We start from the raw sequence: 56,607 nt of genomic DNA on the forward strand, positions 1-56,607 counted from the left end.
GATTCGACTACCAGCCGGCCGACTCCGCGACGACGTCGTAGACGCCCTTGAGATTCACCATGCGCGGCAGCTCGCTCTGGTTGATGACGGTGCCGAACTGCTTTTCCAGGGCGGCGAGGATCTCGATCGCGCGCAGCGAGTCGGCGCCGTGATTCTCCTTGAAAAGGCTGACCTCGGTGACCTCGTCCTCCTCGATCTCAAGAATGTCGCAGACGATTTCCTTGATGGTTTCCATACGCTCGTCACGGATGGCAGTCGTCACGCCAATACCTCTTCCCAGCCGGGCGCCGCCAATGAGTTTCGCGGCAGGTTTCCAATCGCGGTTGAATCGTGCGGCCAGCACGGTATTCCCCACAACGCCGACGACAGCAACCTGCCATCACCGCGCAGGAATTCTCACCAGCCGGGCTCCGTCGGCGGGCGGAAATCCCCACGAAGCCGAGACATGGCGTCACCGACGGCGGCCACCGAGTCGAACAGTGGGACGCTGATCCTGCGTTCGGGTGCCTCGGGCATGCGGTCGGCGGGACCGGTCAGGGCCAGCGCGGCCACCACCCGGGCGTCGGGACCGCGCACCGGAGCGGCGTAGGTGACGCTCCCGGGCAGCATCCGGTCCGGCCCGTAGGCCCAGCCCCGGCGGCGCACGAGGGCGAGTTGGGCCGCGGTGAAGCGAGCGTGGTTCAGGCCGTGGAATACCGCGTCGGGTTCCGCCCAGGCCAGGAGCACCTGGGCGACGGGCCCCGTGGAGGCCGGCCGCGGTGTGCCGAGCGGCACGTTCCCCGCGTCGCCCGATCCGGTGCACGCCGCGACACACACCTGCAGGCCGTCCCAGCGACGGTGCAGTCGGGCATCGAGGCCGGTCTCCTGGTGGAGTTCGGACAAGAAGGGCCCGGCGGTCCCGGCCAGCCGGTCGTGGCGCACCCGGACCCCCGCCGGGTCGAGTCGAGAGCCGAGCACGAAGCGGCCCTGCGAGTCACGGCCGAGCAACCCCAGCCGTTCCAGGGCGAGAGCGAGGCGGTGGATCGTCGGCCTGGTCAGACCGCTGCACTTCACGAAGTCGCCCAGAGAGGCCGGGCCCTCCTCGACGATCTGGAGCAGCAGGGCGGCCTTGTCGAGCACGCCGATCCCGCTCGGCGTACGGAGTTGGACCACCACGCTCATCGCACCCGTTCCAACCGCGCGCGGATGTCCTCCAGCAGGGCGTCCCGCTGGTCCGTCAGGTAGAAGTGGCCGCCCGGCAGCGCTTTGAGGTCGAAGCCCTTCGGCGCGACACTCGACCACTCGGCGACCTCCTCGCCGGTGAGGCCCGGGTCGCCGGCCCCGAGGTAGCCGACGACGGGGCAGCCGAGCGGCGCGCCCGGCCGGGCGGCGTACCGGTCGACGGCCTCGAAGTCGGCGCGGATCGCGGGCAACAGCAGCTCGCGCATGTCCTCGTCGTCGAGCAGGGCGGCGTCGGTGCCACCCAGGCGCCTTATCTCGTCGACGAGTTCCGCGTCTGTGCCGGGCCGGGAACCGGCCGGCACCCGCCCGTCGGCGGCAGCCCGCAGCCACCGGCCGCGCGGGGCGACCAGGTGAGGGGGCTTGCGGCAGGAGACCATCAGAAGTGCGGCGGCGGTGCCGTGGTGCGCCTCGAGCCGATGGGCGATCTCGTAGGCCACGGACGCGCCCATGCTGTGCCCGAAGAGTGCCAACGGGGCGTCGAGGTACGGCGGCAGCTCGGCGGCGAGCCCGTCGGCGAGTTCCTCGATCGAGGTCAGCGGGGTCTCCGCGATGCGTTCCTGCCGTCCCGGGTAGCGCGCGGTGAGCACCTCGACGTCGTCGCCGAGGGCCCTGCCCCAGCTGTGGAAGAAGGTGGCTGAGCCGCCCGCGTGCGGCAGGCAGAGCAGCCGCGCACGGGGCGGGGCCGGACTGGCGTACCGGCGCAACCAGATGGTTGCGGTGGCGGGTGCCATGGCGATGGGTCTCCTCACTGCGCCGGTTCGGGCGCCTCAGTCCAGCGCGCCCGGGGTGTCCACGGAAGCGACCTCGGTGTCCGGGGTGATCCGGCGGATCAGCCCGGCCAGCGTGCGCGCGGGCCCGATCTCGACGAGCCGCCGGCAGCCGAGCGGGCCGACCAGGGTGCGCACGCTCTGCTCCCACAGCACCGGCGAGGTGAGCTGGCGGGCACTGAGTTCCGGCCAGGCCGCTCCGTCCGAGTGCGGTTCGGCGTCGGCGTTGGCCACCACCGGCAGGTGGGTCGGGGCGAAGGCGGACTTCTTCAGCGCAGTGGCCAGGGCTTCCGCTGCGGGGGCCATATAGGGGCTGTGGAAAGCGCCGCCGACCTGGACGCGGATCATCTTGGCGCCGATGGAAGGCGCCTCCTGCTCGATCCGGTCGATGCCCTCGAGGGAGCCGGACACCACGGTCTGACCCGGTGCGTTGACGTTCGCGACCCACACCTCGAGGCCGCTCTCGCGCAGCCGCTCGGCCAGCGCGGCGACCTCCTCAAGGGGCGCGGCGACAAGGACGCCCATGGTGCCCTCGCGAGCTTCGGCGGCTCGCCGCATGGCACGGCCGCGCGAGGCCACCAGCTCGGCGGCGGCGGTGACGGTGAGCGCCCCCGCGGCGGCGAGGGCGGCGTACTCGCCGAGGCTGTGTCCGGCGCAGGCGACCGGGACGCCTCCCAGCGCGTCACGGCGCACGGCCTCCGCGTGCGCGATGACCGAGACGGTGAACACGGCGAGTTGCGCCAGGTCGGTACGGCGCAATTGCTCGCCCGGCGTGCGCAGCAGGAGTTCCGGGAGGTCCTCTCCCACAGCCTCGGAAACGTCCCGGGTGATTTCCCAGGACGGGGTTTCCCGCCAGGGCTCACCCATTCCCTCTTTCTGCGTCCCCTGTCCGGGAAAAACCAGACCTGTCGGCAGACCAGTCACGACCCCACCTTCCACACGAATTCACCATGGAGGACGGGGATCCGTACCCGACGAGAGCGAGTACGGATCCCCGTACACCGGGGCGGCCCATGGAGCGAGGGGTGCCGGAGCCGCCGGGACGAAATTCCGCACCTTCGAGCGGTCGCGAATCCCGTTCCTCGGGCTCCATCCAATGAGGGGACGCGCCCTGCGGCAACCGAGGCTTCAGGAAGCTGCCAGGAATTTCAGGCCTCGCGTCGGCCGAGGTGGCTGCCGCGTGGTGCGGGACGCGGCAGCAGGCCCAGTTCCACGGCCCTGGCCCCGGCCTGGAAGCGGCAGTTGGCGCCGAGCAGGGCCATGATCTCGGCGACGTGGCGCCGGTAGGTGCGGATGGAGATCCCGAGATCGCGCGCGGCGACCTCGTCGGTCACACCTGCACACAGGGAACTGAGCACCCGCCGGGTCAGGCCGCCCCGGTCACGGTCGTCGAACAACAGGCGCTCGCCCGCGGGTACCGCGTTGCGCCACACGCTTTCGAAGAGGGTGTGCAGCGTATACACCAGTTCCGGCACCCTGACCACGGAGGCCCGGCAGCCGACCGCCGACTCCGCGACGACGAAGCCGACCTCGCCGTCGACGATGACGGCCCGCAGCGGCGGCACCCTGGCGAACCGCACCTCCACCGGCCGGTCCACGGCCCGCTGTGCGCGGACGAACTCCTCGTCCACCAGGTCCTGGCTGGTCAGCAGCCGCACCGACACGGTGTCCTGGACGCCCTGGACGAGTTCCCGTCCCGCCCGTGCGCTGCGCGCCGGCTCCCGCTCAGCACCGGGCATGCGGGCGTGCACGATGTCTATCGTGCTGGAGGCGTCGGCGACGAGATCCGCCATCAGGTCGCGCACCTCCTGGTAGCCGCCGTCGACCACCCTGATCCTTGTCTCCTGGAGACTGCGGTCACGGTGGATGGCCACCGTGGAATCGATCAGGCTCTGCACCTGGAGAAGCGCCTGCTCCAGTCTGTCCTTGGGCCCGTCCGGCACCTCATGCTCCGTTCCCCCGTTGAACTTCCCTGTCATGGCCGGGGCGTGGGGCCCGCGGCCGCGATGCACGTGGCGGCGGAGCGGAACCCCGGTGTGCCGAGGCCGCGCATCACGCCACGTTGTGCGACCTACTTCTGCAGCAGTCCCAGTTCCACAGCGCGCATACCGGCCTGGAAGCGGGACGAGGCGCCGAGTTCGCGCATGATCTCGGCGACGTGACGCCGGTAGGTCCGCAGGGAGACGCTGAGTTCACGGGCCGCCACGTCGTCGGTGCGGCCGACCAGCAACCGCTCCAGGATCCGGCAGGTCTGCTCACTGCGCAGCCGGGGGCTGAGCGCGAGGTGGTCGTCGAGCCTGCGGCAACGCGACCAGGCGCCGGCGAAGAGCAGTTCCACGGCGCGCGCCGCCGCGGCGTCGGTCACGACGGTCGCCTGACCGCCGCCGTCCGGCGCGCCGCAGACCATGGCCCGGGAGCCGTCCACCACGACCGCGTTGCGCAACACGACCTCCGAGTAGCGCACTTCGAAGCGGGAGTCGGCCGAGTCGCCCAGTCCGGCGAGGAAGGCGCGGTCGGCGGCCGGTGCTGCGAGGAGCACCCGGACCATCGGGCCGGGCTTCCGCGCGGCCAGCAGTTCCTTCACGGTGTCACTGAACGCGTCGTCACTGGACAGCGAGACACACACCGAGTGGCGGGCCTGGCCGAGGAGTTGCGCGAGGGCGTCGCGGAGCGCGGAGACGCTGGTGTGGATGCCGTCGGCCCCGACCGCGGGGTGGCGCCGGTAGAGCGAGACGGTCGACTGGATGACTGCCCGGGCCTCCAGCAGGGCCTCTTCGAGCTCCGCGGCCCCCGCCGCGGCGGACGGAGCACGCATGTCTGACGACGCAACGACAGCATTGATCACTGGTTCCCCCGAACCTACTAGCACATCGTGTAAATCCGGTAAACGCAGTTAAACCCGGCGTCGACGGTGCAACCCCCCAAAGCCTTGCGCGGGGAATGCAGTCACCATGCTTGATCGACGCGCGAGTTAGTCAGCGTAAAAAGCCGGACGCCGGGCGACGTTAACCCACCGGCTCACCGTGGTCAAACGCGGATTGACACCGGAAGCGGCAACGATCCCCACCCTTCCCGAGGCGCCATTACCAGGCCGAGGGGGAGCTGCTTCAAATCTCTGACAGCAAGATGCAGACGCCCGCCCGCCAGCCCACGGAATGACTCACTCCGCTTTACTCTGAGATGCAAATACATCGCTCCACGTTGCGACCACGTCCGGTTCCTGCCAGCCGCACCCGCCCGCGACCAGCGGCGAACCGCGAACGGGGCCACGATGACCAGCGCAAACGCCACCCATTCCACACACGGCGCCCGAATTACCCACTCGCCAGGTCACCGAAGGGTGATCGATGCTGCATTCACGCAACCGAAATCCGGGAAACGTAACGGTCTCACCACGGCTTTCCGGCGCATACACCAAGAAGGTTAGGGAGACGAATTGACGTTGAAAGTCGAATCAAATCTCCGGGGCGTCGGCGGCGGGGCCGATCAAGACGCATATGCGCTCACTGTCCCTGACCGGGTCGAACGCGTCGCTCAAGACGCCGGGGCGCAGTCCACGGACCCGTTCAGCATGGTGGGCGTCACTTGGAACGGCGCGCACGCCAAGCTGCGCGGCACGGTGGAGGTGCGCACCCGTTCCGCCGCCTCCTCCCGGTGACGGGCGCGATCGCGGTCGGCGCGGGTGTGTCCCAGCGCTTCCTGCCGACGTTCGGCCCCAACCCGTTCATGGTGGCCGACTCGGAGTTCGTGGGGATCGGGCCGGTGTGGCAGACCTTCATCCAGCCCGACCGCTCCTATCCCGGCGGAGTCCTGGGGCCGATGCCGGTGTTCGGCGTCGGCATGGGCCTGAACTTCGTGACGGCCACCGTCACCGCCGTCACCGGTGTCGCCCAGCATGAGGCGGGCGCGGCCTCCGGCACCTCTCCGCCGTTCCCGAGGCCGGCAGACCGTGCAGCGGATACACGAAGAACGGGCGGCGGTCACAGAGAGTTCCTGCCGAGCACGCAGGGTTCACCACCGGTCAGCGAGGCCCGGCACCAGCACGGTCCGGGGAGTCACGGAGATGGGCTCGGCGTACCGACCCGTCCTCGGCGCACCGAACCGTCAGAGCCCCGTGGGCACCCAGTCCGGCAGTGCTTCGGTCCGCTCGGCCCATTCCGCGGGCGGCGTCCCCGCCTTGCCGGCGGCCAGCACGCCGCCCACGATGGCGCACGTCGTGTCGACGTCCCCACCCACCTGGGCGGTTGTCCAGAACGCCGTCTCGAAGTCACCGAGGCTCCGCGCCGCGGACCACACGGCGAAGGGGACGGTGTCGTGGGCCGTGGTACGCCGCCCGCACCCCAGGACAGCCGCGACGGTGGCCGCATCGCCGTAGTCGAGCATGTCCCGGGCACGGCGGAGACCCTGGCCGACGGCGCTCTTCGGCACCAGGGCGATGACTCCGTCCAGCAGCGCCTCGGGACTGGGCGGCCCGTCCGGCGAGCCGGCCAGTGCGGCGGCCGCGGCGACGGCCATGGCCCCGACCACGGCTTCCCGGTGCTGGTGCGTGGGATAGGCCGAGATCTCCGCCTGATGGGTGGCCTGCTCCGGATCGTCCGCGTACCAGGCACCCAGAGGTGCGATCCGCATCGCCGCGCCGTTGCCCCAGGACCCCCGTCCGTTGAAGAGCCCGGCGGCCAGCTCACGCCAGTCCCCGCCCTCCCGGACGAGGCGCAGCAGTCGGTTGACCGCGGGTCCGTAGCCCCGGTCGAAGTCGTGGTGCTCGGCGAAGGAGCGGGCCAGCGCATCCTGGTCGACGCGCTGGTGGGCGGCGAGCACGGCGACCACGGAGCAGGCCATCTCGGTGTCGTCCGTCCACTGCCAGGGTCCTGCGGGCAGCTCGCGGCTCTTCAGCAGGGGGTAGTTCGCCGGCACGAAGTACTGGGAGCCCAGGGCGTCGCCCACGGCAAGCCCGCGCAGGCTCGACAGGGCGCGTTCCAGTCGGCCGGGGGAAGAGGAATCAGCGGTCATCGCCCTGCCACCCTATCCGGTGGCCCCAGTACGGCACCGGCTCGCGCCAGCGCTCGAAGGGCCGGTCGAGTGTGTACCTGCCGTCCTCCCCCAGAACGAGCATCCGCATCTCGGCGTTCCCGGGATTGGCCAGCGACTCGAATTCCGCGACCGTCCAGTGGAACCAGCGCATGCAGAACAGCCGCATCGCGAGGCCATGCGTCACCAGGAGTACGTTCGGCGGGTGGTCCGGGGCCTCGAAGCTGCGGAAGAGGCTCTCCAGGAAGCCGCCGACCCGGTCGTACACGTCGGCACCCGACTCTCCCTGCGGGAACCGGAAGAAGAAGTGGCCGTAGGCGTCGCGGTAGGCCTTCTGCAGGCGCACGTCGTCCCGGTCCTGCCAGTTGCCCCAGTCCTGCTCGCGCAGTCTGGGCTCCTCGCGGACGCGCACGAGGTCGGGGTCGAGGTGGAAGGCGTCAAGCGTCTCGTGCGTACGGCGGTACGGGGACACGTACACGCTCACGCGCTCCCGGCCGAAGAGTTCCCGCAGTCTCCTGCCGGTCTCCTCGGCCTGCCTCCGACCGCGCTCGGTCAGCGCGAGTGCGTGGTCGGGCTCGCGTTCGTACACGGAGTCGTCAATGTTGCCGGTTGACTCGCCGTGCCGGACAAGGACGATGCGCCGTGGTCGTGCCATGCCAAAACCCTAGATCGAGTGGGGGAAGGTCGAGCACCCGTACGGGCCTCATACGGCGTAGGTCACACAAATCCAGCGTCTCGCGCTCTCGGTGGACCGCGTGCGACGCACCGAGGCGGTGCGTTTGAGTTTCAAACCATGTCATGCCGGGCTCAGACCGTCCAGGTCGGCTCCAGCTCCACGATGTCACCCGAGAGCGCCGCGACGTCCGCCTCCGTCTGGGCGCGCAGGGCAAGGCGTTCCACGCGCTCGGTGCGGTACTTTCCGTGCTCGGCGGCCGACCGCCACATCGACAGGACCAGGAACTCCTGCTCGGGCGCCTCGCCGAACATGCCGCGGATCATGCCCGGCGAACCGGCCATCGCGGGGTTCCAGACCTTCTCCTGCATGAGGGCGAAGTGTTCCACGCGTTCTTCATGCACCTGGCACAGGGCCACGCGGATCAGATCGGCGTCGGTGAACCGCGGCTCGAAGCCCGTCTTCACATCGAAGCGGTACTCGAAGAGCTTGACCTGGGCGTCCTTGAACGTGCCGACCTGGGCGGCCGCCAGGCGGTCGTGGGAGCGGGCCATGAAGGAGTCGTAGAAGGCGCGGCTCTCCCAGAAGGCGAAGACGTGCGCCACCCCCTGCCGCTGCCGGCTCCAGCCTCCGCCCTGTCCCCGAAAACCCGGCTCCCCCGGAAGCCCCGCCCATTTCCGCTGCCCCCGCTCGAAGCCGCGGCGGTCCACCACGGTGCAGCGAATCCACTTGACCAGCACCGCGCCATCGTACGGCCAGCGGGCGTGGCGTCGGTCACGCTCCGGCGGAGATCTCCCGCGCGTGCGCCCCGGCGGCCATGGCACGATGGACAAACAGGCCTGACTCTGCGTGAGTTGGGGGTGACGGATCTTCAGGGGGAAGGGGGAGCCTGGTGACCGGCTTCAGCAAGGGACTCCACAAGGTCGAGGTCGCGCTCAAGTGGGATCCGAGTCCGGCGGGTCAGCCGCCCACCGATCTCGACATCGTCGCCGGGACGTTCGTGTCGGACGACGCCTATGGAACTCCGGCCTATCTGGTGCATTTCGACAGCCGCTCACCGGACGGCACCATCTTCCTCAACCGGGACAGCACGGATGGCCGGGGGTTCGGGTGGGACGAGGTGATGACGCTGGAACTCGACCGCCTCGACGGCCGCTACGCGCGCGTGGTGGTGGGTGTCGTCATCCAGCAGCGCCCCGGGCCCAAGACGTTCGTCAACGTGCTGAATCCGGCCATGCGGATCCGGGAGGGCTACACCGTGCTCGCCGAGGACGACTTCGGTTCGGTTCTGGGGGCGACGGCCGCCGCGATCGCCGAGTTCGTGCGCGACGACTCGGGCGAGTGGGCGTTCCGTCCCGGCGTGCGCGGATTCGACGAGGACCCGGCGGACTTCACCCGGGTCATGGGCAGGGCGCACCGGCCGTGAGGCCGCAGCCGCACACGGGTAAGGGGCGCCGGCCATTGCCGACGCCCCCTACCTCAGAAACCGCGTGTCATCAGCTGCAGCCGCTGGTCGAGCCGCAGCCCTCGCAGATGTAGCAGGAACCGGCCCGCTGCATCTTCGTCCCGCAGGAGAAGCACAGCGGGGCGTCGGCCTGGATGCCCAGCTGCATCTCCACCAGCTCGGCGCTGGTGTGGGCCTGCTTCGGGGCGGGCTCGGCCGCCTCGACCTCGGCCTTCGGCGTGGCGACCGCCTTCAGCTCCTGGGCGCGCGGCGCCGACTGGGCCAGGCCTTCGACGTCGACCTCGTCGTCGTCGAGGGACTGCTCGTAGGAACCCGTCTCCAGGTGACGCTGGCGCTCCTCGGCGGAGTGGATGCCGAGCGCGGAGCGCGTCTCGAAGGGCAGGAAGTCCAGCGCCAGGCGGCGGAAGATGTAGTCGACGATCGACTGAGCCATCCGCACGTCCGGGTCGTCCGTCATGCCGGCCGGCTCGAAGCGCATGTTGGTGAACTTCGAGACGTACGTCTCCAGCGGCACGCCGTACTGCAGACCGACGGAGACGGCGATCGAGAAGGCGTCCATCATGCCGGCGAGGGTGGACCCCTGCTTGGACATCTTCAGGAAGACCTCGCCGAGACCGTCGTCCGGGTAGGAGTTCGCCGTCATGTAGCCCTCGGCGCCGCCGACCGTGAAGGAGGTGGTGATACCCGGGCGGCCCTTGGGAAGGCGCTTGCGGACGGGGCGGTACTCGATGACCTTCTCGACCGTCTCGCGGATGGTCGCCTCGGCCTTCTCCGTGACCTCGGCCTTCTCCTTCTCCTTGGTCTTGGCGGAGAGCGGCTGGCCGACCTTGCAGTTGTCGCGGTAGATCGCGAGCGCCTTGACGCCGAGCTTCCAGGCCTCGTAGTAGATCTCCTCGACCTCCTCGACGGTCGCCGTCTCCGGCATGTTGACCGTCTTGGAGATGGCGCCGGAGATCCACGGCTGGATCGCGGCCATCATGCGGACGTGGCCCATCGGGGAGATGGCGCGCTCGCCCATGGCGCAGTCGAACACCTCGTAGTGCGCGGGCTTGAGACCGGGGGCGTCGATCACATTGCCGTGCTCGGCGATGTGGGCGACGATCGCCTCGATCTGCTCCTCCTGGTAGCCCAGGCGGCGCAGGGCCTGCGGGACGGTGCCGTTGACGATCTGCATCGAGCCGCCGCCGACGAGCTTCTTGAACTTGACCAGCGCGAGGTCGGGCTCGACACCGGTGGTGTCGCAGGACATCGCGAGGCCGATGGTGCCGGTCGGGGCGAGGACGGACGCCTGGGAGTTACGGAAACCGTTCTTCTCGCCGAGGCGGACGACGTCCTGCCAGGCCTCCGTGGCGGCGGCCCACACCGGGGTGTCCAGGTCGTCCATGCGGACGGCCGTGCCGTTGGCGTCGGAGTGCTGCTTCATGACGCGGTTGTGGGCGTCGGCGTTGCGGGCGTAGCCGTCGTAGGGGCCCACCACAGCGGCCAGCTCGGCGGAGCGGCGGTAGGCCGTGCCCGTCATCAGGGAGGTGATGGCGCCGGCCAGGGCGCGGCCGCCGTCGGAGTCGTAGGCGTGCCCGGTGGCCATCAGCAGCGCGCCGAGGTTGGCGTAGCCGATGCCGAGCTGGCGGAACGCGCGGGTGTTCTCGCCGATCTTCTGGGTCGGGAAGTCCGCGAAGCAGATCGAGATGTCCATCGCGGTGATGACCAGCTCGACGACCTTCTGGAAGCGCTCGGTCTCGAAGGACTGGGTGCCCTTGCCGTCGTCCTTGAGGAACTTCATCAGGTTCAGCGAGGCCAGGTTGCAGGACGTGTTGTCCAGGTGCATGTACTCGCTGCACGGGTTCGACGCGGTGATCCGGCCGGACTCGGGGCAGGTGTGCCAGTTGTTGATGGTGTCGTCGTACTGGATGCCCGGGTCGGCGCAGGCCCACGCGGCCTCGGCGATCTTGCGGAAGAGCGCCTTGGCGTCGACCTCCTCGATGACCTCACCGGTCATACGGGCACGCAGGCCGAACCTGCCCGCCGCCTCGACCGCCGTCATGAACTCGTCGTTCACACGGACCGAGTTGTTGGCGTTCTGGTACTGGACGGACGTGATGTCGTCGCCGCCCAGGTCCATGTCGTAGCCCGCGTCGCGCAGGACGCGGATCTTCTCCTCTTCCTTGACCTTGGTCTCGATGAAGTCCTCGATGTCGGGGTGATCGACGTCGAGCACGACCATCTTGGCGGCGCGGCGGGTGGCACCACCGGACTTGATGGTGCCGGCGGAGGCGTCGGCGCCGCGCATGAAGGAGACGGGACCGGAGGCGTTGCCGCCGGAGGAGAGCAGCTCCTTGGAGGAGCGGATGCGGGAGAGGTTCAGGCCGGCGCCGGAGCCGCCCTTGAAGATCATGCCCTCTTCCTTGTACCAGTCGAGGATCGACTCCATGGAGTCGTCGACGGACAGGATGAAGCAGGCGGAGACCTGCTGGGGCTGCGGGGTGCCGACGTTGAACCAGACGGGGCTGTTGAAGCTGAAGATCTGGTGCAGGAGGGCGTAGGCCAGCTCGTGCTCGAAGATCTCGGCGTCGGCGGGCGAGGCGAAGTACTTGTAGTCCTCGCCGGCCTTCCGGTACGTCTTCACGATGCGGTCGATCAGCTGCTTGAGGCTGACCTCGCGCTGCGGGGTGCCGACGGCGCCCCGGAAGTACTTGCTGGTGACGATGTTGACCGCGTTCACCGACCAGAAGTCGGGGAACTCGACGCCACGCTGCTCGAAGTTGACCGAGCCGTCGCGCCAGTTGGTCATGACGACGTCACGGCGCTCCCAGGTCACCTCGTCGTACGGGTGCACGCCGGGGGTGGTGTGGATGCGCTCGATGTGCAGTCCCTTGTTCCCCGCCTTGCCGCCCTTGGCTCGGGAACCTCGTGCCGGACCGCTCGCCGTCTCTGTCATGCCGCCTCCCTGTCGGGCGAAAACGCCCTGAAGTGCCCCGATTGTTCCCGTGGCACGTGTTCTGTCTTGTGTTGCGGGCACCCTCAGTCGCCACCCGCAACAGGTCTTCGGTCGCCGCCTCCCGGCCGGAACCCGGGTCTCCCGGTTTCCGGCCCGCCGGTCAGTCGGCGGCGTGCGCGGGCACGGGGACCTCACCGGTCCCGCAGGGCCCGCTTTCCTCTTCCTTGCTCCCCGCTCCCGCGTCTTCGTCATCCGCGACGGGGCCTCGCGTCGCCTCCCGCAGTTCCGCGATGGCGGCCTCGAAGTCCTCGAGCGAGTCGAATGCCCGGTAGACGGAGGCGAATCGCAGATACGCGACGAGGTCCAGCTCCTGCAACGGGCCGAGTATGGCCAGCCCCACGTCATGGGTGGTCAGCTCGGCGCTTCCGGTGGCCCGCACCGCCTCCTCGACCCGCTGGCCGAGCTGGGCGAGTGCGTCCTCGGTGACAGGCCGCCCCTGGCATGCCTTGCGCACACCATTGATGACCTTGGTACGGCTGAAAGGCTCAGTGACTCCGGACCGCTTGACCACCATGAGCGAGCACGTCTCCACGGTCGTGAAACGACGGGAGCAGTCAGGACACTGGCGGCGCCTGCGGATCGACGTGCCGTCGTCGGTCGTACGACTGTCGACCACGCGGCTGTCGGGGTGCCTGCAGAAGGGACAGTGCATGATCTCCAACCCTCCTCACAGCAGACTCAACAGCCTCACCAGACCCATGGGCCCCGCGAAGCAGCCCTAAGCATAGGCGATCGCGGAGCCATCCCGGACCGGGGGGACCACAACTTGTGGGCTGCTGTAGCCATCCAACCACTACATGTGGGGATTGGCTCATACACAGAGGCGAACTCGCGTGTCGGCAGCAGACGACCGGCACCGGCGGTCACCGGCTACCCGCCCGAACACGCGGACACACAGTCGTACCGCTGTGGCGCTTACGGAGATACCGTGGGCGCCGCACGAAGGACGCGTGGGACTCCGACACAGAACGGACCCGGGTCCCGGCGGAGCGGGTTCCGGATGGCAGACTGGGGACGGCCCACGAGGCCGAAGGCCCCGGCGGTGAAGAGTACAACAATGGTCACTTTTGTCCGCCAGGTGCCGCGTCAGCCATACACCCAGACACATGACCGCGTCAGGTGAATCGCACTTTTTCACTCGAACGTGTGTTTGGCGCAACCTTTCGAAAGCAACTACCGTTGTGCAGCAGGGAGACCATCGAGAGGGGCCGACGTGACCACCACCGCAGACAGTGCCACCATCACTGCCCAGGACCGCTCCCAGGGCCGAGTCGAGCCGGTACACGCGATGAACGAAGCCACGAATCCCGAGGGGCACAAGCGCTCTCTGCCGGGCCGACCTCCAGGCATCCGGGCCGACAGTTCGGGACTCACCGACCGGCAGCGCCGGGTGATCGAGGTCATCAGGGACTCCGTACAGCGGCGGGGTTACCCGCCGTCGATGCGCGAGATCGGCCAGGCCGTCGGCCTCTCCAGCACGTCCTCGGTCGCACACCAGCTGATGGCGCTCGAGCGCAAGGGTTTCCTGCGCCGCGACCCGCACCGCCCGCGCGCATACGAAGTGCGCGGCTCCGACCAGGCCGTGACCGTGCAGCCCACGGACACCGCCGGCAAGCCCGCCGCGTCCTACGTCCCGCTCGTCGGCCGTATCGCCGCCGGTGGCCCGATCCTCGCGGAGGAGTCCGTCGAGGACGTCTTCCCCCTCCCCCGCCAGCTCGTCGGTGACGGCGAACTGTTCGTACTCAAGGTCGTGGGCGACTCCATGATCGAGGCCGCGATCTGCGACGGTGACTGGGTCACCGTCCGCCGCCAGCCGGTCGCCGAGAACGGCGACATCGTCGCCGCCATGCTCGACGGCGAAGCCACCGTCAAGCGTTTCAAGCGCGAGGACGGCCATGTCTGGCTCCTCCCGCACAACTCGGCCTACGAGCCGATCCCCGGTGACGACGCGACCATCCTCGGCAAGGTCGTCGCCGTGCTGCGGCGCGTGTGACGGCTGCGGCGGGCGGGTCGGCCGACCCGCTCCCCTGACCGGGCCCCGGAACCCCTGCGCCGGTTCCGGGGCCCTGCGTTTGCCCTCCGGGCCGACACACCCCGCCGAAGTGGGCCCGGTCGGTTGCGCATCGCTGGGTGGCCCGGCCGGCGTCGGCCGGGCCACCCAGCGATCACTTCCCTGCCGCCTGCTCCGCCTCTGCCCGCTTCGCCGACTCGTCGATCGCCGCGAGCGACCTGCGGACCTGGTCACGGTCCGTCGTGTACCAGAAATCGGGCAGTGACGCCTTGAGATAGCTCCCGTACCGCGCCGTGGCCAGCCGCTGATCCAGTATGGCGACCACTCCGCGATCCCCTGACGCGCGTACGAGGCGACCGGCACCCTGGGCCATCAGCAGAGCGGCATGAGTGGCGGCCACCGCCATGAAGCCGTTGCCGCCCGCGTCCTCGACCGCCTTCTGGCGCGCACTCATCAGCGGATCGTCGGGACGCGGGAACGGAATCTTGTCCATGACGACCAGCTGGCAGCTGGGGCCGGGGACGTCGACACCCTGCCACAGCGACAACGTGCCGAAGAGACAGGTCTTCGGGTCGGCCGCGAAGTTCTTGATCAGCTCGCCGAGTGTCTCCTCGCCCTGCAGCAGGATCGGGAACTCGGGGATGCGGGAGCGCAGCTCCTCCGCGGCGAGCTGGGCGGCCCGCATGGACGAGAACAGCCCGAGAGTACGGCCGCCGGCCGCCTGGATCAGCTCGGTCAGCTCGTCGAGCATGTCGGCGCGGTCGCCGTCACGCGCGGGGCGCGCCAGGTGCTTGGCGACATACAGGATGCCCTGCTTGCGGTAGTCGAAGGGCGAGCCGACATCGATGCCCTTCCACTCCGGCAGATCCTCGCCTTCCACGCCTTCGGGGCCGAGCCCGAGGGAGGCGCCGACGCCGTTGAAGTCGCCGCCCAGTTTGAGGGTCGCGGAGGTGAGGACGACGCTGCGGTCCGCGAAGAGCTTTTCCCTGAGCAACCCGGAGACGGACATCGGGGCGACCCGCAGGGAGGCGCCGAAGCGGTCGTGACGCTCGTACCAGACGACGTCCCACTCCGAGCCGTTCGCGACCCGCTCCGCCACGTCGTGCACCGCCTCGACCGAGGCCAACGCCTGCTTGCGGACCGCGTCCTCGTCCTGGACCGACTTGTCACGCGTCGCGCCGATCGCGGAGATGACCGTGCGCGCGGCGTCGCGCAGCGCCATCAGGGCATAGGCGAGATCTTCGGGGATCTCCTCGAGACGGCCGGGCAGGGCCAGCTCCATCAGCCGCTCGAAGCCCTCGGCGGCGGTCTGGAGCTGATCGGCGGCCTTCTCGTTGACGAGCTTGGCGGCACGGCGCACGGCACGGTTGACCTGACCCGGAGTGAGCTCGCCCGTGGCGACGCCGGTGACGCGGGAGACGAGTTCGTGTGCCTCGTCCACGATCAGCACCTCGTGCTGGGGCAGCACCGGGGCGCCCTCGATGGCGTCGATGGCCAGCAGCGCATGGTTGGTGACCACGACTTCGGCGAGCTTGGCCCGCTCGCGGGCCATCTCCGCGAAGCACTCGGCGCCGTACGCGCACTTCGACGCGCCCAGGCACTCCCGCGACGACACCGACACCTGGGCCCAGGCCCGGTCGGAGACGCCCGGGGTGAGATTGTCCCGGTCGCCGCTCTCGGTCTCGTCCGCCCAGTCCCGCAGCCGCAGGAGGTCCTGGCCCAGCTTGCTGGTGGGCGCGGCGGCCTCGAACTGGTCGAAGAGCCCCTCCTCCTCGTCCTGCGGCATGCCCTCGTGCAGGCGGTGCAGGCACAGGTAGTTCGACCGGCCCTTGAGCATCGCGAACTCGGGGCGGCGGCGCAGCAGGGGGTGCAGGGCGTCGACCGTGCGGGGCAGGTCGCGCTCCACGAGCTGGCGCTGCAGGGCGAGCGTGGCCGTCGCGACGATCACCCGTTCTCCGTGCGCGAGCGCGGGCACCAGGTAGCCCAGCGACTTACCGGTGCCGGTGCCGGCCTGGACCAGCAGGTGGGATCCGTCGTCGATCGCCTCGGCGACCGCTTCGGCCATGGTGACCTGGCCAGGGCGCTCCGTGCCGCCGACGGCTGTGACGGCGGCATGCAGGAGTTCTGGGAGTGAGGGCTTCGTCATAGCCCGACCACCCTACGACCCGGCACTGACAAACGGGCGATCACGGCGGGGAGAGGGGGCGGGATCACGGCCGAAGCTCCTGGTGCGGTGGTGGGAGAGGGTCTGATGCGGTGGTGGGAGAAGGTCTGATGCGGTGGTGGGAGAAGGTCTGGTGGCAGGTGGAAGGAGTCCGACCGGTCGAAGACCCTGCTCAGTTGTGAACGCGCCGTCACTCGGCTGTGAACGCGCCGTCACTCGGCGCTACAGCACACGGCGCAGAATTCGGTCCCGGATCATGAGCGCGGCCCGCTTGTCCGGCAGGTCGGCCTCGGCCGCGTACCGGAAGCCGGCGCTCAGGAAGGCGGCAATGGAGGCGGTGTTGCGAAGATCCGGTTCCGCCACGACACGTGCGCAGGCAGGGCGCCGGTCGAGGACATGATCGGCCACGGCTCTCAGTAGGGCGGATCCCAGGCCCCGTCCCCGGTCCTCGGCACCACCGACGAGGAGGTGGATCCCGGTGTCATGCGGACGGGACGGATAGTGCCGGGCCAGCGGGTCCAGGTCTGCCCGGTAGATCTCCCAGTAACTCATCGGGGTGCCGTCCAGCACCCCCAGACACGGCACGCTGCGCCCATCGCCGTCGAGTTGCGCCCGCAGGTGGTCCTCCGTCCGCTTCCGTGGTCCGGCGAGTCCCCAGAATTCGGCGACGGCGGGGTCGTTCATCCAGCCATGGATCAGTGGCAGGTCACGCTCGACACGTACGGGCACCAAGTGGAACGAGCCGACGGCGGTGGCCACCGGCCCCCACGTGTGGAGTCGGTCGAGGAGACCGGGCGTCCCCACGGTGAAGAGGGCGATGTAGTCGGAGGGAAGGTGCAGATCCAGCGTGTCCTCGCTGTCCGCGTCGTCGTCCTCGACGGCGAACTTGCTGAACAGGGCGTCCCGGGCGTCGGCGAAGTCGGCTCGGGGGCCGGTGCGGCCCGGGCGGGAGGGGGCGGAGCCGGGGGCGGCGTTCGCGTCGGTGGGAGGCATGGTGCGCTCCTCTCAGGAGACGGAGTGGGTCATGGTCCTCGGAAGGGCGGGAAGTCCGGTGAGTCGCTCACGGAGAAGCGCAACGGGCTCAGGGCTGCAGGGGATTGGCGATGGTGACGTAGACGGACTGGGTGTCGACCGGGCCGACGAGCTCGTCGAGGCCACGCAGCCGGGTCAGCAGGTTGGCCTTGCAGCGCAGGACGGGTGAGTCCAGCAGGCGGCCGGGCAGGGAGGTGCGCAGAGCGCCGGGTCCCGAGACGAGGTCGGTGAGGAAGCGGCGGAAGGCCGCGAGGAGCAGTCGCTCGTCGGCCAGGCGCTGGGAGCCGAAAGCACCGATCAGTCCGAGCACGTTGTTGATGGCGAGGTAGTAGGCGAAGCGTTCGTCGGTGACCTCGTCGGTGACGAAGGTGTCGCTCCGCTCGCCGATACCGGGCAGCCGGGCATCCAGTTCGGCGCGCCGGGACGCACGGAAGTAGTACCCCTGGTTGTCGCGGTAGCGGCCACCGGCGGGCCAGCCGTCCCGGTCCAGCAGCAGCAGCGTGTTCTGCTGGTGGGCTTCGAGGGCGATGCCGGCCTCGCTGTCGAGCCAGAGCACGGGACGGACGACCTGTTCCAGGTACCGCAGGAACCACTCCGCGGCGACGGCTGCGACGGGCCGGCCGGTGCGTGCGGCGAGCCGCGCCACGAGCTGGCCCAGCCGGGAACACATCGGCCGGGCGGCCTGCTGAGGCGAGGAGTCGGGGTCCTGCTCGGACAGGGGCCGGGGGGAGACGAGTCCGGCGACGCAGCCGACATCGTCCGCGGGGGTGAACGGGTTGTGCCTGACCACCACGTCCAGGCCGGGCACCGGCGGCCCGTCCGGGCTGTCGACGGCGAGCCAGGCCGGGTCGCGGACGATGTCGAAGCCGGGGTGTACGGCCTGCCACTGCTTGAACAGGCCGGCACGCAACAGCCGGTGCACCTCGACGCCGCGATGGAGTTCCTTGCGCAGGTTCTCGCGGCGGGAGTTGGTGATGCGCAGGCCAAGCGACAGCTTGAGCATCGCCGGTCCCCCTGATCGGTGGACGGTGCGCACGGAGGAGGTGGGATGCCAGTGCGGGCCGGCGGGGCCGAGGTCGCGGAGGAGCCCGGCGTCGAGGAGCGCGGCCACGGATTCGCGGTGCCGCGCCTCGCGTGCCTGCCAAGGGTGCAGGGGCAGGGCGGTGTACCCGTCGGGCAGGGGCAGTGCGGATCCGGCGAGGCGTCGGGTGAGGTGGCCGGCGGGGACGGGACGACCGCGCTCGGTCCAGGCCGAGTCGGTGGCGAGCAGGGAGGGGGCGACAGCCATCCAGTGCAAGGGGAAGGAGCCGCGCAGCTCCGGTGAGTACCGGCGGGCTTCGGCCTCCGTCAGGCCTTCGCGGCTCTTGGGCGTCGGGTGCAGGGGATGCCCGAGGAGGAGGGCCTGCTCAGCGCTGAGGAAGAGGTCGGGGGCGTCGACGGGGTGTGCGCGCCGGTCGCGGATGAAGGTCGCGGTACGGCGGAGGGAGTCGGCCACCCTGGCCACGAGGTCGCCGCCGTCGCCGTGTCCGAAGGCGGCGGGGCCGTCGGCGGTGGAGCCGACGGGAGCGGGACCGGCGGCAGCGGCGTCCGCGGTGCGGGGGGTGCTGCCCGGCGCTACGGCGGTGTCCCTGGTGAGCGGCGCCGGGAGGGTGACGGCATCGAAAGGAGGGGCATCCTGCGGCGCGGTCTCACGGGTGAGGAGAGCCGCGAGGGTGACGGCGTCGACGGGCGGGGCGTCCTCGGGGGCGCCGGTGAAGCGCGGTGGTCCGAAGCGGTGCCAGCCCGTCAGGGACCAGTAGCGCACCGGGACGGTCAGGGAGGTGCCACTGGCGGGCAGGGCGATGTGGAGGGCACCGGTCGCGGGGGCTGCGAGGTCGGTCTCGCGTACCCAGCAGCGCAGCAGGTTCTCCGCGGCGGCGGCCTGCGCGGCGGTGCTGGGGTCGGGATCGTCCAGCGGGTCGGCGCCCGGCTCCGTCGGTCGCAGGAGTGACATGCTCCGCCGCTTCTGCTGGGGGAACGAGTCGGCGAGCGGGACGGGAGAGTTCGAGGCACCGGAGTCTCCCTGTTCGTCGGGAGCACCGGAGCGGCCGTCGGGGGTGGGGGTGTCGTTCATGACGGCTCCTGGGGCTGGGGAAGGGGTGGTGCGAGCCATTCCCGTCGTCCGCCTGGCCGCCGTTCCCTCGTGACCGGCGGCCGCCTGGCAGGCCGGGGGCCGCTTCGGTGGGAGGGCGGGCGCGTAAGCGATGGCTGTGGGGTTCTCACGGGGCTTGCGGCGTCGGACCGGACGTCCTTGTGGGGAGGCATGGATGAGAGGGGGCTTCGTCGTCGCACGGCTCGTGCGGGTCGCGGGAGGCCGGGTGGCGCGGGTCAGCCCGCGTGCTGGGCAGGACCGTGGTGTCGTCGGTGGTGCGTGCGATGGTCCGGGTGGTCGCGGGCGACCGCTGCCACCGCGTCCGTCAGCCGGTCAAGGACTGCTGTCGCCTGCTCGTCGCTCAGCGTCAGCGGAGGGAGCAGCCGGACCACGGCCGCGTGACGGCCACCGAGTTCGACGATCAGTCCGCGCTGGAGGCACTCACGCTGAACCGCCGCGGCGAGTTCGGGCGCGGCCGGGGGCGCGGTACGGGAGGGCTCCAGGTCGTCCGGCGCCGCGAGGTGACGGCCGGCGACGGGCACCACGCCGGAGGTCGCTCCGTCCGTCTCCGGTTCCACCAGCTCGACCCCGATCATCAGCCCACGCCCCCGCACCTCCCCCACGCACGGAAAGCCGCCGATGGCGTCCCGGAGCCTCGTCAGCATCCGGGCACCGAGGTCGGCGGCTCGGGCGGCGAGGCCGTTCTCCCGGACGTAGGTGAGGGTGGCGGTGCCGGCGGCCATGGCGAGCTGGTTGCCGCGGAAGGTGCCCGCGTGGGCGCCGGGTTGCCAGACGTCGAGATCGTCGCGGTAGACGATCACGGCCAGTGGCAGGCTGCCGCCGATGGCCTTGGACATGACCATGACGTCGGGCGTGATGCCGCTGTGGTCGACAGCCCAGAAGGCGCCCGTCCGGCCCACTCCGGTCTGGACCTCGTCGGCGATCAGCGGGATGGACCGCTCCGCCGTGAGCCGCCGCATACGGCGCAGCCAGTCGTCCGGCGCGGGGATCACTCCGCCCTCGCCCTGGACGGGTTCGAGGATCATCCCGCCGGGCAGCGGTACGCCCGACTTGGGATCGTCGAGGAGGGACTCGGTCCAGCGGGCGGCGAGTTCGGCACCGCGTGGACCGCCGATACCGAAGGGGCAGCGGTAGTCCTGCGGATAGGGCAGGCGGGCGACCTGGACCTCGCGGGCGCCGCCGGAGGCGGCCAGCGCACCGGCGGTCATGCCGTGGTAGGCGCCGGTGAAGGCGAGGACGCCGGTGCGGCCGGTCGCGGCCCGGACCAGTTTCAGAGCGGCCTCGACGGCGTCGGTGCCGGCCGGTCCGCAGAACTGGACCCGGGCGCGGTCGGCGAGGCCGGGCGGAAGCGTGCGGAACAGCTCGGTGACGAAGGCGTCCTTGACGGGGGTCGCGAGGTCGAGGACGGAGAGCGGAGCGCCGGAGTCGAGGACCCCGCGGATGGCTTCCAGCACGACCGGGTGGTTGTGGCCGAGGGCGAGTGTGCCTGCGCCGGAGAGGCAGTCGAGGTAGCGGCGGCCGTCGGCGCCCTCGATGGTGAGCCCTCGCGCCCGGACGGGCACGATGGGCAGGGCCCGGGCGTAGGTGCGCGCCGAGGATTCACGCGCCGACTGGCGTCTCAGGATCCCCTCGTGCACAGCACGCGTTTCCCCGTGCAGCCCTCCAGCCCTCGACTCCGTAACGGCCACGGCTCGTTGTCCTCCCCGCTCCTCAGAGGCAAGTTGATCCCCGGGGACCGGACACAGGCAGCAGGCCCCCCACCGCTACAACCGCGGACCGGACGGCGGGTTACGGGTTGCTCCGAGATCATTGCCATGACGCGACCGTTGCTCGCGGGCGCCGCCCACGGTGGGTGGAGCCGCCGGCCGCCCGGAGACCGTCGGATGTGTCCGGACGTCGAAAATGGGGCGATCCGTCTGTGACTGGCCTGGTCAAATGGCTTGTAGCCGAACCGTTGCCGTTCCGTCGGAAGTCCCCCACAGCGAGCGCATAGTGTGTGATGCCGTTCCCAGATGGTCGTGGGACCGGCATCAACTCCCCTTGGGGTCATCGCCGGTGTCACTGCCGAAGCGCCGAGTTCCTTCACAGCAGGGGGAGTCAAGAGCATGCGATCCATACGGCCGTCGTTCACCGTTCGGCGAGGGAGGGGCAGCCGCCGCACCTCCACGCTGGCGGCGGTCGCCCTCGTCCCGGCGCTGGCGCTGACCGCCACCGCTTGCAACGGCGACGACAACGCCGACAGCCAGCCGACCGCCACCGCGACGGCGGCGGGCTCCGGCGACGGCAAGATCCGGATCCCGGACGACCTCAAGGAGAGGCTGAAGGAGCACGGGATCAACATCGACAAGTGGAAGAACGGCGCCTGGAAGAACTGGAACAGGGAAGACTGGCTGCGCGAGGCCAACGACTTCATCAACCCGATCATCAAGGGCCTGTGGGACCCGGACCGGATGCGGGACGCCAACGACCCGGACAAGGGCGTCGACGACAACGACATCTCCGGTGACCAGGGCGTCACGGACCCGACGCCGCAGCCGGTGAAGGCGCAGGCCGTCGCCCCGCCGTACCACACGAACGCGGCCACTTCGGGCAAGGTGTTCTTCGACTCGCCCGAGGGCACCATGGTCTGCTCGGCGACGGTCGTGGAGGACCCGGCGCACCCGGGCAAGTCCAACATGATCTGGACGGCGGGTCACTGTGTGCACGCCGGCAAGAGCGGCGGCTGGTACCGCAACATCGCCTTCGTACCGTCGTACAACAACGCCGGCAAGTCGGCCGCGCAGCTGCAGGGCGCCAGCAGGTCCGAAGTCGCCCCGTACGGCGTCTGGTGGGCCGATGCGGCGCAGACCTCCCAGCAGTGGATCGACCAGGGCGGCGAGACCGGCGGCAACGGCGCCTCGTACGACTTCGCGGTCATCCATGTGACGCCGGAGCAGGGTAGCGGCGGCAAGTCGCTGGAGGAGACGGTCGGCGGGGCGCTCCCGGTGAACTTCGACGCCCCGGCCGTGCCGAAGGTGAAGAGCATCACGGCGTCCGGGTATCCGGCGGCGGCTCCGTACGACGGTCAGCTGCTGTACCAGTGCCAGGACAAGCCGGGCCGGCTGTCCATCAACAAGCCGGACCCGACGATGTACCGGATCGGCTGCACGATGACCGGTGGCTCCTCCGGCGGCGGCTGGGTGGAGACGGGCGCGGACGGCAAGCCGGCGCTGGTGTCCAACACGTCCATCGGCCCGGTGAGTTCGGGCTGGCTGGCCGGTCCCCGGCTGGGTGACGTGGCCAAGGGCGTCTACGAGTCGGTCAGCAAGAAGTTCGCCGGGCGGTAACACCGCTCGCACAGGCATGGCGAAGGCCCGCCGCCCCGAGGGGTGGCGGGCCTTCGTGGTGCCGTGGGTCAGGCCGCGGAGACCGGTGCGTAGGGCGCCAGGTCCGCCGCCAGCTCCTCGTGCACCCGGACCTTGAGCAGGGTGCCCTCCGCGGTGTGCTCCTCGGAGAGCACCTCGCCCTCGGTGTGGGCGCGGGCGACGAGCTTGCCGTGGGTGTACGGCACGAGCGCCTCGATCTCGACCGAGGGGCGGGGCAGCTCGTTGTCGATCAGGCCGAGCAGCTCCTCCATGCCCCGGCCGGTGCGGGCCGAGACGGCGAGGGAGCGCTTCTCGACCCTGAGCAGCCGCTGGAGGACCAGCGGGTCGGCCGCGTCCGCCTTGTTGATCACGACGATCTCGGGTACGTCGGTGGCGCCGACGTCCCGGATCACCTCGCGCACGGCGGCCAGCTGCTCCTCCGGGTTCGGGTGCGAGCCGTCCACCACGTGCAGGATCAGGTCGGACTCGCCGACCTCCTCCATGGTGGAGCGGAATGCCTCGACCAGGTGGTGCGGCAGGTGCCGGACGAAGCCGACGGTGTCCGCCAGCGTGTACAGGCGGCCGCTCGGGGTCTCCGCACGGCGGACGGTCGGGTCCAGGGTCGCGAACAGGGCGTTCTCGACCAGGACGCCGGCGCCCGTGAGGCGGTTGAGCAGGGACGACTTGCCGGCGTTGGTGTAGCCCGCGATGGCGACGGAAGGCACCTTGTGGCGCTTGCGCTCCTGGCGCTTGATCTCGCGGCCGGTCTTCATCTCCGCGATCTCCCGGCGCATCTTCGCCATCTTCTCGCGGATCCGCCGCCGGTCCGTCTCGATCTTGGTCTCACCGGGACCACGGGTGGCGAGCCCGCCGCCCTTGCCGCCGCCCATCTGACGGGACAGCGACTGACCCCAGCCCCGCAGCCGCGGCAGCATGTACTGCATCTGCGCGAGCGCGACCTGCGCCTTGCCCTCTCGGGACTTGGCATGCTGGGCGAAGATGTCCAGGATCAGGGCCGTACGGTCGATGACCTTGACCTTGACGACGTCCTCGAGGTGGATCAGCTGCCCGGGGCTCAGCTCACCGTCGCAGATGACGGTGTCCGCGCCCGTTTCGAGCACGATGCCGCGCAGTTCCTCGGCCTTGCCGGAGCCGATGTAGGTGGCCGCGTCGGGCTTGTCGCGGCGCTGGATGACGCCGTCGAGCACGAGCGCGCCCGCGGTCTCGGCCAGGGCGGCCAGCTCCGCGAGGGAGTTGTCCGCGTCCTGCGCGGTTCCCGTGGTCCAGACGCCGACGAGCACGACCCGCTCCAGGCGGAGCTGGCGGTACTCGACCTCGGTGACGTCCTCCAGCTCGGTGGAGAGGCCCACGACGCGGCGCAGGGCCGCGCGCTCGGAGCGGTCGAACTGCTCGCCGTCCCGCTCGCCGTCGATCTCGTGGCTCCAGGCGACGTCCTCTTCCATCAGGGCATCGGCCCGAAGACCCTCGGGATAGGCGTGCGCGAGGCGCTTGGTGTCCTGGGAAGGGGAAGAAGAGGAGGTCATTGGATCCTTACGTCGATGGGAATGCCGTTACGGCTTCGGTGCGCGGTCGGCGGACCGCTCATCCTGTGCAACGCACGGGTACCCCGGGAGATTCCCGTGTCCCGTGTCCCGTGTCGCGCCGACCTGAAGATGGTCGCACGGGACGGCCCGTCTCGTCACGGGGTTATCGGCGGGTGTGCGCCTTGGTGGGCCGGCTCGGCGCCTGGGGCTTCCAGTCCGGGTGTCCGGGCATCGGCGGGGTCTTCTCGCCGTACAGCCAGGCCTGGAAGAAGCCGCTCAGGTCGCGGGCGGCGACCGACGAGGCCAGCTGGACGAAGTCGGCGGTGGTGGCGGTGGAGTCACGGTGTTCATGGACCCAGAGCCGTTCCAGCCGCTCGAAGGCCGGCCGGCCGATCTCCTGCCGCAGGGCGTAGAGCACGAGCGCGGCGCCGTCGTAGATGTTCGGCCGGAAGATGCCGATCTTCTGGCCGGGAGCGGGCGGCTTGGGCCGGGCGGGCGGACCGCCGGCCTCCCGCCAGCGGTCGGAGGCGGCGTAGGCGGCCTTCATACGGTCCTCCATGGGCCGGTGCGCCGTCTCCTCGGCGTACAGCTCCTCGTACCAGGTGGCGTGCCCCTCGTTCAGCCAGACGTCGGACCAGGTGCGGGGGCTGACGCTGTCGCCGAACCACTGGTGGGACAGCTCGTGCACCATGACCGACTCGACGTACCACTTGGGATAGGCGGGCTCGGTGAACAGGTCCTTCTCGAAGAGTGAGAGGGTCTGCGTCTCCAGTGCGAAGCCGGTGGAGGCCTGTGCCATGAGCACGCCGTAGGTCTCGAACGGGTACCGGCCGACCTTGCTCTCCAGCCAGGCGATCTGGTCGGGCGTCTTGGCGAGCCACGGTTCGAGCGCCTTGCGGTCGGCGCTGGGCACGACGTCGCGGACCGGCAGACGGTGCGGTCCCTCGCGGTGCACCACGCTGGAGCGGCCGATGGACACCTGGGCCAGTTCGGTGGCCATGGGGTGCTGGGTGCGGTAGGTCCAGGTGGTGGTGCGCCCGACCCGCTCCGCTCCGGCGGGCAGGCCGTTGGCGACGGCGGTGTAGCCGTTCGGCGCGGTGATCCGGAAGGTGAACAGCGCCTTGTCGGACGGGTGGTCGTTGCAGGGGAAGACCAGGTGGGCGGCGTCGGCCTGGTTCGCCATGGCGAGGCCGTCGGAGGTGCGCACCCAGCCGCCCTCCTGGTCCTTGCCGGGGACGGGGTCGCTGCTGTGCCGCACGCTGATCCGGGTCCAGGTGCCCTCCTCCAGGGGGTGGTCCGGGGTGATGACCAGGTCCTCGCCGGTGCTGGTGAAGTCCGCGGGGTGTCCGTCGACGTCGACGGACTGGACGGTGCCGTGCGCGAAGTCGAGGTTCACCCGGTCCAGATCGGCGGTCGTCCAGGCGTCGATGGTGGTGACGGCCTGCAGCGGCTTGTCGTTGCTGCCCGGGTAGGTGAGGGACAGGTCGTACGAGGCCACGTCGTACCCGGGGTTGCCCAGGTACGGGTAGAGCCGGTCGCCGACGCCCAGGGGCTCGGCCGGGGCCGCGGCGGCGAGGAGACAGATGGAGACGGCGGAGGCGAGCAGGGCCGCCTTCCGGTGCCGGGAGATCCGGGGGAGGGCACGGGGGCGTGGGGTGAGCAGCATGGACCACCGCTACCAGGGCGGGCCCGCGCTACGGCGGCGACGCGCGCCCGGCCCACCCGAACGGGTTGGGTGCCCGGGGCCTTCGGCTCACACCCCCGGGCCGCCTGGCCGCCCCGCGGCTTCCCGGTCCAGGGGCCACCAGGGGGCCGGTGCCTGGTGCCGGGAGCGGGTTCGGCAGCGGTCCTCAAGAGGCCGGTGCGTGCGCGGCGCCCGGCTCACGACAGCGGTCCGGTGCCTGGTTCTCGCCCGGCTCACGGCAGCGGTCTTCAGGGGGCCGGTGCCTGGTGCGGGAGCGGGTTCGGCAGCGGTCCTCAAGAGGCCGGTGCGTGCCCGGCGCCCGGCTCACGACAGCGGTCCGGTGCCTGGCCCTCGCCCCGCTCACGGCAGCGGTCTTCAGGGGGCCGGCGCCTGGTGCCGGGACCGGCACACGTCGTACACCCCGGGCACGTCCCGCATGGCGCGCATCAGGGCCGGGAGGTGAGCCGCGTCGGGGAGCTGGAGAGTGTAGGTGTGGCGCACCCGCTGCTGGCTGGGCGGCTCGACGGTGGCGGAGACGATCTCGGCGCCCTCCAGGGCGATCGCCTCGGTGAGGTCGGCCAGGAGATGGGGGCGGCCGAACGATTCAGCGACCAGCGTGACGCGGCACGCGGCGGTGTCTCCCCAGCTCGCGCCGATCTCCGCGCGCCCCCGGCTCTTCATGTGGCCTACCGCGGCGCACTCCGCACGGTGCACGGTCACCACTCCCCCGCGCACCGTGAACCCGGTGATCTCGTCCGGCGGTACGGGCGTGCAGCACCCGGCGAGCCGCACGGGAGCCCCGGGCCGGTCCACGAGGACGTCGGCGCCGTGGGGACGCTCGGCCCGGGCGCTCTCGGCGGCGCTGTCCGCGGGGCGCGCGGGGGTGCTGTCCTCGGCGGGTTCGGGACGGGTGCCGCTCGCCTCGTCGGTTCCGGACCCGCCGCCGGGATGTGTGGCCAGCCAGCGCTGGATGGCGATGCGGGCGGCCGGGGTGTGGGCGTGGTCCAGCCACTCGCGCGAGGGCTCGGAGGCGGGGTCCTGGCCCATCAGGAGCTGGACGGTGTCACCGTCCTTGAGGACGGTGCTGAGCGTGGCGAGGCGGCCGTTGACGCGGGCGCCGATGCAGGCGTGCGCGTCCTCGCCGTACTGGGCGTAGGCGGCGTCGACGCAGGTGGCGCCCTCGGGCAGGCCGAGGGTGCCGCCGTCGGGGCGGAAGACGGTGATCTCGCGGTCCTGGGCGAGGTCCTCACGCAGTGTGGACCAGAAGGTGTCGGGGTCGGGGGCGCCCTGCTGCCAGTCGAGGAGCCGGGAGAGCCAGCCGGGGCGGGTGGGGTCGGCGCGCTCGCCGTCGACGGGATCGTCGGCCCCGGGGGCGTACGGATTGCCGAGAGCGACGACACCGGCCTCGGCGACCTTGTGCATCTGGTGGGTGCGGATGAGGACTTCGACGACCTGGCCCTCCGGCCGGGCCACAGCCGTGTGCAGCGACTGGTACAGGTTGAACTTCGGTACGGCGATGAAGTCCTTGAACTCCGAGACGACCGGCGTCATACAGGTGTGCAGTTCGCCGAGGACGCCGTAACAGTCGGCGTCCTCGTTCACCAGCACCAGGAGGCGGCCGAAGTCGGCGCCGCGCAGCCGTCCGCGTTTGCGGGCCACACGGTGGACGGAGACGAAGTGCCGGGGGCGGATGAGCACTTCTGCCTGGATGCCGGCCTCGCGCAGCACGCCGCGCATCTCGTCGGCGACCTCGGCGAGGGGATCGCCCTGCCGGGAGGTGTTCCTGGCGATGAGTTCCCTGGTGTGCTCGTACTCCTCGGGGTGGAGGATGGCGAAGACCAGGTCCTCCAGTTCGGTCTTCAGGGCCTGCACGCCGAGGCGTTCGGCGAGCGGGATGAGGACGTCCCGGGTGACCTTGGCGATCCGCGCCTGTTTCTCGGGGCGCATCACGCCGAGGGTGCGCATGTTGTGGAGGCGGTCGGCGAGTTTGATCGACATCACGCGCACGTCGTTGCCGGTGGCGACGAGCATCTTGCGGAAGGTCTCGGGCTCGGCCGCGGCTCCGTAGTCGACCTTCTCCAGTTTCGTGACACCGTCGACGAGATAACGAACCTCCTCGCCGAACTGTTCCCGCACCTGTTCCAGCGTCACATCGGTGTCCTCGACGGTGTCGTGGAGGAGTGACGCGGTCAATGTCGTCGTTTCCGCGCCGAGTTCGGCGAGGATCAGTGTCACGGCGAGGGGGTGGGTGATGTACGGCTCGCCGCTCTTGCGCATCTGGCCGCGGTGTGAGGACTCCGCCAGGACGTAGGCGCGGCGCAGGGGTTCGAGGTCGGCATCGGGGTGGTGGGCGCGGTGCGCCTCCACGACGTGGCCGATGGCGTCGGGCAGCCTGCCCCGGACGGCGGAGCCGAGCAGCGCGGCCCGGCCGAGCCGACGCAGGTCGATCCGGGGCCGGGACTTTCTGCGGGCCGCCACGGGCGCTGTGAGCGCCTGTGGCGCTGCGGGCGCTACCGGACCAGGGGTCGCAGGGTTCGTGGCCTCCGCACTCATGGGCACCTCCGGCTCGTGGACCGGCGGACGGGGGCCCCAGGGCGTACGCGGCTCAGGGTTTGGCGACGTTCCCCCGTCCGTGCCGGTGCTTGATGCTATCGAGCCCACCACGCCCGACCGACCGCCTCTCGCCGAGCGTGAAACGGATCACCCATTCGAGCGACGAAAAGGAGGTTTAGGATTTGCGCCACATGCCCTGGACTCGGCCGCGGTTTCGAACCGCCCCGGCTGCGAAGAACCGCTGGTCCGGGCCCAGGGGACCGTCACCGTCGTCGTTCCGCCAGGTCAACGGAGCGTGTTTTCCAGCCATTCGGCGTCGATCTGGCCTTCGGCGACGATCACGGCGGGTCCGGTCATCTCGATCTCGCCGTCGGGCCGCTCGGTGATGACGAGGCGGCCGCCGGGCACGTCGACGGTGTACGTCGCCGGGGTGCCGGTGACGGCCGGGTCGGCGCCGTCGCGCCGGGCCGCGGCCACGGCGACGGCGCACGCGCCCGTACCGCAGGAGCGGGTCTCGCCGGAGCCGCGCTCGTGCACCCGCATGGCGACGTGGCGGGGGCCGCGGTCGACGACGAACTCGACGTTCACGCCGTCGGGGTAGGCACCCGACGGGCTGACCGGCGGCGGATCGAGCAGGCGGCCCGCCTGTGCGAGGTCGGCCACGAAGGCGACCGCGTGCGGGTTGCCCATGTTCACGTTGCGCGCGGGCCAGCTGTGGCCGCCGACACTCACCGTGACGTCGCCTTCGGGCAGGCGGGCGCTGCCCATGCCGACGGTGACGTCACCGTCCTTCGCGATGTGGACGGTCCGCACGCCCGCGCGCGTGGCGATCGCGAGGTCCCCTTCGGCCACATGCCCGGCGTGCTGGAGGTAGCGCGCGAACACACGGACGCCGTTACCGCACATCTCGGCGACCGAGCCGTCGCCATTGCGGTAGTCCATGAACCACTCCGCCTCGGCGGCCATCTCCGCGGCCTCCGGGTGCGCGGCGGACCGCACGACGTGCAGCACGCCATCGCCGCCGATCCCGGCCCGGCGGTCGCACAGGGCGGCGACGGCGGCCGGGGACAGGTCGAGGGCGTTCTCCGGGTCCGGAAGGATCACGAAGTCGTTCTCGGTGCCGTGACCCTTGAGGAAGACGATCCGCGTGCTCATTCCTCGATCGTACGGGAGGGCCCCGCCGGTGGTGCCGAGGGGACGGTGCGGGCCGGCCGCTCCCCAAGCCGCCGACTCCGCTCGAGCGGGGAGGTTGCCCGTGGCGGCGGTCGCCGCACGTCGAACGCAGTGCCGCACGCCTCTCGGAGCGCTTCAGCGCAGCCTTGCCACGCGCCACACCGCCAGGACGACCACCACGGCCACCAGGAGCACGTAGGCGAGCACGACCCGCCAGTCGGAGCGGCGGCCGGAGCCGCGGGCGGGCAGCCCCGGCCAGGTGTAGCCCACCCGGCGGGCGGCCATCATGCCCCAGCCGGCGGCGCAGGAGCAGATCAGCAGGCCGAGCATGGCGATGACGGCGCCGCTGTCACCGAAGTCGAAGGCGAGCGGGAAGGCGAACATCAGGGAGCCGACGGCGGAGAGTCCCACGATGGGCGCGAGCTGCCAGATGCGCAGTCGGCGCTGCGGGCGCAGCTCGACCTCGACCTCCGGCCCGCCCGGGTACATCTCCTCCGGCGCCGGCCCGTCGGCGGTCACCTCGACCGGTGTCTCGTCGGGTCCGTCGTCGGCCAGACGGTTCTCGGCCTGGTCCGGTTCGTCACCGTCGGTGGTGACGTGCTCGGCACTTTGTGCGGTGTCGCGAGGGCCGGCCTCCATCGCCACGCGCCCTCCCAACTAGGCTCCACTTGGTCGATCGAAGCTCGATGATGGCACGCCACCGAAGGCCGCGATGACCGGCGACGCATCCCGATGCCATCACGTGATCAGGCTGTGACCGGTCGATGGACCAATGCCAGGGCCTGGTGTGGAAGTTCCACGCGGTCCGCCGCGGCCCCACTCAACCAGTGCACCCGCGGATCGCGCCTGAACCACGAATCCTGGCGGCGCGCGAAGCGCTTGGTGGCACGTACGGTCTCGGCCCGCGCTTCCGCTTCGGTGCACTCCCCGGCGAGCGCCGCGAGCACCTGCTGGTAGCCCAGCGCGCGCGCCGCCGTACGCCCCTCGCGCAGCCCCCGCGCCTCCAGGGCGCGCACCTCGTCCACAAGGCCCGCGTCCCACATCCGGTCGACCCGGCGCGCGATGCGGTCGTCCAGTTCCGGGCGAGCCACGTCGACCCCGATCTGGACGGTGTCGTAGACGGAGTCGTGGCCGGGCAGGTTCGCGGTGAAAGGCTGGCCGGTGATCTCGATCACTTCCAGTGCCCGCACGATACGGCGGCCGTTGCCGGGCAGGATCGCGCGGGCGGCCTCCGGGTCGGCGGCGGCCAGGCGGGCGTGCAGCGCGCCGGAGCCGCGCAGCGCCAGCTCCTCCTCCAGGCGGGCCCTGACCTCGGGGTCGGTGCCGGGGAACTCCAGATTGTCGACGGCACCGCGGACGTACAGGCCGGAGCCGCCGACCAGGACCGGCCAGCGGCCCTCGGCGAGCAGCGCGTCGATCCGCGCGCGGGCCAGTTTCTGGTACTCGGCGACCGAGGCGGTGACCGTCACGTCCCATATGTCCAGCAGGTGATGTGGAATGCCGCCGCGTTCCTCGGGCGTCAGCTTGGCGGTACCGATGTCCATCCCCCGGTACAGCTGCATGGAGTCGGCGTTGACGACCTCACCGCCGAGCTGCTGGGCCAGGAAGACTCCGAGATCGGACTTTCCGGCCGCGGTCGGACCGACTACGGCGATGACGCGGGGGGCGAGGGGTGCGCTGCTCACCGCACCAGTCTCGCAAACCTGTGGAGGCGGTCTCGAACGAGTTACGTGACGGTGCGGGATCCGGGTCGTTGGCCGAAGCGAAGCGCCGCCCGCCGGAGTGCCGGAGGCGGTGACCCGGGCGGCGCAACATGACGCACGGGGCGACGCGGGAATTCGCCCGCACGAGTACCGTATGGAGTGGATATGGGCGTTTTTGCACGACTCCTCGGCAGGTCGAAGGCGACTCAGGGGGCGTCGGCCGCCCCGGCGCAGGCCGGCTCGGAGCCGGAGACGGCCGAGGCGACTGCAGCGGAGCCGGCCGTGGTGGAGTCGGTGGAGGTGGAGTCGGCGGAGGCGGAGGAAGCCGAGTCGGCGAAGGCGGAGGGTCCGGCCGAGGAGGGGCGCGAGGACGTGACGGCCCGGACAGAGGCCGGCACGGACGATGCGTCCGGGGGCGCCGACATCCCCAAGCAGCAGTCCGCCGAGGAGGCCGCCGACAACGAGGCCGGCGACGGCGCCCGCAGGTGACTGTCCCGCGAGGGAAGGTGAACCATGGGTCTGTTGGACAACATGAAGAGCAAGCTCGCCCCGGCCAAGGACAAGGTGTCGGATCTCGCGCGGCAGCACGGGGACAAGGTCCAGCACGGCATCGACAAGGCCGCGAAGGTCGTCGACGAGCGGACCAAGGGCAAGTACAGCGACAAGATCCACGCGGGTACGGGCAAGGCCAAGGGAGCGATGGACCGCCTCGCGCACAAGGAGGGCCCGGAAGCGACTGCCGGCGACCCGACGACCCCGCTCCGGCCGAACCGGCCGACTCGGCCGGAGGGTCCGCCGCCGACTTCCTGAGGGCGGCATCCTGAGGTTCTTCGGTTCCTCGTAACGGCAGTATCGCCTCACCGGCAGGGTGATCACCCCGACGGCACGGCGATCGCCTCATGGCCACGATGATCGGCGGACGGTGAGCGGCGGAGGGTGATCGGCGGACGGCCGCGGAGCGGAACGGCTCCCGGCCGTCCGCCGTTCGCGCGCGCGGGAGAGCGTCGGCGGCCACACCGGATGGCCGGCGCACACCCACGCCGAGCGCGCCCGCAGCCACCCTGAGCGTGCGTCGATGGCAGAGCGCGGGCCCACACCCGTCGCCGAGCTTGCCCACCGACGGCGGCGCGTGCCCTGCGTCCATGGCAAGGCGCCCCCGCGCCCCCGTTCCGCCCGCGGCCAGGTGTCCCGCCGCTAGGACCAGGTGGCGACCAGGTACCCCACGCCGTACGGCGCGTCCTCGTAGAGCAGGGCGCCGCTGAGGCCCGCGCCTTCTGCGGCACCGGCCAGGACCTGCCAGGGGGCGCGGCCCGAGGCCTTCAGCTCGTACGCCAGCTCGGCGTCCAGCGCTTGGACGGCCGCCAGGTCAGCCGCGCCCAGCGCCCGCGCGACCTCCGCGTCGAAGGGTGCCGCCCGCTCGTCCAGGTAACCCGGCGCCTTGACCGTGCGGCACGCGCTGGCGTCTCCCATCACCAGCAGCGCCACTCGCGCGGCCCGGGCGCCGATCTCCCTTCCGGCTTCGATACACCGCTCGGGCGCGAGCGGTTCCCCGATGCCGAGCCCCTCGATGGGGGCGTCCGCCCAGCCGGTCCGCTCGAGCAGCCAGGCACCGACGGCCAGCGAGGGGGGCAGCTCCCGCCCGGGAGCTGCATCCGTGGCGCCGCCCAGGCGTACGTCCACATCGACCCCGAACCCGCGGAAGGAGCCCGGGGTGCCCTGCGGAAACGGTCCGCGTCCGCTCTGTTCGGCAGGCCCGAGGACCACCAGCAGGTCAGGACGGGCCGCGGCGAGCACGCCGAGAGCATCCGCGCACGCCGTGCGCGCGGCGTCCAGTTCGGGAGCGGCACCCGCGGCGACCTCGGGGACGAGCAGGGGAGGGCAGGGGCATACTGCGGCGGCGACAAGCATGATCGGCAGGGTACGCGGTCAGTAGGTGATCGGTCCCGAGTCCCACTCCAGCTCGGTGAACAGGAAGTGGTACGTGAACACCCCGCCGGAGGAGCCGTCCCCGACCAGCATCCACCCGTCACCCGTGCGGTACCGGCGCATCCGCAACGGATACATGGGATGACGGGGCTGGTACAGCCGCACGAGTTCCGAGAACCGCGCCTCGGCCTCCTCGCGCGCCCCGTCGACCGTGGCCATCAGCTCGTACTGCTTGCGGTACGGCCCCTCGCCAGGCGGCTTGTCGAGCAGCAGCGCCCATCGAGCCATCGGCTCGTCCTCCCCCGTGTTCCACTTGTCGACAAGTAGTCCGCTCGTGACCGGTCAGTCGCAGCCGCAGCCGCTGCCCGTGGCGACCGGCAGTGGCGCCGGTACGCCGATTTTCGGCAGTCCGAGCATGACGCCCGCCGGCTTGGCGGCCTCCGCGGCGTTGCGCTTCTCCCAGGCGTCCCCCGCGCGCGTGCGGCGCACGTCGAGGACGGAGCCCTCGGCGAGGAGGTGGTGCGGGGCGGCGTAGGTCACCTCGACGGTGACCACGTCGCCGGGGCGCACCTCCTGCTCCGGCTTGGTGAAGTGGACCAGCCGGTTGTCGGCGGCGCGGCCGGAGAGGCGGTGGGTGGCGCCGTCCTTGCGTCCCTCGCCCTCGGCGACCATCAGTTCCAGGGTGCGGCCGACCTGCTTCTTGTTCTCCTCCCAGGAGATCTCCTCCTGGAGGGCGACGAGACGCTCGTAGCGCGCCTGGACGACCTCCTTGGGGATCTGGTTCTCCATGGTCGCGGCCGGGGTGCCGGGGCGCTTGGAGTACTGGAAGGTGAAGGCCTGCGCGAACCGCGCCTCGCGCACCACGTGCAGCGTCTGGTCGAAGTCCTCCTCGGTCTCGCCGGGGAAGCCCACGATGATGTCGGTGGTGATCGCGGCGTGCGGGATGGCGGCCCGCACCTTCTCGATGATCCCCAGGTAACGGTCCTGCCGGTAGGAACGGCGCATCGCCTTCAGGACGGTGTCCGAGCCGGACTGGAGCGGCATGTGCAGCTGCGGCATCACGTTCGGCGTCTCGGCCATGGCCGCGATGACGTCGTCGGTGAAGTCTCGGGGATGCGGCGAGGTGAAGCGGACGCGCTCCAGACCCTCGATCTTTCCGCAGGCGCGCAGCAGCTTGCTGAAGGCCTCGCGGTCGCCGATGTCGGAGCCGTAGGCGTTGACGTTCTGGCCGAGCAGCGTGATCTCCGAGACACCTTCCGCGACCAGCGCCTCGACCTCGGCGAGGATGTCGCCGGGACGGCGGTCCTTCTCCTTGCCGCGCAGGGCCGGGACGATACAGAAGGTGCAGGTGTTGTTGCAGCCGACCGAGATCGACACCCAGGCCGCGTAGGCGCTCTCGCGCCGGGTCGGCAGGGTGGACGGGAAGGCCTCCAGCGACTCGGCGATCTCGACCTGCGCCTCCTCCTGGACGCGGGCGCGCTCCAGGAGGACGGGCAGTTTGCCGATGTTGTGCGTACCGAAGACGACGTCCACCCAGGGCGCCTTCTTCACGATGGTGTCGCGGTCCTTCTGCGCGAGGCAGCCGCCGACCGCGATCTGCATCCCGGGCCGCGAGGCCTTCCTCGGCGCGAGCCGGCCGAGGTTGCCGTACAGCCGGTTGTCGGCGTTCTCCCGCACGGCGCACGTGTTGAAGACGACGACATCGGCGTCCCCGTCCGACCCCTCGGGCGCCCGCACGTACCCGGCCTCTTCGAGCAGCCCGGACAATCGCTCGGAATCGTGGACGTTCATCTGGCACCCGTAGGTGCGGATCTCGTAGCTCTTGGGTGCTTGAACGTCCACTGCGAGGCTCCGGTCGCTGCTGCTGGTCATGCCCTCAAGGGTAGGCGCTTGCGGAGACCCCTCCGAGAGCGCGGTCCGCACACCCGTTCCCTCCGTTCTCGCTTCGACCGGGACGAGGGGACCGCGTGAGCCGTCCCGGCTACCGCGTAGGCGGCGAGCGCGCCGACCCACTCGGTCCTCATGGCGGGCGCGTTCAGCGGCCGTCGGCGGCACGCTGGCGGAAGGCGTCGTTCATGATCTTCTCGGCCATGTCGCCCTGGCCCGGCGGAGCCGTGACCCGGAGCCAGAGGAAGTAGCCGAGCGGCCGCTTGGCGGTGTTCTTCTCGCCGTTCCAGGAGGGCGGTGCCCACCAGGTGCGCAGCTGACGCACCAGGTACGCGGTGCGGCCGTCGCCGGAGTCGTCGTCGACGCGGTACCGGGTCGCACGGTCATGCCGCGGCAAGGTGCCGGGCCGGGGGTCGGGGCGGGTCGCGTAGAACCTGTCGCGCTCCGCACCCGAACAACCGCCCAGGCAGTCGTGGATCACCAGGTCCATGCGCACGCGCCCGTGCCCGGTGCCGGCGGAGCACGTGACGCCGTCGTCATCGTCTGCGCTGGACACCAGGTGGGGCGAGGCGTCCTGGCACTTCATTCCGCGCGGCAGCCGTAGCGCCATCCAGAAGTACGGACGCGGGTGGAAAGCCCTGATGAAGGACCGGTCACCGGCCCCCCACACCGCTCCCTCCAACCGCGCCGACGCCGTGGTGTCGTACAGCCCGAACCGCGAGTACCGGACCGGCCGTGCCGGACGCAGGTCCCGCAGGGTGCGCTCCGCCGGCTCCGGTGGCCCGGTCCTTCCCGCGTGGCGCAGCACCGTCCGCGCGACGAGCCCTGCCATCTCCTGCACCTGGGTCCGGGTGGCGAACTCCATGCTGACGTCGACGGCGACCACCATGTTGTCCGCCCGTGCCCGCACCTGGCCGACCGGGATCTCCACCATCCCGCCACCGAGCGACTGCCGTGCGGCCGGGTCGTCTCCGTAGACCGTGGTGATGCCCCACCGCGCCGCGTCACCGACCCCGGTCCCCCGTCCGCTCGCCGACAGGGCGGTGGTCCCGACCCACTGCTCGGCCGAGTCGCGGCTGCTGCCGTTCGGTGTGGCGACGGCGTAGCCGACCCCGACGGTGATCACGGTGTCCGGGCGCAGCGGGGCCTGCTCGGCGTAGGAACAGCTGCTGTGGCCGCCCAGCGGCGGGTACTCGAACGCCACGGCCCGCGCCGCGTTGAGTATCGCCACGCGGTCGGTGTCGAGCGCAACCCGAGCGGGATCCTCCAGCGCGGGCCGCAGGTCCTGCGGGGTGAGCAGGTCGCAGGCCGGCTTCAGGGAGCGGACCGGGCCCGCCGCGGGTGGCCCGCCCAACGCTCCGCCGACCAGGGCGAACGCGGCGGGCAGCGCGATCAGCACGCCCAGTGCCGTGACCGTCGGGTCCTGGTGCAGGAGGCGGAGGGTCAGGCTCCGTACGGCCGCTGGGGCCTGTGGTTGCTCAACCCGGCGGGCGGACGCCTCCTTGGCGAGTTCGTTCTGCAGTTCCAGGTGCCGGAAGGAGTAGTAGCCGCCGATCTGCCTCAGCACTCCGCGCCGGTGCGCGTCCTGCAGGAAGTGCATCGGCTGCCACGGCAGGCGCCCGGTGAGGGCCAGCCACAGCCGGGCCGCGCAGTACCGCCCCCAGGCGGAGGAGGCGAAACTCAGGGCGCCCGAGCCGAGGACGACCGCGGCGCAGACAGCACCCCACCGCGATGCCTGCATCTGGTCCCCGCCGCGGCCGATACCCCAGGCCAGCACGGCGAAGGTCACGGCTGCCAGCGCTGCCTTGTGCAGCGGCAGCACGACGGTGCGGTCGGGCGGGGAGACGAAGCCGACCGCCAGCACCGACCGCCGGTCGGCCCGCAGCAGAGCCGCCGGGCCACGGGACTCGGGATCGGCGGGGGGCCGTACGACCGTGCGCAGTTCCTGCAGCCCCAGGAACGCCACGCTTCCGGCGACGGCGGCCGCGGCTGACCACTCGCCGCCCCCCTCCGCCGGCGCCACCGTCAGGAACCACAGCGTCAGGCACCACAGCACACCGGCCGCGACCAGCAGCGAGAGCCTGCGCTCCCGCAGCGACGACAGGACGCTCCCGGCCGCGGGGCGGGCGAGCCGTCTCGGCGGCACCGGCTCCACGACGGCCCCGCGCCACTCGGCGACCGCGAGCGCGAGCGTGCCCACCAGGGCCACGAGCCACATCGGCAGGTGCGCCACCCGGTCGCCGTCCGTCCACGGCACCCCGGCCACGCCGACGGCCACCGCGAGCAGCACCGCCACGGGCAGACTGAGCACGAGCATGGCCCGGCGCGGGAGCATACGGTCGAGCCGCCACCATGCGATGGTCTGCTGACCGGACTCGCTGCGGCTCAGGGCCAGCTCACCCAGCCAGCGACGGGCGCGCGCCGCGGTCCATCGGGGTGGGCCGCCGGGAGCGGCGGCGCTGTCCGCCGCATAGGCGGCATCGACGAAGGCGCTCAGCAGATGCCGCTGCAGCGCGCGCTCCGTGGGGAACCGCCCGGGGGTGAGCAGTTCCTCCGGCTCGGCGGGGGTGTCGCTGTACACGGCGCGGGCCAGCGTCACCATCAGTGGGGTCCGCAGGACGGCGCGCAGGACGCGCGCCGCTTGCCGGGCCCGGCTCTCCTCGGGCTCCTCCGTGCCGCGCAGAACTGCCAGAACCGGGTCCCACTTCGTGGGCGCGCTGCCGTCCGGCGCCGCGGCGCCCGGCCGGGGCCGGGCGGACAGCGGAAGGTAGCCGCAGACGTCCGCGGCGTCGAGCGGGCGCAGTTCGATGGCCGCCATACCGGGCAGTCGTACGTCTCCGTCCGTCATGGCCTTGCGGTATGCGGCGGTGCAGCTGGTGAGGACCAGCGGAACGTCACTGCGCAGGCCACCGCGCAGTTGGGCGAGCGCCTTCACCCTGGCGGCCGGCGGCAGTTCGTCGAAGCCGTCCAGGATGAGCAGGACCCGGCCGGAGGTGATGAGCCGGTGGGCCACGGTGCTCCGGGCCGCGCCGGGTGCCGCGATCGCGGACGGGTGGGTCTCGGCGAGTTCACCGGCCGCCCACCACCACACGGACGGCTGCTCGCGGGGGCTCCAGGAAGCGAGAGGCAGCACCACCGGAACCGGCTCCCGCCCGCCACGAGCGCGCAACAGCTCCCGGGCGAGGCGCACGACGAGGACCGACTTCCCGGCGCCCGGCCCCCCGAGCACGGCGAGGCGTCCACGCGGCAGGAGGGCGAACCGGTCGGCCACCTGCCCGAACTCGCCGGCCATGTCCAGCCCTTGAGCGGACGGGGCGGGTGTGGCGAACAGGGTCGCCGGGTGGTCCGCGAGGTCGGGCGCCGCGGGCCGCCAGCGCACCGGAAGCGGCATCGGGTCGCCGATCCTGCCGTGCTCCTCCTCGCGCGCGTACTGGGCCTCGAGCATGACGGCGAGCGTGTCGGCGGCGGTGTTCAGGCGGTCGGCCGGCACGAGGGCGGTGGCGCGCCGCAGTTCCCGGCGGTGGCGCAGCATCGGCAGCACGACCAGCAGCACGGCCAGGGCGGCGCAACCGGACACCGCCGTCCACCGCGTGGCCGCCCCCATCCGGACGTCGCCGCCCCGGGCCCCCAGGAACACGCCGAGCGCGACGAAGAGGGCACCGGCGAGAGCCCCCAGCAGATACTCCGAGCCGGTGGGCCGTGCGGGCATGTTGAGGGTGTCCACGTGCTGGGCCTGGATGACCGGGCCGTGGAACGAACCGCCCGAGATCTCGTTCACCCGGCTCTCGCCGCTGCCCGCCCCCCGTGATCCCTTGCCCGGCCGCATCCTCCCCTCCCCCCTTCACCCCTGCCCTGCCCCCATTCTGCCGATGCGGCCTTGCCCCGGCACAGACTCTCCGTCGACCCTTGCACATTTTGGATGCCTACAAGTCGCGTCATGTGCACGCCGGTTGGGCCCTCGCGATGCGCTGCGCCATGCGTCGCATGCCGGAGCGCGCCGAAGCCCTGGGCCTGACGGCCTCCGGGGTCACGCGGGGACTGGCTCCGCTGGAGCGGATCGGGCTGGTGACCCGCGAGCCGGACGCCCGGGACGCGCGCGTGGCGTACGCCTCGCTGACCGGGACGGGCCGGCAGCGGTTGCGGGAGATGCCGGCCACGTGCGGGTCGCCGGCTCCTCAGTAACGGCGGCCCGCGTCTCAACTTCCCCTGTGGACACTGAATTTGGGCCGCCCCTGACGCGAACTCGCCGTGTCGCAGGTCACGCTGGGCTGTGGCCGGTTTGTGAGGGGCCGGTGAGTGCGGCCATGGCATGCTCATGGCCCGTTACCGAGTTACCGGCCGGTTCTACCCGTAAGTAGATCCGCTCGTCGGTACCTCCCTGCCACCCCCCACCTCACTCAGGACCGACCTTGCGCAGACGCATGAGGCACAGGCGTGCCCTGCTGCCCGCCCTCGCCGTGACCACTCTCTTCCTCGCCGCTGCCTGCTCCTCGGTGCCGCCGCACCCCGAGCAGCCGACGGCCCGCGGACACGGACAGCAGATCAAGGCCGACGTCCGTCCCGCCGACGGTACGGACCACTCGCTCACCGTCACCGCCGCTCCGGCCGCCACCGCGACCGCGACGGCGAGCCCGGGTGGCGCGAGGCGAGCGCACAAGACCACGCTCACCGTCAGCTCGTACGACAGCCGCACGCGGCAGGCCGTGATCTCCAAGGGGCCGAAGCGGAGCGGAAGTTCACCGGCCGCGCCCACTCCCTCCGCCAGCGCCTCCGCCGCACCGCCCAAAGCCGCCGTGGGCGACGTGATCGCCAGTGCGCCCGCGCCGGGGGCGCCGCACGGGCTGCTCGCCAAGGTCACCAAGGTGATCGGCGAGACGGAGCGCGGTACCGAGGTGCGGACCGAACCGGCCACGCTCAACGCGGTACTGGGCGACGACACGGCGAAGGGTGACGTGCCCGTCGACCCGTCGTCGTTCACCGTCGACAAGCTGCTGCCCGATGTGAAGGTGTCCTGGTCGAAGGCCGGTGACGGGCACGTCGGCCCCAAGGGCGCGACGGTGCCGCTCGGCAGCCTCCGGCTCGACGTGAGCGCCGCGGTGCCGACAGCCCAGGACGCCCCGGCCTCCGCCACCGCCTCCGTGAACGGCTTCGTCCAGGTCGCCCCGCAGGTCGACTTCGCCTACGGCGGCACCGGGACCGACGCGGCGCCCGGCTCGGCGTACCTCGGCGTGTCCGGTGACTGGACCTCCGGGTGGGCGGTCAGGGGACGCGCCGCCGCGGCCACCGGCACCCCGCTGCGCATCCCCTTCGCCAAGCTGCACGCCGACCCCGTGCTGCAGGTCGGCCCCGTCCCCGTCGTCGTCAACCTGGACCTGACCTGCTACGTGCAGATCAGCGGCGACGGGCACGTCACCGTCGACGTCGAGCAGAGCCTCAAGGGCGACTTCACGGCCGGCGGCACCTTCGGCCCGGCCGAGGGATGGACGCCGGTCAGCTCCTCGAACATGACGAGCACCCCGGTACGCGCCTCCGTCACCACCGCGGGGAGCCTGAAGACGGCACTCGGCGCCGAGGCCACGGTCGGCCTCTACGGCACCGTCGGCGTCAGTGCCGACCTGGCCCCGTACCTGCGCGGTGAGGCCTCCGGGACGGTGACCGCATCCACCGACGGAAGCAAGCCGAAGGCGGAAGGCGCCTGGGGCGTGTACGGCGGGGTCGACCTGTCCGGGACCCTGCGGCTCCAGCTGTCCATCTTCGGTACGCCGGTCTTCCAGCGGAGCGTCCCGCTGGGTGCCCTGCACCGCGAGTGGAAGCTGGCGGGCGGTTCCCTGCCGTCGTAGACGCCGGACGTGGTCCCACCGCCACGACGGACGCGCCCGCGTAGTGGCCGGACTTCGCCACGGTGAGAGGCTCACACGCCGGACTTCGCCACGGTGACAGACGTCGGGGTCTCGCCACGGTGCCAGAAATCGGGTCTCGCCACGGTGCCAGGCGCAGGCGTCGGACTTCGCCACCGCGACAGACGTCGGATCCCGCCACCGTGACAGGCGCCGGCGCAGGGTCAGGCCGCGCCGCCCGGTATCCATCCCTGGCGGCGCAGCACGGCCGACACGTCCGGCGCCCGGTAGTGCTCTCCCTTGAGGACCTTGCCGTCGGCCCGGCGGGCGACCTGCCCGTCCGGGCCGAGCTTGCTCATGTTGGCGCGGTGGATCTCGGCGATCACCTCGTCGAGGTCGATGCCGTGGACCAGAGCGGTGCCGTACGCCACGTAGACCACGTCCGCCAGCTCGTGCGCCAGCCGGTCCAGCGGGCCCTCGACCGCGACCTCGGCGACCTCCGCGGCCTCCTCGGCGAGCAGTTCCCCGCGGTGGGCGGCGAGTGCGGGGGACACCTCCCTCGGCGCGCTGCGGGCGTCGAGGCCGAAGGCGAGGTGGAACTCACGGACGAGGTCGGCGGGCGAAGTGCTCATACGGCGACTGTAACGGCCACCACTGACACAGCCCTCCGCCCTTCCCACCGGCCCCTGGACCGCCCCCGGCCTGGTCCCGGAACGGCTCCGGAACGGCTCCGGAACGGCGATTTCCCGGACCCGGAGCGGCGCTCGCCCGCGCCCGGCGCGACACTCCCCCGTCCCCGGAGTGACCTCGGCCCTGGTCAGTGGCGTGCGCGGCCTGGCAGGATCGCCGCATGTCCAAGGTGTTCCCCCGAATCAGCAGGCGCCGGGCGCTGCAGAGTGCGGCCGCCGGTGTCGTGGCCCTCGGGCTGCTGCTGTGGTGGCTGCTGCCCCTGGGCGAGACGCCGCCGAGCGGGACGATCGTCTTCAGTACGGGTACGCCACGGGGCGTCTACCAGGAGTACGGCGAGCGGCTGCGCACCGAGCTGGCCAAGGACATGCCCGGCCTGGAGGTGAAGCTGCTCAACAGCGCCGGTTCGCAGGAGAACGTCCAGCGGGTGGCGACCGGCCAGGCCGACTTCACCATCGCGGCGGCCGACGCGGTGGAGACGTACGAGCTGCGGCACGGCAGTGGGGCGGGGCGGCTGCGCGGTGTTGCCCGGCTCTACGACGACTATGTGCACCTCGTCGTGCGACGTGGCTCGGACATCAAGAGCGTCGGGGATCTGCGGCACAAGCGGGTGGCGACCGGGCTGCCCGATTCCGGTGTACGGCTGATCGCCAACCGGGTGCTGAGGGCGGCCGGCATCGATCCGCACAAGGACATCACCCCGGTCGCGGACGGTATCGACACCGGGCCCGGCCGGCTGCAGCAGGGGAAGATCGACGCCTTCTTCTGGTCGGGCGGGCTGCCCACGAAGGGGCTGGTCACGCTCGCGGAGAAGTCCGCTTTCACGTTCGTGCCGATCGGCGGTGATCTCGTCACCAAGCTGCACAGCGAAGGGCAGGGAGCGCGCTACTACCGGGCCGCCAACATCCCCGAGTCCGCCTACCCGGCCGCGCAGCAGGGCGCGCAGGTGCCGACGATCGCCGTGTCCAACCTGCTGATGACCCGCACGGACATGGACCCGCGGCTGACCGAGTGGGTGACGCGTACGGTGATCAAGAGCCGGGACGGCATCGGCGCCCACGTCCACTCCGCGCAACTGGTCGATCTGCGCACCGCCATCTACACCGATCCGCTGCCCCTGCAGGAGGGCGCCCGGCGCTACTACCGGTCGGTGAAGCCTTAGCCGTTCCGCCGTCGAAAGGGGGGCCCAGTCCCTTCCGGAGGACGGCCTCAGGCCCCCCGGCGGCTCTCCGCGTACCGCGGCACCGACACCGTCACCCGCAGCCCCCTCGGCTCGTGGTGGGCGTAGTCGATCGAGCCGCCGCCGGCCGCGAGCAGGGCGCGGCTGATGGACAGGCCCAGGCCCGAGCCCTTGACGTTCTGGTGGCGGCCGCTGCGCCAGAAACGGTCGCCCACGCGCGCGAGTTCCTCGTCGGTGAGGCCGGGGCCGGTGTCGGTGACGACGACCGCGGAGGTGCCGCCGTCGGCGGAGACGGTGACCTCGACGGTGCCGCCCTCGGGAGAGAACTTCACGGCGTTGTCGATCACCGCGTCCAGCGCGCTGGACAGGGCGATCGGGTCGGTCCAGGCGGTGGTGGGCGGGCAGTCACCGGTCAGCCGGACGCCCTGGGCGTCGGCGGTCGGTGACCAGGCGGCCACCCGTTCCTCGGCCAGGGCACCGATGTCGGTCAGCCGGAGGTCGGCATCGGCGTGCTCGGCCAGCGCCAGGTCGAGCAGGTCGTCGAGGACCTGCGCGAGGCGCTTGCCCTCGGTGCGGACCGAGGCGATCTCCTCGTTGCCCTCGGGGAGTTCGAGGGCGAGCAGTTCGATGCGCAGCAGCAGCGCCGAGAGCGGGTTGCGCAGCTGGTGCGAGGCGTCGGCGACGAAGGCGCGCTGCTGCTCCAGCACGGCCTCGACGTTGTCCGCCATCTCGTTGAACGAGCGGGCCAGCCGTCTGAGTTCCGGTGGGCCGCCGGCGGCCGCCACCCGGGACTTGAGGCGTCCGGTGGCGATGTCGTGGGTGGTGGCGTCCAGGACCCGTACCGGTTTGAGCACCCAGCCGGTGAGGCGCAGTGCCGCGCCGACGGCGAGCAGCATCGCCGCGATCTCGCCGGCTCCGATCAGCAGCCAGCCGCGCAGGATCCGCGACCTCATCTGCCCGGTGGGCGAGTCGGTGACCACGACCGCCACCACGTCCCCGTCCCGGATCACCGGCGAGGCGACGATCAGCCGGCTGCGCTGCCAGGGCCACACCTGCTGCGGGTCGTGGCTGCGCCGGCTGAGCAGCGCCTCGTCGAACGCCCCCCGCATCTCCCCCGCGCGCGGTACGAACCAGTCGCCGGGTGCGTTGGCCATCGCGGTGCCGTTGCGGTAGAAGACGCCCGCGCGGATGCCGTAGACGCCGTAGTAGTTCTCCAGTTCGCTGCGCAGGGTCTCCCCGCGCTCGTCCCTGGTGGTGCGGCGGGAGCCGCTGGGGCTGTCGGTGACGAACTGGGCGAGCGCCGCGAAGCGTGCCGTGTCGTCGATCCGGTCGACGACGACCCGCTGCTGCTGGGCGGCGGCCACGCTGACGGCGAGCGGGACACCGAGCGCGAGCAGGACGGCCGCCAACAGGACGATCAGCAGCGGGAGGAGCCGTGTGCGCACCCGTCCCCGCTAGGCGGCCGGGGCGACGAGCCGGTAGCCGACGCCGCGTACGGTCTCGATCAGCGCGGGCATGCGCAGTTTGGCCCGCAGCGAGGCGACGTGCACCTCCAGGGTGCGGCCGGTGCCCTCCCAGCTGGTGCGCCAGACCTCGCTGATGATCTGTTCGCGCCGGAAGACCACGCCCGGGCGCTGGGCGAGCAGCGCGAGCAGGTCGAACTCCTTGCGGGTCAGTTGGATCACCGAACCGTCCACGCTGACCTGGCGGGTGGGCAGTTCGATGCGCACGGATCCGAGGTGCAGGGCGTTCTCGCCGCCGCCTGCCGGGTCCTCGTGGACGGTGCGCCGGCTGACGGCGTGAATTCGGGCGAGCAGTTCGCCCGTGTCGTACGGTTTCACCACATAGTCGTCGGCGCCCAGGTTGAGGCCGTGGATGCGGGAGCGGACGTCGGAACGCGCGGTGACCATGATCACCGGGATGCTGGTGCGCTTGCGTATCTTCCCGCAGACCTCGTAGCCGTCCTGGTCGGGCAGGCCCAGATCGAGCAGGACCACCCCGAATCCGGCCCCCTCGGGGACGAGGGCCTGGAGGGCCTCCTCGCCGCTGCGCGCGTGGGTGACGTGGAAGCCGTGCCGCGCGAGGACGGCGGACAGGGCCGCGGCGACGTGGTTGTCGTCCTCGACGAGGAGCAGTCTCATCCCGGCCCCCTCCGGTTCAGCGGTCGTACGGTCTCGGTTCACGTGGGTCTTGTGATCGTGTGCACGCGCGTGTGCACCATGGCAGTGACGCTGATGGACAAGGACGGCGTCAAGGGACTTCCGGTTGCCCGGCGCTTCCGTTACCCGGCCGATATGCGCGCGGGCGACAAGTGCTACGACATGTGTCCGATTGCTATCGGATCGTGATGCTCAGATCTCCCTCAGATGTGATGACGCAGGTCACAGCCGCTCACTACTGTCCTCGGAAACCTAGGAGGACGGAGCCCGAGAGCGATGACCAATGTATCGGTGGCCAAGGAAGACGTGGCCACGTCAGACGAACTGGTCGTCCTGAAGAGCGTCAACAAGCACTTCGGCGCGTTGCACGTGCTCCAGGACATCGACCTGACGATCGCCCGCGGCGAGGTCGTCGTGGTCATCGGGCCCTCCGGGTCCGGAAAGTCGACGCTGTGCCGCACCATCAACCGCCTGGAGACGATCGATTCGGGCACCATCACGATCGACGGCAAGCCCCTGCCGCACGAGGGCCGGGAACTGGCCCGGCTGCGGGCGGACGTCGGGATGGTCTTCCAGTCCTTCAACCTCTTCGCGCACAAGACCGTGCTCGAGAACGTGATGCTGGGTCAGCTCAAGGTCCGCAAGGCGGACAGGAAGCAGGCCCAGGAGAAGGCGCGGGCCCTGCTCGACCGGGTCGGTGTGGGCTCCCAGGCCGACAAGTACCCCGCCCAGCTGTCCGGCGGCCAGCAGCAGCGTGTCGCCATCGCCCGGGCGCTGGCGATGGGCCCGAAGGTCATGCTCTTCGACGAGCCGACCTCCGCCCTCGACCCCGAGATGATCAACGAGGTCCTCGAGGTCATGCAGCAGCTCGCCCGTGAGGGCATGACGATGATCGTCGTCACCCACGAGATGGGCTTCGCACGTTCGGCTGCGAACCGCGTGGTCTTCATGGCGGACGGCCGGATCGTCGAAGAGGCCGCGCCCGACCAGTTCTTCAGCAACCCGCGCAGCGACCGGGCCAAGGACTTCCTGTCCAAGATCCTGCACCACTGACGGTGCGGGCCCCGGCCCCGCGCCATCCGGGTCGCCCCCCTCAGACGGACCCTCGTTCCTCACCACTCGAAGCTCAAAGGATGTTCACCATGAAGCTCCGCAAGGTCTCCGCCGCCGCGGCCGTCCTCCTCTCCCTCTCCGTGGCCGCCACCGCGTGCGGCGGCGACGACAAGAAGGACGACAACGGCTCCTCCGGTGGCGGCAAGAAGATCGCCATCGGCATCAAGTTCGACCAGCCGGGCATCGGCCAGAAGACGCCGCAGGGCTACGCCGGCTTCGACGTCGACGTGGCCACCTATGTCGCCAAGAAGCTCGGTTACGGCGCCGACCAGATCGAGTGGAAGGAGTCGAAGAGCGCCGACCGCGAGACCATGCTGCAGCGTGGTGACGTCCAGTTCATCGCCGCCTCCTACTCGATCACCCCGGAGCGCCAGCAGAAGGTCGACTTCGCGGGCCCGTACCTGCTGGCCCACCAGGACGTGCTGCTGCGTGCGGACGAGAAGAAGATCAAGTCGCCGGCGGACCTCAACAACAAGAACCTGTGTTCCGTGGCCGGCTCGACCTCGGCGCAGAACGTCAAGAAGACGCTGGCCCCGAAGGCGAACCTGCAGACGTACCCGACCTACTCGGCGTGCCTGTCCGGCCTGCAGAGCGGCGCCATCGACGCCCTCACCACGGACGACTCGATCCTCGCCGGTTACGCCGCGCAGGCCCAGTTCAAGGGCAAGTTCAAGCTGGGCGGCTTCAAGATGACCAACGAGAACTACGGCATCGGCGTCAAGAAGGGCAGCGACCTCAAGGCCAAGATCAACAAGGCGCTCGAGGACATGGTCTCCGACGGCTCCTGGGAGACGGCCGTGAAGAAGAACTTCGGCCCGGCCGACTACAAGAACGAGCCCGCCCCGAAGATCGGCGACGTCAAGAGCTGAGGCAATGCCCGGCCGGTGCGCCGCCCCTGACGGTGGCGGCGCACCGGGGCATCCCTACACGCGGAAGCGCGGGAGATCGTGTTCGACTTTCTTGGACGTTATGACGTACTGGGCGCCTTCTGGACGACCGTGCAGCTCACGCTGCTGTCGGCCGTCGGCTCCCTGGTCTGGGGCACCCTGCTGGCCGGCATGAGGGTGGGCCCGGTACCGCTGATGCGCGGTTTCGGCACCGCCTACGTGAACATCGTGCGGAACATCCCGCTGACGGTGATCATCCTCTTCTCCTCGCTCGGTCTCAGCCAGACGCTCGGTGTCACGCTCGGTACGGCCGATTTCGGTGCCCGGGGCTTCCGGCTGGCCGTGCTCGGCCTGATCCTCTACACCTCGGCCTTCGTCTGTGAGGCGATCCGCTCCGGCATCAACACGGTCCCGGTCGGCCAGGCGGAGGCCGCGCGGGCCATCGGCCTCAGCTTCACGCAGGTGCTGAGGCTGATCGTGCTGCCGCAGGCGTTCCGCGCGGCCATCGGTCCGCTGACCAACGTGCTGATCGCGTTGACGAAGAACACGACGGTGGCCGCCGCGATCGGCGTGGCGGAGGCGGCGTTCCTGATGAAGGAGATGATCGAGAACGAGGCGCAGTTGCTGGTGATCTCGGCGGTCATCGCCTTCGGGTTCGTGTGTCTGACCCTGCCGACCGGGCTGATCCTCGGCTGGGTGGGCAAGAAGGTGGCGGTGAAGCGATGACTTCGGTCCTGTACGACGCCCAGGGGCCCCGCGCCAAGCGGCGCAACATCCTCTACACGGCGCTCTTCCTGGTGGCTCTCGCAGCCGTCGTGTGGTGGGTGTACAAGGCCCTCGACGACAAGGGCCAGCTGGCCTGGGCGCTGTGGAAGCCGTTCTTCAGCGGCGCCGAGGCGTACTCGACGTACATCTGGCCCGGTCTTCGCAACACCCTGAAGGCAGCGGCGCTGGCGATGGTCATCGCCCTGCCGCTGGGTGCCGTCCTCGGCATAGCCCGGCTCTCGGACCATGTGTGGGTGCGCGTCCCGGCCGCGGTCGTCGTCGAGTTCTTCCGCGCGATCCCGGTGCTGGTCTTGATGATCTTCGGGAACGCACTCTTTTCCCAGTACCTCGCCGTCAGTTCGGACGACCGTCCGTTCTACGCGGTCGTGACCGGCCTGGTGCTGTACAACGCGTCGGTGCTCGCGGAGATCGTCCGCGCGGGCATTCTCGCCCTGCCGAAGGGGCAGTCCGAAGCGGCCATGGCGATCGGCCTGCGCAAGGGTCAGGTGATGCGGCTCGTCCTGCTGCCGCAGGCGGTCACCACGATGCTCCCGGCGATCGTCAGCCAGCTGGTGGTCGTCGTGAAGGACACCGCTCTCGGCGGTGCGGTGCTCACCTTCCCCGAACTGCTGGCCTCCGCCAACACGATGGCCGGCTACTACGGCAACATCATCGCCTCCCTGACCGTCGTGGCCGTGATCTTCGTGGTCATCAACTTCTCCCTGACCTCGTTCGCGAGCTGGCTGGAGGGCCGGCTGCGGCGGCGCAAGAAGTCGACCGGCGCGGTGCTCGGCGCCCAGGACGTGGCGGACATCGCGGGTACGGCGGCAGCCGGCGCCGACCCGGCGGGCAACGCGGCCGGCGTAGGTGACTTCGGCGGCGTCAGCAAGTGACGCTCACTCACCTCGTATGAATCGGCCGGAGGCAGTGGCATGATCGCCACTGCCTCCGGTCGCTTGACGCAAACTCTGCCAATGGGTTGCATACGTTCTGTGATCGTGCACCCCGTTCCACCTTCCTGTTCACTTGTCTCCGTCAGGGCATCGTCACGGGCAGGGGGCGCCGCGTCATGGACCCGGTGATCATTGTCGGAGCGGGGCCCGTCGGGCTCACGCTCGCCCTGGCCCTGGCCCGGCAGGAGGTGCCGACCGTCGTCCTGGACGAGGGCCCCGGCAAGGACGAAGCCCGCCCGGCGCGCACGGTCGTGCTGCGCGAGGACACGGCCGCCCTGCTGGAGCGGCTGACCGGAGTCGTGCTCGGTGAGCACGGTGTGCGCTGGGCCGGATGGCGGTCCCTGCGTCGCAAACAGGTGATGAGCGAGGTCGCTTTCGACGAGGCCGGCCCCACCGCCCCCCTGCACATCGCCCAGCACGTCCTCACGCACGCCCTGCGCACTGCCGCCGCCGACGAGCCATTGGTGAGGACGGTGGTGGACAGCCGCCTCGATTCGATCGAGCAGGACCGTTCCGGCGTCACCGCGCACACCCGCGGTCCCCAGGGCACCTGGTGGCGCGGCAGCTACCTGGTCGGTTGCGACGGAACCCGCTCGACGGTGCGCAAACTCCAGGACATCCGCTTCCCGGGCCGTACGGCGGTGGAACGGCACGCGGTCGCCGCGCTGCGGGCGGAACTTCCGTGGGAGGGTCAGGCGTTGCTCCATCGGACGCCGCCGTGGCGGCAGTCCGGGCCCCCGGCCGGGGAGGTGACCGCGCGCCCCCTCCCGGACGGCGTGTGGCGCCTGGACTGGCTGCTGCCGCCGGGCAAGGACCTGGTCACGCCCGAGATCCTGGTGGCCCGGATCCGCGAGACCCTCGCGGGCTGGACCGGCGGCTCCACGCCGGCGTACGACCTGCTCGACACCGGTGTCCACACCGTGCACCACCGGCTGGCCCGCCGGTGGCGCGTCGGCCGGGTCTTCCTCGCCGGGGACGCGGCCCACCTGCTCGGCGCATTCGGCACCCAGGGGCTCGACGAGGGCCTGCGGGACACCGACAACCTCGCGTGGAAGCTGGCCGTCGCCTGGCACCGCGGCCCGCACGAGGTGCTGCTGGACAGCTACCAGGCCGAGCGGCGTGCGGTGGTCGCCGCCCGGCTGCGCGCCGCCGACCAGGCACTGCCGGTGCTGCGCGGCGGAGGCGGGTTGCGCAACATCGTGCCGGGCGCGGCCCGGGGCCATGACGAGTTGTTCGGGGACGGTCATCTGGGGCGCGGGCCGCTCGGCGCGCCGGGGGCGTACGCCGACTCGCCGCTCGCACCCCGGACCCTGGACGGGGAGATCCCGGTCGACACCTCGCCCGGCGCACCGGTCACGGACGTACGGGTCACGGCCGAGGACGGTTCCTTCGTCCAGTTGCGCGAGCGGCTCGGCCGGGGCGCGCTGCTCGTCGTGCTGATCGCACCCGGCACGGGCGTATGGGACCGCAAGCACTGGGTCTCCGCCGGGGTGATGCCCCGGCTCGCGGCCGCCGTGACCGCGCTGCCCCATCCCGCCGAGCTGCTGGTCGCCGAGAGCTATCCGGGTGCGCCGGCGCACAGCGTGCTGCTCGTACGCCCCGACGGCCACCTCGTCACAGCGTTGAGCGGAGTCCGCCCCGCGGACCTGTACGGGGCGGCCGAGGCCGCGGTGGGCGGCGCGGTGAAGGAGGAGGCGCAGGCCGGCTCCGGCGCGCGCTGACCCGAACCCCGTCACGCTCTGTCCACATGGTGACGGTGAATTGACCCGAGTGCGGCACCATGCTGTACTCCGGATCGTGACCGACACCTGTGTACGCCTGTGGCGGAGGGTCCATATGGACCTCGTCCGCTATGCGGGCTGTGTGTGTCGCCCGTCCTGCTGAATTCGCATCCCTCGTTTTCCGGGCGCCGTCGTGCGCCCGTTCCGCGAACCTTCCTCAGGACGGTGTACGTGTCTGTCTCCTCCCCCTCTGTGTCCCCTGCCGTCGGCTCGGCGCCCACCCAGGCGGACCTCCTCGACTTCGTACGGCGTACGGCGGCCGACGCCGAGCTGATCGCCTCCCTCCCGCTCGACCCGGAAGGCCGCACCTGGGTGCGGCTGGAGGGACCCGGCGGCAGCGAGGCCTGGCTGATCGGCTGGCCGCCCGGCACCGGCACCGGCTGGCACGACCACGCCGACTCGGTCGGCGCCTTCCTCACCGCCTCGGGCGAACTCAAGGAGTACTCCCTCGCAGTCCGGCTGCCCACCGACGGCTGGAAGACCCTGGAACTCACCGAGGACGTCGACCGCGAGCGCCGGCTGCCCGCCGGGAAGGGCCGCGCCTTCGGGCGCCACCATGTGCACGAGGTGCTCAACGAGTCCCCCGACCAGCACGCGATCTCCGTCCACGCCTACTATCCGCCGCTCCCGCGGATCCGCCGCTACAGCCGCACGGGGCACGTACTGCGCCTGGAACAGGTCGAACGCCCGGAGGACTGGCAGTGAGCGGCAGGATGGGCAGCGCACTGACGGACAGCGAGGAGTCAACGGTGAGCGCGACACACGAGGGACCGGGAGTGAGTGCGACCAGTGAGCGGCCTGTCGGCATCGACGATTTGCTGGAGCGGGTGCGCGCGGGCTACCGGCGCATCGAGGCACGGCAGGCGCATCAGGAGGAGCAAGCCGGTGACGCGCTGCTGGTCGACATCCGGTACGCGGCCCTGCGCGAGCGGGACGGGCTGATTCCCGGCGCCCTCGTCGTCGAGCGCAACGAACTGGAGTGGCGCCTCGACCCGCGGGGCAGCCACCGTGCACCCCAGGCCACGAGTCATGACCTGCGTGCCGTGGTGATCTGCAACGAGGGGTACGCCTCCAGCCTCGCCGCGGCCTCCCTCCACCAGCTGGGGCTGCACCGGGCGACGGATCTGGTGGGCGGCTTCCAGGCGTGGCGGGCGGCAGGGCTGCCGGTGGAGCCGGCGACCTCCTGAGCGGTGCGGTGCGCGTGCCGGTCATTCCGCCGGGCAACCACTCCGCGCCGGGCCGGCCACCTCCGAGATCGGCGCAAGATGGGGCGTCCGGAATCGGGGCAAGGGGCGGCGGCTCGGCGCGCTCCGTCCAACGCGCGGCGCCGTCAGAAGTCCCCGTCCCCGAGGAGCTCCGTGTCCTCGCCCTCTTCCTCCAGGGCCTGGCGGACGACGCGGAGGGCCATGCCCTCGGGGTAGCCCTTGCGGGCGAGCATGCCGGCGAGGCGGCGGAGCCGCTTGTCCCGGTCGAGGCCGCGGGTGGCGCGCAGTTTGCGGGCCACCAGTTCGCGGGCGGTCGCCTCCTCCTGGTCGGAGTCGAGCTGGCCGACGGCCTCGTCGATCAGCGCGGAGTCGACGCCCTTGGTCCGCAGCTCCCGGGCCAGTGCGCGCCGGGCCAGTCCGCGGCCATGGTGCCGGGACTCCACCCAGGCGTCCGCGAACGCACCGTCGTCGATCAGCCCGACCTCCTCGAACCGCGACAGCACCTCCTCGGCCACCTCCTCGGGAATCTCCCGCTTGCGCAGGGCATCCGCGAGCTGCTTGCGGGTGCGCGGGGTCCCGGTGAGCAGGCGCAGGCAGATCGCCCGTGCCCGCTCAGCCGGGTCCCCTGAAGACTCCCCCCGCTCGGCCCTCGACGAGGAAGGGGCGCCTTCGTCCCCACCGGGCACGTCGCCGAAGCCGCGCCGCCGCCGGCCGTGTCCCCGGCCGCCCCGCGGTCCGGCGGTGCCTTCGGAGCCACGGCCGGGCGAGCCGCCCCCGTACGGTTCGTCGCCCGCGCCATCGTGGTGCGCGCCGCCGTCACTCCCGTACCCGCGGTACCCGTCGTCCCGGTGCCGGCCGTCCCCGGCCGGGACGGAGTCCGGGTAGCCCTTGCTGCCGCTCCCCCGGGGGGCACCGGGGGTGGCGTACTCGTACTCGGCCCAGTCGGTTCGTCGTGTCACGGGTCAGCTCTTGGCAGCGGCGGCCTTGGGCTTGGTGGCCTTGGCAGCCGGAGCGGGCGCCGCCTTGGCGTCGTCCGCGGCCGCGGTGGTCACCGCCGCGTCAGCGCCGGCCTCGGTGGCGGGCTCCTCCGGCCGGACGCCCACACCCAGCTTCTCCTTGATCTTCTTCTCGATCTCGTTGGCCAGGTCGGGGTTGTCCTTGAGGAAGTTGCGCGCGTTCTCCTTGCCCTGGCCGAGCTGGTCGCCCTCGTACGTGTACCAGGCGCCGGCCTTGCGGACGAAGCCGTTCTCCACACCCATGTCGATCAGACCGCCCTCGCGGCTGATGCCCTGCCCGTAGAGGATGTCGAACTCGGCCTGCTTGAAGGGCGGCGCGACCTTGTTCTTGACGACCTTGACGCGGGTGCGGTTGCCGACCGCGTCCGTGCCGTCCTTCAGGGTCTCGATGCGACGGATGTCGAGTCGCACGGAGGCGTAGAACTTCAGCGCCCGGCCACCGGTCGTGGTCTCCGGGGAGCCGAACATCACGCCGATCTTCTCGCGGAGCTGGTTGATGAAGATCGCGGTCGTCTTGGACTGGTTGAGGGCGCTGGTGATCTTCCGCAGGGCCTGGCTCATCAGACGGGCCTGCAGGCCGACGTGGCTGTCGCCCATCTCGCCCTCGATCTCCGCGCGCGGGACGAGCGCGGCGACGGAGTCGATGACGATCAGGTCGAGGGCGCCGGAGCGGACCAGCATGTCCACGATCTCCAGCGCCTGCTCGCCGTTGTCCGGCTGGGAGAGGATCAGGTTGTCGATGTCGACGCCGAGCTTCTTCGCGTACTCGGGGTCGAGGGCGTGCTCCGCGTCGACGAAGGCGACCTGGCCGCCGGCCTTCTGCGCGTTGGCCACCGCGTGCAGGGTCAGGGTCGTCTTACCGGAGGACTCCGGGCCGTACACCTCCACCACACGGCCGCGCGGCAGGCCGCCGACGCCGAGGGCGACGTCGAGTGCGGTCGACCCGGTGGGGATGACCTCGATGGGCTCGTTCGGCCGCTCGCCCAGGCGCATCACCGCGCCCTTGCCGAATTGCCGTTCAATCTGTGCGAGCGCGGCGTCGAGCGCCTTCTCGCGGTCGGTTCCTGCCATGGGTTCCACCCGGTTTGCTTGAGTCGATCGCTTCACGTCAAAGACGCTAACGCCTGCCACTGACAATGCGCCCCGACGCAGGCCCAGCCTGTGGATAACCAAGGGACTTTTCCCGGCAAACCGGTCAGAAATCCCCTACCGAGAGCTTCGCCTGAGCCCCCATAAGAATAGATGTTCGATTTTCGTGTCAAGCGCACCACACGATGTCCGGAGCAGGGGGAACCAGCCGCTACTCCCAGTGTCGTACCGCGGGTGCCTTCGGCCGGACGACGACCCTCACGGGCCGCTCCCGGAGCCTTGGCCCCATGAAGACTCCGCGTGCCGTCGATCGCCTCTGCCACGCGACGGGGCTGCTCCTCGCCCTGTCCGGCCTCGCTCACCTCGTGGTGTTCGCCGTCGACGGCGGCCCCTGGGACGGTCCCGTCTCCTGGCGCAAGCCCGTCACGTTCGGGCTGTCCTTCGGAGTGACCCTGATCGCGGTCACCTGGGTCACGTCGTACCTGCGGGTCGACGCGCGGCTGCGCTCGGCCCTGCTGCTCGTCTTCGCCGCCGACTGCGTGGTGGAGGTCGGCGGCAGCACACTCCAGGCATGGCGCCGGGTGCCTTCGCACCTCAACATGGAGACACCTTTCGACACGGCGGTGTCCATGACGCTCGGGGTGGGCGGCGGTGTTCTGGTCGTGCTGCTCACGCTCTTCGCGGTCGCGTCCTTCCGGCACCGGCCGACGGGCCCCGCCGGCATGTCGCTCGCGGTGCGCTCCGGGTTCGCGCTTCTGCTGGTGGCACTGGCCGCCGGGGCGGGCATGATCGCGCGCGGGGTCGTGCTGACGCGGACCGGCCATCAGGCGGCCGCCTATCACTCGACGGCCCCACTCAAGCCGCTGCACGGCGTGAGCCTGCACGCCGTCCTCGTCCTGCCCCTGCTGGCCTGGCTGCTGTCCCGCACGCCCTGGAGCGCCCGGGTGCGCCGGCGGATCGTGGCCACGGCCGCCGGCTGCTACGGAGCGGCCGTCGTGGCAGCCGGCATATGGGCGGCGTTGACGTATTGACGTCGCCGCTGACGTATCGACGTTGATGCTGACGTATTGACGCATGCGCCCCACGCTGTGACCCCTGCGTCCCGCGCTCAGGCGACGCGCGCGCCGCGCCGGGACGATGCGCCGCCACTACGGCGACTCCTCCGGATCAGGCGGCCCGGACCACACCCGTCGCATGCGGGCGAACAGGCCGGGGCCGCCCGGCTCCCTGGCGGGGTGCCCCTGCACCCGGGGGTCGTCCGTGACGGCGTACCGCTTCACGTATGCCCCCAGGAAGGCCTGCAGAGTCGCCACCGCGGGGATGGCGATCAGCGCGCCGACGGCGCCCAGCAGCGCGGTGCCCGCGATGACCGAGCCGAAGGCGACCGCCGGGTGGATGTCGACCGTCTTGGCGGTCAGCTTGGGCTGGAGCACGTAGTTCTCGCACTGCTGGTAGACCACGACGAAGGCCAGCACCCACACCGCGTACCAGGGCTCCACGGTGAACGCGATCAACATCGGCAGCGCACCCGCGAGGTACGTGCCGATGGTGGGGATGAACTGCGAGACCAGGCCCACCCAGACACCGAGCACGGGCGCGTACGGCACACCGAGGGCCTGCAGCAGGATGTAGTGCGCGACTCCGGAGATCAGCGCCATGAGGCCGCGCGAGTAGAGATAGCCGCCCGTCTTGTCGACGGCGATCTCCCAGGCCCGCAGTACCTCGGCCTGGCGTGCGGGCGGCAGGACGGAGCACAGGGCACGGCGCAGCCGGGGGCCGTCGGCGGCGAAGTAGAACGAGAACAGCCCGACCGTCAGCAGCTGGAAGAGCCCGCCGAGCACCTGCGCGGAGACGTCGAGGACACCGGCCGCGCTGTTCTGCGCGTACTTGCGCAGCCAGTCGGAGTGGAGCAGGCCCTCCTGGACGTCCACCCGTCTCAGCTCGGTGTGGAAGGTCGCATTGATCCAGTTGATCAGTGAGTCGAGGTAGTCCGGGAAACCCTCGATCATCTTGATGATCTGGCCGGCGAGCATGGAGCCGAGCAAGGTGACGAACCCGGCGGTGATGATCGTCAAGCCGAGGAACACCAGGAAGGTGGCGAGCCCCCTGCGCATGCCGCGGGCGGCCATCCGGCTCACCGCGGGCTCTATCGCGAGCGCCAGGAAGAAGGCGATCAACATGTTGATCAACAGGTTGGTCAGCTGGTGAAAGGCCCAGCTGCCCAGCTGGAACGCGGCGATCAACGCGAGCGCGAGCACCATGGCGCGCGGCAGCCAGCGGGGCATGCGGGCCCCCGAAGCCACGGTGCCGGGGGCGGGGGCGGGGGGCCGGTCGGGCGGCGTTGTATCGGTCGGTGCTGCGTGCCGGGTGGGCGGCTGGGTGTCCTCGTCAGTGGGTGCCACGGGCCAAGTCTCGCCGACTCTGCCGACAACCGGCGTCCACCTGCGGCTTTCGTGACCGATCAGTGCCGTGCCGTCGACATCTTCACGGCTTGGCCGGGGCCGTTTCGATCAATGCGCCGGGGCTGCCGCGTCAACGCCTCTCCCCTGGCACGTTCATGACCGTGCACACCACGCGCCACACGTCCTTGGCCGCCCAGCCGGCGTCCAACGC

General features: G+C 71.1%; 51 protein-coding genes and 1 pseudogene (1 of these 52 running past the window's edge). 20 read left to right on the top strand and 32 right to left on the bottom strand.

The window, feature by feature from the left end; genetic code table 11:
• Positions 1-7: 7 nt before the first annotated feature.
• The 6 genes from AC07C1_RS05810 to AC07C1_RS05835 form a co-directional block, all read right to left on the bottom strand.
• Positions 8-235 carry an acyl carrier protein gene (locus tag AC07C1_RS05810; protein ID WP_478937235.1) on the bottom strand — a complete coding sequence of 76 codons (228 nt, stop codon included), beginning with the start codon at positions 233-235 and terminating at the stop codon, positions 8-10.
• Between the two features lie 161 nt (positions 236-396).
• Entirely contained in the window at positions 397-1,161 is a 765-nt protein-coding gene (locus AC07C1_RS05815; protein ID WP_478937136.1) for an IclR family transcriptional regulator, read from the bottom strand.
• Positions 1,158-1,952: a thioesterase II family protein gene (locus AC07C1_RS05820; RefSeq protein ID WP_478937138.1), complete on the bottom strand. Its 795-nt coding sequence runs from the start codon at positions 1,950-1,952 to the stop codon at positions 1,158-1,160. Before AC07C1_RS05820 ends, AC07C1_RS05815 begins: the two co-directional genes overlap by 4 nt.
• Positions 1,953-1,988: 36 nt before the next feature.
• Positions 1,989-2,927 (bottom strand): ACP S-malonyltransferase, encoded by a 939-nt coding sequence (locus AC07C1_RS05825; RefSeq protein ID WP_478937139.1) that lies wholly within the window; start codon positions 2,925-2,927, stop codon positions 1,989-1,991.
• Between the two features lie 209 nt (positions 2,928-3,136).
• Positions 3,137-3,967, bottom strand: a complete 831-nt coding sequence (locus AC07C1_RS05830) for a LuxR family transcriptional regulator (RefSeq protein WP_478937140.1) — start codon at positions 3,965-3,967, stop codon at positions 3,137-3,139.
• Positions 3,968-4,059: 92 nt separating this feature from the next.
• Positions 4,060-4,803, bottom strand: coding sequence for a helix-turn-helix transcriptional regulator (locus AC07C1_RS05835; protein WP_478937141.1), 744 nt, complete (start codon positions 4,801-4,803; stop codon positions 4,060-4,062).
• A gap of 621 nt (positions 4,804-5,424) precedes the next feature.
• On the opposite strand from AC07C1_RS05835, the gene AC07C1_RS05840 reads away from it, so the two are divergent.
• Both AC07C1_RS05840 and AC07C1_RS05845 read left to right on the top strand, forming a co-directional pair.
• Positions 5,425-5,646 (top strand): hypothetical protein, encoded by a 222-nt coding sequence (locus AC07C1_RS05840; protein ID WP_478937143.1) that lies wholly within the window; start codon positions 5,425-5,427, stop codon positions 5,644-5,646.
• Positions 5,637-5,906, top strand: a pseudogene (locus AC07C1_RS05845) (MFS transporter); the annotation flags it as partial. The gene AC07C1_RS05840 and the pseudogene AC07C1_RS05845, both read left to right, overlap by 10 nt.
• A gap of 186 nt (positions 5,907-6,092) precedes the next feature.
• Here the strand turns inward: AC07C1_RS05845 and AC07C1_RS05850 are convergent.
• From AC07C1_RS05850 to AC07C1_RS05860, 3 genes are all read right to left on the bottom strand, one after another.
• Positions 6,093-6,998 carry an ADP-ribosylglycohydrolase family protein gene (locus AC07C1_RS05850; RefSeq protein ID WP_478937144.1) on the bottom strand — a complete coding sequence of 302 codons (906 nt, stop codon included), beginning with the start codon at positions 6,996-6,998 and terminating at the stop codon, positions 6,093-6,095.
• The gene (locus AC07C1_RS05855; protein ID WP_478937146.1) at positions 6,988-7,671 is read right to left on the bottom strand and encodes a histidine phosphatase family protein; all 684 of its coding nucleotides are present in this window, start codon (positions 7,669-7,671) and stop codon (positions 6,988-6,990) included. The genes AC07C1_RS05850 and AC07C1_RS05855 overlap by 11 nt, the downstream gene beginning before the upstream one ends.
• Before the next feature lie 152 nt (positions 7,672-7,823).
• Positions 7,824-8,429 (bottom strand): YdbC family protein, encoded by a 606-nt coding sequence (locus AC07C1_RS05860; RefSeq protein ID WP_478937148.1) that lies wholly within the window; start codon positions 8,427-8,429, stop codon positions 7,824-7,826.
• Between the two features lie 152 nt (positions 8,430-8,581).
• On the opposite strand from AC07C1_RS05860, the gene AC07C1_RS05865 reads away from it, so the two are divergent.
• Complete coding sequence (locus AC07C1_RS05865; RefSeq protein ID WP_478937149.1) at positions 8,582-9,115, top strand: TerD family protein; 534 nt, start codon at positions 8,582-8,584, stop codon at positions 9,113-9,115.
• Between the two features lie 70 nt (positions 9,116-9,185).
• Here AC07C1_RS05865 and AC07C1_RS05870 read toward each other — a convergent pair whose 3' ends face one another.
• Both AC07C1_RS05870 and nrdR read right to left on the bottom strand, forming a co-directional pair.
• The gene (locus AC07C1_RS05870) at positions 9,186-12,089 is read right to left on the bottom strand and encodes a vitamin B12-dependent ribonucleotide reductase (protein ID WP_478937150.1); all 2,904 of its coding nucleotides are present in this window, start codon (positions 12,087-12,089) and stop codon (positions 9,186-9,188) included.
• Between the two features lie 160 nt (positions 12,090-12,249).
• Positions 12,250-12,801 carry a transcriptional regulator NrdR gene (gene nrdR, locus AC07C1_RS05875; RefSeq protein ID WP_478937151.1) on the bottom strand — a complete coding sequence of 184 codons (552 nt, stop codon included), beginning with the start codon at positions 12,799-12,801 and terminating at the stop codon, positions 12,250-12,252.
• Between the two features lie 561 nt (positions 12,802-13,362).
• Between nrdR and lexA the strand changes: the two genes are divergently transcribed.
• Positions 13,363-14,142: a transcriptional repressor LexA gene (lexA, locus tag AC07C1_RS05880; RefSeq protein WP_333772146.1), complete on the top strand. Its 780-nt coding sequence runs from the start codon at positions 13,363-13,365 to the stop codon at positions 14,140-14,142.
• A gap of 172 nt (positions 14,143-14,314) precedes the next feature.
• Here lexA and AC07C1_RS05885 read toward each other — a convergent pair whose 3' ends face one another.
• From AC07C1_RS05885 to AC07C1_RS05900, 4 genes are all read right to left on the bottom strand, one after another.
• Entirely contained in the window at positions 14,315-16,306 is a 1,992-nt protein-coding gene (locus AC07C1_RS05885) for an ATP-dependent DNA helicase (RefSeq protein ID WP_478937152.1), read from the bottom strand.
• Positions 16,307-16,546: 240 nt separating this feature from the next.
• Complete coding sequence (locus AC07C1_RS05890; RefSeq protein WP_478937153.1) at positions 16,547-17,317, bottom strand: GNAT family N-acetyltransferase; 771 nt, start codon at positions 17,315-17,317, stop codon at positions 16,547-16,549.
• 88 nt (positions 17,318-17,405) lie between these two features.
• Positions 17,406-19,469 (bottom strand): IucA/IucC family protein, encoded by a 2,064-nt coding sequence (locus AC07C1_RS05895; RefSeq protein ID WP_478937155.1) that lies wholly within the window; start codon positions 19,467-19,469, stop codon positions 17,406-17,408.
• 254 nt (positions 19,470-19,723) lie between these two features.
• Complete coding sequence (locus tag AC07C1_RS05900; protein WP_478937156.1) at positions 19,724-21,196, bottom strand: diaminobutyrate--2-oxoglutarate transaminase family protein; 1,473 nt, start codon at positions 21,194-21,196, stop codon at positions 19,724-19,726.
• 417 nt (positions 21,197-21,613) lie between these two features.
• Between AC07C1_RS05900 and AC07C1_RS05905 the strand changes: the two genes are divergently transcribed.
• Positions 21,614-22,834 carry a trypsin-like serine peptidase gene (locus AC07C1_RS05905; RefSeq protein WP_478937158.1) on the top strand — a complete coding sequence of 407 codons (1,221 nt, stop codon included), beginning with the start codon at positions 21,614-21,616 and terminating at the stop codon, positions 22,832-22,834.
• Between the two features lie 68 nt (positions 22,835-22,902).
• Here AC07C1_RS05905 and hflX read toward each other — a convergent pair whose 3' ends face one another.
• From hflX to miaA, 6 genes are all read right to left on the bottom strand, one after another.
• Complete coding sequence (gene hflX / locus AC07C1_RS05910) at positions 22,903-24,396, bottom strand: GTPase HflX (protein WP_478937159.1); 1,494 nt, start codon at positions 24,394-24,396, stop codon at positions 22,903-22,905.
• A 163-nt stretch (positions 24,397-24,559) separates the two neighbouring features.
• Positions 24,560-26,062, bottom strand: a complete 1,503-nt coding sequence (locus tag AC07C1_RS05915; protein WP_478937161.1) for a M1 family metallopeptidase — start codon at positions 26,060-26,062, stop codon at positions 24,560-24,562.
• Between the two features lie 393 nt (positions 26,063-26,455).
• Positions 26,456-28,633, bottom strand: coding sequence for a RelA/SpoT family protein (locus AC07C1_RS05920; RefSeq protein WP_478937163.1), 2,178 nt, complete (start codon positions 28,631-28,633; stop codon positions 26,456-26,458).
• Positions 28,634-28,918: 285 nt separating this feature from the next.
• Complete coding sequence (gene dapF, locus AC07C1_RS05925; protein ID WP_478937164.1) at positions 28,919-29,788, bottom strand: diaminopimelate epimerase; 870 nt, start codon at positions 29,786-29,788, stop codon at positions 28,919-28,921.
• Positions 29,789-29,941: 153 nt separating this feature from the next.
• The gene (locus tag AC07C1_RS05930) at positions 29,942-30,445 is read right to left on the bottom strand and encodes a hypothetical protein (protein ID WP_478937236.1); all 504 of its coding nucleotides are present in this window, start codon (positions 30,443-30,445) and stop codon (positions 29,942-29,944) included.
• Positions 30,446-30,552: 107 nt separating this feature from the next.
• Complete coding sequence (gene miaA / locus AC07C1_RS05935; RefSeq protein WP_478937165.1) at positions 30,553-31,491, bottom strand: tRNA (adenosine(37)-N6)-dimethylallyltransferase MiaA; 939 nt, start codon at positions 31,489-31,491, stop codon at positions 30,553-30,555.
• A 183-nt stretch (positions 31,492-31,674) separates the two neighbouring features.
• Between miaA and AC07C1_RS05940 the strand changes: the two genes are divergently transcribed.
• Together AC07C1_RS05940 and AC07C1_RS05945 are read left to right on the top strand one after the other, a co-directional pair.
• Positions 31,675-31,998 carry a hypothetical protein gene (locus AC07C1_RS05940; protein WP_478937167.1) on the top strand — a complete coding sequence of 108 codons (324 nt, stop codon included), beginning with the start codon at positions 31,675-31,677 and terminating at the stop codon, positions 31,996-31,998.
• A gap of 24 nt (positions 31,999-32,022) precedes the next feature.
• Entirely contained in the window at positions 32,023-32,319 is a 297-nt protein-coding gene (locus AC07C1_RS05945; protein ID WP_478937168.1) for an antitoxin, read from the top strand.
• Between the two features lie 384 nt (positions 32,320-32,703).
• On the opposite strand, the gene AC07C1_RS05950 is transcribed toward AC07C1_RS05945, so the two are convergent.
• From AC07C1_RS05950 to AC07C1_RS05965, 4 genes are all read right to left on the bottom strand, one after another.
• Positions 32,704-33,417, bottom strand: a complete 714-nt coding sequence (locus tag AC07C1_RS05950) for a class III extradiol dioxygenase subunit B-like domain-containing protein (protein ID WP_478937169.1) — start codon at positions 33,415-33,417, stop codon at positions 32,704-32,706.
• An 18-nt stretch (positions 33,418-33,435) separates the two neighbouring features.
• On the bottom strand, positions 33,436-33,723 hold the full coding sequence (locus AC07C1_RS05955; protein ID WP_478937170.1) for a hypothetical protein: 288 nt from the start codon (positions 33,721-33,723) through the stop codon (positions 33,436-33,438).
• Between the two features lie 54 nt (positions 33,724-33,777).
• A complete protein-coding gene (miaB, locus tag AC07C1_RS05960; RefSeq protein ID WP_478937171.1) occupies positions 33,778-35,307 on the bottom strand; it encodes a tRNA (N6-isopentenyl adenosine(37)-C2)-methylthiotransferase MiaB in 1,530 nt (509 codons plus the stop codon).
• A 163-nt stretch (positions 35,308-35,470) separates the two neighbouring features.
• Positions 35,471-39,148: an NACHT domain-containing protein gene (locus tag AC07C1_RS05965; RefSeq protein WP_478937172.1), complete on the bottom strand. Its 3,678-nt coding sequence runs from the start codon at positions 39,146-39,148 to the stop codon at positions 35,471-35,473.
• 158 nt (positions 39,149-39,306) lie between these two features.
• Here AC07C1_RS05965 and AC07C1_RS05970 point away from each other — a divergent pair, with 158 nt between their 5' ends.
• Together AC07C1_RS05970 and AC07C1_RS05975 are read left to right on the top strand one after the other, a co-directional pair.
• Positions 39,307-39,504, top strand: a complete 198-nt coding sequence (locus AC07C1_RS05970; protein ID WP_478937174.1) for a MarR family winged helix-turn-helix transcriptional regulator — start codon at positions 39,307-39,309, stop codon at positions 39,502-39,504.
• Positions 39,505-39,743: 239 nt separating this feature from the next.
• Entirely contained in the window at positions 39,744-41,162 is a 1,419-nt protein-coding gene (locus AC07C1_RS05975) for a hypothetical protein (RefSeq protein ID WP_478937175.1), read from the top strand.
• Positions 41,163-41,383: 221 nt separating this feature from the next.
• Here AC07C1_RS05975 and AC07C1_RS05980 read toward each other — a convergent pair whose 3' ends face one another.
• Positions 41,384-41,791, bottom strand: a complete 408-nt coding sequence (locus tag AC07C1_RS05980; RefSeq protein WP_478937176.1) for a pyrophosphohydrolase domain-containing protein — start codon at positions 41,789-41,791, stop codon at positions 41,384-41,386.
• Positions 41,792-42,009: 218 nt separating this feature from the next.
• Between AC07C1_RS05980 and AC07C1_RS05985 the strand changes: the two genes are divergently transcribed.
• Positions 42,010-43,008, top strand: a complete 999-nt coding sequence (locus AC07C1_RS05985; protein WP_478937177.1) for a TAXI family TRAP transporter solute-binding subunit — start codon at positions 42,010-42,012, stop codon at positions 43,006-43,008.
• A 47-nt stretch (positions 43,009-43,055) separates the two neighbouring features.
• Here AC07C1_RS05985 and AC07C1_RS05990 read toward each other — a convergent pair whose 3' ends face one another.
• Positions 43,056-44,471, bottom strand: a complete 1,416-nt coding sequence (locus tag AC07C1_RS05990; RefSeq protein WP_478937178.1) for a sensor histidine kinase — start codon at positions 44,469-44,471, stop codon at positions 43,056-43,058.
• 9 nt (positions 44,472-44,480) lie between these two features.
• Positions 44,481-45,167, bottom strand: a complete 687-nt coding sequence (locus AC07C1_RS05995) for a response regulator transcription factor (RefSeq protein ID WP_478937179.1) — start codon at positions 45,165-45,167, stop codon at positions 44,481-44,483.
• Positions 45,168-45,209: 42 nt separating this feature from the next.
• Between AC07C1_RS05995 and AC07C1_RS06000 the strand changes: the two genes are divergently transcribed.
• From AC07C1_RS06000 to AC07C1_RS06040, 9 genes are all read left to right on the top strand, one after another.
• On the top strand, positions 45,210-45,374 hold the full coding sequence (locus tag AC07C1_RS06000; RefSeq protein ID WP_478937180.1) for a hypothetical protein: 165 nt from the start codon (positions 45,210-45,212) through the stop codon (positions 45,372-45,374).
• 87 nt (positions 45,375-45,461) lie between these two features.
• Positions 45,462-46,238: an amino acid ABC transporter ATP-binding protein gene (locus tag AC07C1_RS06005; RefSeq protein WP_478937182.1), complete on the top strand. Its 777-nt coding sequence runs from the start codon at positions 45,462-45,464 to the stop codon at positions 46,236-46,238.
• An 89-nt stretch (positions 46,239-46,327) separates the two neighbouring features.
• Complete coding sequence (locus AC07C1_RS06010) at positions 46,328-47,167, top strand: glutamate ABC transporter substrate-binding protein (RefSeq protein ID WP_478937184.1); 840 nt, start codon at positions 46,328-46,330, stop codon at positions 47,165-47,167.
• 78 nt (positions 47,168-47,245) lie between these two features.
• The gene (locus AC07C1_RS06015; protein WP_478937185.1) at positions 47,246-47,911 is read left to right on the top strand and encodes an amino acid ABC transporter permease; all 666 of its coding nucleotides are present in this window, start codon (positions 47,246-47,248) and stop codon (positions 47,909-47,911) included.
• Entirely contained in the window at positions 47,908-48,843 is a 936-nt protein-coding gene (locus AC07C1_RS06020; protein WP_478937186.1) for an amino acid ABC transporter permease, read from the top strand. Before AC07C1_RS06015 ends, AC07C1_RS06020 begins: the two co-directional genes overlap by 4 nt.
• A 176-nt stretch (positions 48,844-49,019) precedes the next feature.
• Positions 49,020-50,624, top strand: a complete 1,605-nt coding sequence (locus AC07C1_RS06025) for an FAD-dependent monooxygenase (protein WP_478937187.1) — start codon at positions 49,020-49,022, stop codon at positions 50,622-50,624.
• Positions 50,625-50,739: 115 nt separating this feature from the next.
• The gene (locus AC07C1_RS06030) at positions 50,740-50,787 is read left to right on the top strand and encodes a hypothetical protein (RefSeq protein ID WP_309506048.1); all 48 of its coding nucleotides are present in this window, start codon (positions 50,740-50,742) and stop codon (positions 50,785-50,787) included.
• Between the two features lie 68 nt (positions 50,788-50,855).
• On the top strand, positions 50,856-51,389 hold the full coding sequence (locus AC07C1_RS06035) for a cupin domain-containing protein (protein ID WP_478937189.1): 534 nt from the start codon (positions 50,856-50,858) through the stop codon (positions 51,387-51,389).
• A 44-nt stretch (positions 51,390-51,433) separates the two neighbouring features.
• Positions 51,434-51,871, top strand: coding sequence for a rhodanese-like domain-containing protein (locus AC07C1_RS06040; protein ID WP_478937191.1), 438 nt, complete (start codon positions 51,434-51,436; stop codon positions 51,869-51,871).
• Between the two features lie 143 nt (positions 51,872-52,014).
• On the opposite strand, the gene recX is transcribed toward AC07C1_RS06040, so the two are convergent.
• The gene (gene recX / locus AC07C1_RS06045; protein ID WP_478937192.1) at positions 52,015-52,848 is read right to left on the bottom strand and encodes a recombination regulator RecX; all 834 of its coding nucleotides are present in this window, start codon (positions 52,846-52,848) and stop codon (positions 52,015-52,017) included.
• A gap of 3 nt (positions 52,849-52,851) precedes the next feature.
• Positions 52,852-53,976, bottom strand: coding sequence for a recombinase RecA (gene recA / locus AC07C1_RS06050; protein WP_478937193.1), 1,125 nt, complete (start codon positions 53,974-53,976; stop codon positions 52,852-52,854).
• A gap of 305 nt (positions 53,977-54,281) precedes the next feature.
• Between recA and AC07C1_RS06055 the strand changes: the two genes are divergently transcribed.
• Positions 54,282-55,025 carry a hypothetical protein gene (locus tag AC07C1_RS06055; RefSeq protein WP_478937194.1) on the top strand — a complete coding sequence of 248 codons (744 nt, stop codon included), beginning with the start codon at positions 54,282-54,284 and terminating at the stop codon, positions 55,023-55,025.
• A 117-nt stretch (positions 55,026-55,142) separates the two neighbouring features.
• On the opposite strand, the gene AC07C1_RS06060 is transcribed toward AC07C1_RS06055, so the two are convergent.
• Both AC07C1_RS06060 and AC07C1_RS06065 read right to left on the bottom strand, forming a co-directional pair.
• Entirely contained in the window at positions 55,143-56,396 is a 1,254-nt protein-coding gene (locus AC07C1_RS06060; RefSeq protein ID WP_478937195.1) for an AI-2E family transporter, read from the bottom strand.
• A gap of 130 nt (positions 56,397-56,526) precedes the next feature.
• A protein-coding gene (locus AC07C1_RS06065) for a DUF3046 domain-containing protein (RefSeq protein ID WP_478937196.1) crosses the window boundary here: on the bottom strand, positions 56,527-56,607 show its 3' portion. 114 nt of this gene lie beyond the right edge of the window; only the last 81 of its 195 coding nucleotides appear in the window; its start codon lies beyond the right edge, outside the window — the gene reads right to left on this strand; its stop codon occupies positions 56,527-56,529.

This window comes from Streptomyces sp. NPDC045022, from assembly GCF_056432605.1.

What these genes read in the sequence shown, in the direction of transcription:
- AC07C1_RS05835 (WP_478937141.1), bottom strand. Translation starts at nt 4,803, where the DNA reads ATGCGTGCTCCGTCCGCCGCGGCGGGGGCCGCGGAGCTCGAAGAGGCC.
- nrdR (WP_478937151.1), bottom strand. Translation starts at nt 12,801, where the DNA reads ATGCACTGTCCCTTCTGCAGGCACCCCGACAGCCGCGTGGTCGACAGT.
- AC07C1_RS05895 (WP_478937155.1), bottom strand. Translation starts at nt 19,469, where the DNA reads ATGAACGACACCCCCACCCCCGACGGCCGCTCCGGTGCTCCCGACGAA.
- miaB (WP_478937171.1), bottom strand. Translation starts at nt 35,307, where the DNA reads ATGACCAGCAGCAGCGACCGGAGCCTCGCAGTGGACGTTCAAGCACCC.
- AC07C1_RS05855 (WP_478937146.1), bottom strand. Translation starts at nt 7,671, where the DNA reads ATGGCACGACCACGGCGCATCGTCCTTGTCCGGCACGGCGAGTCAACC.
- AC07C1_RS05850 (WP_478937144.1), bottom strand. Translation starts at nt 6,998, where the DNA reads ATGACCGCTGATTCCTCTTCCCCCGGCCGACTGGAACGCGCCCTGTCG.
- AC07C1_RS05905 (WP_478937158.1), top strand. Translation starts at nt 21,614, where the DNA reads ATGCGATCCATACGGCCGTCGTTCACCGTTCGGCGAGGGAGGGGCAGC.
- AC07C1_RS05885 (WP_478937152.1), bottom strand. Translation starts at nt 16,306, where the DNA reads ATGACGAAGCCCTCACTCCCAGAACTCCTGCATGCCGCCGTCACAGCC.
- AC07C1_RS05995 (WP_478937179.1), bottom strand. Translation starts at nt 45,167, where the DNA reads ATGAGACTGCTCCTCGTCGAGGACGACAACCACGTCGCCGCGGCCCTG.
- AC07C1_RS05970 (WP_478937174.1), top strand. Translation starts at nt 39,307, where the DNA reads ATGCCGGAGCGCGCCGAAGCCCTGGGCCTGACGGCCTCCGGGGTCACG.
- AC07C1_RS06055 (WP_478937194.1), top strand. Translation starts at nt 54,282, where the DNA reads ATGAAGACTCCGCGTGCCGTCGATCGCCTCTGCCACGCGACGGGGCTG.
- AC07C1_RS05940 (WP_478937167.1), top strand. Translation starts at nt 31,675, where the DNA reads ATGGGCGTTTTTGCACGACTCCTCGGCAGGTCGAAGGCGACTCAGGGG.
- AC07C1_RS05815 (WP_478937136.1), bottom strand. Translation starts at nt 1,161, where the DNA reads ATGAGCGTGGTGGTCCAACTCCGTACGCCGAGCGGGATCGGCGTGCTC.
- AC07C1_RS05915 (WP_478937161.1), bottom strand. Translation starts at nt 26,062, where the DNA reads ATGCTGCTCACCCCACGCCCCCGTGCCCTCCCCCGGATCTCCCGGCAC.
- AC07C1_RS05890 (WP_478937153.1), bottom strand. Translation starts at nt 17,317, where the DNA reads ATGCCTCCCACCGACGCGAACGCCGCCCCCGGCTCCGCCCCCTCCCGC.
- hflX (WP_478937159.1), bottom strand. Translation starts at nt 24,396, where the DNA reads ATGACCTCCTCTTCTTCCCCTTCCCAGGACACCAAGCGCCTCGCGCAC.
- AC07C1_RS06005 (WP_478937182.1), top strand. Translation starts at nt 45,462, where the DNA reads ATGACCAATGTATCGGTGGCCAAGGAAGACGTGGCCACGTCAGACGAA.
- AC07C1_RS05830 (WP_478937140.1), bottom strand. Translation starts at nt 3,967, where the DNA reads ATGACAGGGAAGTTCAACGGGGGAACGGAGCATGAGGTGCCGGACGGG.
- AC07C1_RS06010 (WP_478937184.1), top strand. Translation starts at nt 46,328, where the DNA reads ATGAAGCTCCGCAAGGTCTCCGCCGCCGCGGCCGTCCTCCTCTCCCTC.
- AC07C1_RS05820 (WP_478937138.1), bottom strand. Translation starts at nt 1,952, where the DNA reads ATGGCACCCGCCACCGCAACCATCTGGTTGCGCCGGTACGCCAGTCCG.
- AC07C1_RS06020 (WP_478937186.1), top strand. Translation starts at nt 47,908, where the DNA reads ATGACTTCGGTCCTGTACGACGCCCAGGGGCCCCGCGCCAAGCGGCGC.
- AC07C1_RS05965 (WP_478937172.1), bottom strand. Translation starts at nt 39,148, where the DNA reads ATGCGGCCGGGCAAGGGATCACGGGGGGCGGGCAGCGGCGAGAGCCGG.
- recA (WP_478937193.1), bottom strand. Translation starts at nt 53,976, where the DNA reads ATGGCAGGAACCGACCGCGAGAAGGCGCTCGACGCCGCGCTCGCACAG.
- AC07C1_RS05985 (WP_478937177.1), top strand. Translation starts at nt 42,010, where the DNA reads ATGTCCAAGGTGTTCCCCCGAATCAGCAGGCGCCGGGCGCTGCAGAGT.
- AC07C1_RS05975 (WP_478937175.1), top strand. Translation starts at nt 39,744, where the DNA reads ATGAGGCACAGGCGTGCCCTGCTGCCCGCCCTCGCCGTGACCACTCTC.
- AC07C1_RS06025 (WP_478937187.1), top strand. Translation starts at nt 49,020, where the DNA reads ATGGACCCGGTGATCATTGTCGGAGCGGGGCCCGTCGGGCTCACGCTC.
- dapF (WP_478937164.1), bottom strand. Translation starts at nt 29,788, where the DNA reads ATGAGCACGCGGATCGTCTTCCTCAAGGGTCACGGCACCGAGAACGAC.
- AC07C1_RS05920 (WP_478937163.1), bottom strand. Translation starts at nt 28,633, where the DNA reads ATGAGTGCGGAGGCCACGAACCCTGCGACCCCTGGTCCGGTAGCGCCC.
- AC07C1_RS05980 (WP_478937176.1), bottom strand. Translation starts at nt 41,791, where the DNA reads ATGAGCACTTCGCCCGCCGACCTCGTCCGTGAGTTCCACCTCGCCTTC.
- AC07C1_RS05930 (WP_478937236.1), bottom strand. Translation starts at nt 30,445, where the DNA reads ATGGAGGCCGGCCCTCGCGACACCGCACAAAGTGCCGAGCACGTCACC.
- AC07C1_RS05870 (WP_478937150.1), bottom strand. Translation starts at nt 12,089, where the DNA reads ATGACAGAGACGGCGAGCGGTCCGGCACGAGGTTCCCGAGCCAAGGGC.
- AC07C1_RS05950 (WP_478937169.1), bottom strand. Translation starts at nt 33,417, where the DNA reads ATGCTTGTCGCCGCCGCAGTATGCCCCTGCCCTCCCCTGCTCGTCCCC.
- AC07C1_RS05945 (WP_478937168.1), top strand. Translation starts at nt 32,023, where the DNA reads ATGGGTCTGTTGGACAACATGAAGAGCAAGCTCGCCCCGGCCAAGGAC.
- AC07C1_RS05955 (WP_478937170.1), bottom strand. Translation starts at nt 33,723, where the DNA reads ATGGCTCGATGGGCGCTGCTGCTCGACAAGCCGCCTGGCGAGGGGCCG.
- AC07C1_RS05810 (WP_478937235.1), bottom strand. Translation starts at nt 235, where the DNA reads ATGGAAACCATCAAGGAAATCGTCTGCGACATTCTTGAGATCGAGGAG.